This window comes from Nocardia violaceofusca NBRC 14427 (assembly GCF_963869435.1).
Lineage (GTDB): Bacteria > Actinomycetota > Actinomycetes > Mycobacteriales > Mycobacteriaceae > Nocardia > Nocardia aobensis.
Map to the genome: position 1 here is coordinate 114,349 of NZ_CAWMPM010000016.1, position 54,504 is coordinate 168,852.

Genomic DNA, 54,504 nt, shown 5'->3' on the forward strand with positions numbered 1-54,504 from the left:
GCGGCAGCGTGCCGAGCGAACATCGTGAAGATATCGAGGTCGGGGTAATAGCGCTGCTCCGACCAGGATCGGCGTAACTCGATCGGGACGAGATCGGTGTACCAGTGGGTTTCGTAGGTTCGGTTCACGACAGTCTCCAGGGGGGACACAGGGCGGGGCAGCCGAATTCGTCTCGCACCACCACGTCGGCGAATCGGGGATCGGTCAGCAGCTCGGCAAGGTCGGTGACGACCGGTGTGTGCGTACCCGGTCCCGTGGCCGTCAGCCATCGCCCGTCTAATCGAAATGGTTGGCGCAGTGCGGCTTCCGCAGTGCGGCCGAAACGTCGCAACGTCCGCGCGGCACCGAGCAGGCTGCTCTCCACCGCCACTCCCGTACCGGCGCGCCGGCGCCCTAGCAATCCGAGGACCGTCGCTTCGGCGCCCAGCATGCCGCCGAGCACGTCCAGCAGGGTCATCAGCGACGGCGCGGCCGGTGTCTCCGGTGCGCCGACCAGCTCGGCCAGGCCGGTGCGCGCCTGCACCATGAAGTCGGTGCCCGGCGGCAGATCCGGTAGATCCACCCCCGACCAGCCCGAGGTGTAGGTGTAGACCGTTCCCGCCGGCAGATGTGGCGCCGACAACTCCAACTCCTCGGCCTTGCCAGGAGCCCAGTTGTGCAGGAAAACATCGGATTCGGCGACCAGCCGTCGCAATTCGGCGCGGTCGGCGGCAGACTTGATATCGATCTGCACCGCATCCTTGTGCCGGTTGAGCGCCAGCCACCGGCTCGACACCTCTCCGCTGCATGGCGGCATATCCCGCAACGGATCGCCGCCCGGCGGTTCGATCCTCGTCACCGACGCTCCCAGCAGGCGCAGCAGGTGAGCTGCCAGCGGAGCTTGAACGCGGCGCCCAGCTTCCAATATGACTGTGCCGCTGAGCGGTTCGGCAGCGGTGCCCACATGCTCGTCGCGCGTGACAGCTCCGGCTACCGTATCGACATCCCACGGCGCCCACCTCGGTCCGGCGGACAATGCGGATTCATCGGCGCTGTAGAGCCGGCACACCGCCACACCGGTTGCCGCCCCGCGGGCGGCGATCTCGGCGAAGGTGTGCGTTCGAGTGCACCGATGCAGTTCGACCGGCAACGGCGCGGTCGCGGTGGCATAGCGGAACTGGAAGGGACGCCAGCCTTTCCGCCACGCCGACGGATCGGCCTGCAAGGCCGTCCAGAACGCCGCCCATGGTTCCGGTTGCAGCGCTTCGATTTCGAAGCGTACCCCGTCGGCGCTCGTGAACGGTGGGCCACCGGGTGCGAGGTCGACCGCCTCGGGATCGTCGGCGCCCGCCGCGGCCAGATACTGCGAGACCGACAGCAACGCGGCCTCCGCGACACTGGTCCGCACCGTCAATTCGGGCTCCGGCGAGAGCAGGCTGGCCAGCAGTCCCGTCGTCGCGAGCACACCTGCGGCGGTGGAGCAGTAATCCAGCCCGATTCCCTGCGGACTTCCGTACCGCCGGCCGTTGACGTGCATGACACCACAGACAGCCTGCACCGCAGTCTCGTTCACGCATCCGGGCACGCGCACCGGTCCCGCCCATTCGACCACCAGCTCACGCCGCACGCCCTCGGCCGACTCCACCGTGACCGCCGCCGCGATGTCGGGGGAACCGGGCGGCCCGCCCTCGGCCAGGGTCGCACCCAAGGCGCCGAGATGATCGCGGACAACCGCGGCGGTCGGTCCGCTCCCGGTCACGGTGGCGACCGTGCCGGCCGGTAACAGCTCGGCCGCGAGTGTGGATGCGGATGTGTTCGTCATGGGTTGCCTTCCACCGAGAAACATGCCGATGTCCGATAAGGTCGGTCTCGATGGCGGGTGAGTTCCCGGCAATGGTGTGATGCGGTCATGCCCGACGAATCCTCGACACTCTCCCCACGATGCGAGCAACTGCGTACGCGGATCCGCGATTTCGTTGCCCACCAAGTGATTCCGGCAGAGGCAGCACTCGACGCGGGTGACCGCGCCATCCGCGCCCAACTACGCGAACACGCTGTCGAGGCCGGGCTGTGGGCTCTGCCACTGCCGTCCCGGTACGGCGGCGGAGGGCTGACGCCGGCCGACTACTTCACCGTCGCCGAGATCGAGGGACGCAGCGATCACGCACCCGAGGTGCTCGGCTCGGCCGCGCTGCTCAACGCCCGGATGATCGACAGCCACGCCGATCGCGAGCTGCGCGAAAAGCTGCTTCCCGCAATGGTTTCCGGACAGCTGACGATGAGCTACGCCATGACCGAACCCGGCGTAGCCGGATCGGATCCCGCCGCACTGCGAACCACGGCGACCCCCGACGGCACCGGCTGGCGGATCACCGGGCGCAAATGGTTCATCACCGGCGCGGGAACAGCCGACGAAGTACTCGTCGTCGCCCGCACCGCCCCGGGTGCGATGCGAGAGTCGTTGTCGATCTTCGCCGTTCCGGCCACCGCACCCGGATTCCGCGTCGTCCGGGAATTGGATGTACTCGGCACGGGAGGCCAATACGAGATCGAATTCGACGCCGTGACGGTGCCCGCATGCCGGCTGATCGGCGCAGTCGGCGCGGGCGCGACACTGGCCGGCGAGCGACTCGCGCTGGGCCGCACACTGCGCGCACTGCGCTGGGTCGGACAGGCACAGCGAGCTGTGGAACTGCTGGCCGAGCGGGCAGCCCAGCGCCGGGTGGACGATCAGCCACTGGCCGAGCGGCAACTGGTGCAGCAGATGGTGTTCGACGCCGAACTGGCTGTTCGCTCGGCCCGTGCGCTCACCGAACAAGCCGCCGCCGCAGTTGCCGCGGATAGGCGCGCGCACGTGGAGGTCGGCTTCGCGAAGGTGGCCGCCGCACGCGCTCTCGGCCTGGCCACCGACCACGCGATACAGATATTCGGCGCCGAGGGCCTCACCGCCGCAACGGGTCTGCCTCGACTGCTGCGCGTTGCTCGCGCGGCCCGCATTCTCGATGGTCCCGACGAATTCCACATCGAGGCCACCGCACGCCGCGTAATTCGCGAGTACACCCGACCGCCCACGGCATCCCCGAACCGGAACCCGCTCGCCGGGAACTAATTCCGTTCGCCGCCCGACCTGTTGGTGCGGAAGAAGGTGGAGTGAAGATTGTTCGAAGGCGCAACGATGGAACTGTCCGGGGTGGACTGCACGCACGGACGGCGTGCGGTGGTCCGCGGCGTCGATCTGCGAATACCCGGTGGGGAACGGGTGGCGCTGACCGGGACGAACGGTTCGGGCAAAACCACACTGTTGCGGGCCATCCTCGGCCTGCATCCGCTTGCCGGCGGGACGATCACCGTCGGCGGAGCCACCGCGCGTACGGCGCAGGACTGGGACCTGCGCCGCCGCGTGGTGGCGTGGATTCCGCAGCGCCAGGCAGCGGGGCGCTTTCCGCTCCCGGCGCGCGAATTGCTGTACAGCAGCGGCGCATTCGACGACGCCATGACCGCCGCCCACGATCTGGGCGTGAGCAGCTTGGCCGACCGCCCGTTGCACACCTTGTCCGGTGGACAACTTCAGCGGATGTATCTGGCCCGCGCACTGGGCTGCGTGGCCGCGGGCGCGGGTGTGCTGCTGGCCGATGAGCCGACCGCCGCACTGGATTTCGCCGGACAGGAAGATGCCGCACAGCTACTGACCGACATACCGGTGACACTGCTGGTGGTGACACACGACCGCGCGCTGGCCGCGCGCTGCGACCGGGTACTCGAGATGGCGGGCGGAAATCTGCGCGAGATCACGCCCCGGGAAGAGGATGCGGTGTGAACCACGCGAACGAGTTCTGGCAGCTGTGGCACCTGGTTCCGGTGCAGCGCGCGTTGGTCGCGCTGATCCTCGGCGCCATCGGATTGCCCATTGTGGGCGTGGTGATCATCGGACTCGACATCATGCCGGTGCGGTTCGCCATGATGCACGTGGCACTGTTCGGAATCGCGATCGGGATCCTGACCGGCTTGGACCCGCTACTGTGCGGACTGGTGGCGTGCGCGATATCAGGCGCCTCGCTGACGCCGCTGGCCCGCAGCCCAGCCGGACTCTCGGGTGCGATGGGCCTGCTGATGAGCCTGGCGATCGCGGGAGCTCTACTCACACTGTCGATTTCGGGCGTCAACGCCAACGGCGCCTTCGAACTGCTGTGGGGATCGATTCTCGCCACCCGAACCAGTGACGTCGTCCTGCTCGGTGTGCTGGCGGTGCTGATCCCGGCACTGTTCGTACTGCGCCGCCGCCAACTGGGGCTGCTGCTGTTCGATCGTGAACTCGCCACCTGTTCCGGAGTCCGGGTCAATCAACTGACCCTCGTACTGCTGGTTCTGGTCGCGGTCGCGGTGGCAGCCGGAATCCGGCTCACCGGCGCACTGCTCGTGGACGCACTCACGCTACTGCCCGCGCTGGCGGCGCGACGGCTGGCCAATTCGCTGCCCGGCATGGTGATCGCGGCGGTCGTCGTCGGTCTGCTGGTGAACGTCACCGGCTTCGTCCTCGCGGTGTGGTTCGACCTGCCGCCGGGTCCGGTGCTGGTGCTCGCGGCCGGGGCGGTCGCCCTCGCCGTTCATGTGTTACCCGATGGGAGAAGACGAGGATGGCCCTCCGCAGAGGAAAACGGTTCGCACGCTTCGGGATCGGTCTCGCTGCATTGATCGCCGGCGTAGCCGCATTGACCGGCTGTGGGTCCAGTGACCAGCAGCACCACGACGGCCCGAACGTAGTGGCGACCAGTACCTGGGAAGCGGCCTTCGCCGAGGCCGCCGGCGCGACCGATGTGACCGTCATCGTGCCGCCGGCGATCAAGCACGCGCCCGACTACGACCCTAAACCGTCGGATCTGGCCGCGGTGTCGCACGCCGATTACGTCCTCTACGCACCCTTCGAGGGCTTCGCGACCAAGATCAAGGACGCCGCCGGGTCTTCGGCGAAGGTGGTCGCGGTCGATCTCGACAACAGCCGCGACAACGTCGTCAAGGAGGTGCAGCGGCTGGGAGACATGTTCGGAACCCGCACCGCGGCCGACAAGTGGCTCCAGACATTCGGGGCCCGATACGACCAACTCGCCACGCAAATCAAGTCCGCATGGCGAAACGGCCGGCCTCCCACTGTTGTTGCGCAGACGTTCATGGGTTTCGCCGCGCAGTTATCCGGAGCCCAGGTGCTGGGAACCTACGGACCCGATCAGGTGACCGCCAAGCAGGTGGCGGATCTGTCGGCGGCCGAGCCGGAGCTGGTATTCGCCAACGAACAAATGGATACCGGAACCGTCCTGCCGGGCACAACCGCCCGGCAGCTCGATCTGAGCAACTATCCGACCAACGGCAACGATCTGCTCACGGTCTACGACGACACGGCATCGAAGATCAGCGCCGCACTGAAGGGCTGAACCAGCGGCCGGGCCACCACCGGGGGCCCGGCCGGTACTGCTCACAACGCCGTGGCCGAAACCTCGCCTTCGAGTATCGTCAGGGCGAGCATGAGAAAGAAGTCGCCCCAGATCAATTCGTGGCTGGGCGCGAGATTCCGGGGACCGTCATAGCATCCATCGAGCAGCCGCCCAGGGCGATCGCCGCCGGACAGATGATCGCGGATCAATGTCTCGACCAGGTCGGCCGCGGCAGCCGGGCGGCCGAGTTTGCACAATGCGACGGCCGTGATGGCGGCCGCAGACGTGTCGGGTACCGGTCCGCTCGCAGTGGAGGCGGTAGGTACGCCGTTGGAATACGAAGTACGCGAGAGTATTTCGCCCGCGATATCCGCGAACCGGGGTTCGATCCAATAGCCGGCGTCGGCGGCCGCCAGCGCGGTCCACGCCGCCCCTCGAGACCAGTCGGGCGGGGGCTCCGAACGCGGATACCACTGTCCCGCAGAGAATTCCCACGCCGGAATCACCCTCGGCGACGATCGCAGACGCAGCAGCAGAGAACACAGGAATCGCTCGGCAATCACCGACTCGCCCGCCCACGCCAGCAGTGGCACCGCACCGGCCAGACCATCCACGCGGCCCACCGACGGACGAGCCGGATCACCGAAACCCGTACCCCAGGGAAGAATCTCCGCCTCGGTGTCGAACGTCGCGGCCAACTGCCTCGCGACCTCTCGAGCATGGGCCGCACCAGTTTCCGAGATTCCCAGACGGGTCCCAGCGGCCGAGCCGTACCAGAAGATCAGGCCCCGAGTGACCGTGTCCAGTTCGGCGGCAGGCTGTAAACGGGTCACCGCCGCTTCGGCCGCCGCACGGTCGGCACCCGAACCCGACAGCCGCGCACGCAGCCACAGCTGCCCCACCCAGAAGCCGGCCGCCCAGGATCCGCGCCGCGTCGACACCCATGCCCCGGTCTCCGGATCGGCGTAGAGCGGAAAGCGCTCTCCCACCGACTCTTCGGTCTCGGACATGCGGTCCGTCATGTGCCGAAGCGCTCGCCGGAACGTCCGCCCTCGTGACCATGCCGCAGTCGCGCCGCGGGTCATCGCGACGACACCCGTCGCTGCCACCCCCACGACACCGCCCCGGCGGCGAGGAACTCCGCCGCCACGACTACCCAAGCCACGGTGAAATGCGGCGATCCGACACCGATCAGCGCACCGAAGATCGTCGGCCCCACCACGAATCCGGCGAAGAAACCTGCCGACACCACAGCCGAGTCGCGACCGACGGATTCCGGTGCCGCAGTGGCGATCACCGTCATCATCGACACCGCGTTGGCCGCAACCGCACAGCCGCCGATCCCCAGCACGCCCAACCAGACCAGCCACGACAGCGTGGCACCGGCGAGCAGCAGCACCAGACACGCACCGACCGCGCCGAAGGCCAACGGCGCCAGCAACATCGCGGGACTGCGCAACGATGCCGAACGCCGAGTCCAGCCCACCCGCCCGAGAATTCCCGCTACGCCCAGCACCGCCACCAGGCCACTCGAGGCCGCCGCCGACATCCCCAGCCGATGCGCGGCATACACGGCGATATAGGTGTTGATCGCAGAGATTCCGGCGCCGAGCAGCACCGAATATCCACACATCCACCCGGCGTCACCCCGCGGCACCGCAGCCTTCCACACCGGTCGGCGCGGCGGCTCGGAATCACCGGCGACCATCGCCGCGGCCCCCGCGGCGAGCAGAGCCGCCAGTGCCGGTATCGCCACGGCGACCCGCCAATTCAGCGAACCGGCCACCGCGGCGAGCGGCAACCCGGCCGAGAAGGCACCGAACTGCACACCCGACTGCTTCCACCCGGCAACACCACCGCGCCGCGCCCGCTCGACCCGCGATTGGATGAGCTGATTGGTGACCGGATTCGCCAGCGCCTGCGACAGACCGGACAACGCGACCGCGACGACCAGAACCGGGAACGCCGGCGCTGCGGCGAACAAGCCCAGCGCGATCGCCGACACCACGAACATGCCGATCAGGCATCGGCGCGCTCCCCACGCCACCACGACCGGCCCCGCAACCAGCGACAGCGCCGCCGCGACAGCGAACCCGACAGCGACCAGCACCCCCAAAGCCGAAGTGGCGACACGGAATTCGACGATCAAGCGCAGACCCAGCGCACCGAGCAGAAACAGCGGCAGCATCGACATCGTCATCGCGGTGACCATCAGCCACGTCAGCAGCGTCCGCTGCGAACTCACCGAGTCGGTTCGCGTATCCACATACAGAAAGTCGAACGCGATGGCGCTGAAGTTCCTGGCGCAGTGAAATTCTCAGCCGACGCCGTCGGTGGTCTCCGACGCGGCCGCCAACAAGTCCTCACGCGCCCGCGCCACCCGGGACCGGATCGTGCCCACCGGCACCTCGCAGGCATCGGCCGCATCCTGATAGGACAGGCCGAGAATCTGCGTCAGCACCAACGCCTCTCGCCGTTCGGGCTCGAGCTGGTCGAGCAGCATCCGCGCCTCGACCAGATCCTCGAAACCACGCCCACGACTGCGCGGTGTGCCCTGCTGCTCGGCCACCGCTTCCCAATCGTCGGTGTCACGCACCCGAGGACGCGCCTGAGCAGCGCGAATCGAGTCGACCACCACCCGGCGCGCGATCGACAACAGCCACGCGCGCGAGGTCGATCTCCCCGCAAAACGAGGCAAGCTCCGATAAGCCCGCACGAAGGTTTCCTGAGTCAGATCATCAGCCGCCGATGCGCCCGCGCGATAGGCATGAAACCGCCAGACATCGGCCTGCAAAGCGCGAACCCAGATCTCGAAGGCCCGTCGGTCACCACGCCCCGCGGCCATTGCGAGTGCGGTGAGGTCATCTCCATCGTCGACGCCACGCACATCGAGCACAGTACTACAGACGGTCGTGGGAACTCCGGCTGTTCGATGTACGACTATGGAGACATGAATTGCGATACGGCTCGCGAAGCGCTGTCCGCGCGTATCGACGGCGAACAGGAACCGGTCCCTGCCGCCGCGGTCGACCAGCACCTGGCGACCTGTTCATCCTGTCGGGCCTGGCATGCGCGCGCGGAAGGGCTGCGGCGCACCATGCTGCTCGCTCCCGCGCCCGCGATCCCCGACCTCACCGACGCGATTCTCGCCGAACTGCCGGCTCCGCGCACCGTGTACTCGCTGCTCCGAGTCGCTCTGGGCGTGGTCGCCGTCGTCCAGACCGCTCTCGCCCTGACCCAACTGTTCGGCGTGGACACCGGGATGGGCCACGAGGCAATGCCTTTCATGATGGGCCACATGAGCCACGAGAGCGCCGCGTGGAATCTCGCCGTCGGCATCGGCCTGCTGTGGGCAACACTGCACACGCGAACGGCCGCCGCGCAGCTGCCGATGCTCACGGTGTTCGTCGGCGCGCTGGCCGCGGCGTCGGTCTTCGACGTCGTCCGAGGCGATGTCGACGCCACCCGGTTGCTGACCCACGTCCCGGTCGTTGTCGGCGTCGCACTGCTGTATCTGGTGCGGCGCACCGACGACGGCAACGACGAACCGAAACGACGCGCGACCGATCCGGGCCGACACGACACGCATGCCGACTTCGAAGCCGAGGCAGCCGGGACACTCCTGCGGCGCGAGTTCGGACAACAGCGCCCCACCGGGCGCCACAATGTGGCCTGACTCCGCTCGGCCCGCCTACGCCCAGGCAATGGGGCGGGCGATGGACGAGGCAGGCTGGGACAACGCACCCAACGGGCCCGGCCGAGGTGGTCAGGAGGAGACGAGGGCGTCGGACAGAATCCGCACCTGCCGGGCATGTGGACCCTTGATATCGACGATTACTTCGAACTCCACGCGATCCCCTTCGACGAGCACACTGTCGTGTGCGGCGACATCGTCGGATCCGATATAGAGATCGATACTCCCCGTTTCAGGCGTAGCTCCGATGGTGGCCTATTCGGAGGCGGAGACGTGGTGTTCGAGACCGACGGCGGCGGTGAGCTCGGCGCGGTGGCGGCACAGACGCGGATGCTCGTCGCCGAGCTCGCCCATCAGATCCGCCAGCGCGTCGGCGACCGCGTTGAGCTTGTGCTGCACCGCGGCGTTCGCGCGGGCCTGGGTATTCTGCAGCAGCGCGACCAAGATGAACGTGATGATCGTGGTCACCGTGTTGATCAGCAACTGCCAGCTGTCCAGACTGGGCAGCACCACGAAACTGGGCAACCACACCGCCACCAGCAGCACGCAGAACGCGAAAAACGTTGCCCGCGAGGCGACCCCGCACGCCGCGGTGGCGAACCGGTCGAACGCCGACAGGCCCCCTTTCAGCTGCGAGGGCCTCTTCGCTGTCGGCGCCTGCACCCGCAGTGCGCGCCCGTCGTCGATTGTCACCGTCGATCTCCTTCATCAGCGCGAGATGCACCATCGATGAGCCACGGAGCATCACACCGAAGGCTCACCGACACGACCTCTTCACTGCCGCGCCCAGACGTCGCCGCGTCGGTAGAAGTGGGCCCCGCCGGCACCCCGCGCCGCCCCGCATTCCAAAACATCAATGACGCCGACGTTCCACAAGATCGGAAACCGAAATGGATCGGACAATCAGGCGAGTTATTCCGGAGTAATCACTTCCAACTGTCTCGATATTGCCGCAGACAACGGCCGCCAAGGGCATCTCGCGACGTTCGAATCACATTCCGACGCATACCCGTGATCGAAAACGGCAAACAACCTTCCCTAGCAGACGGCCGGTGCAAGCATCCCAGCGAGCCGCCCGGAAACCGCCTCACCACCGTGTTCGCGGCCGAATCAGTCCCGCGGGCCCGCACCGCGCGGTGACGTACGCCGTCGACCGAGGGACGCCTTCGGCCGCGACCGACAAATCACGTTTCGATTGCCATAGCGTTGGCGGCGACCTTCAAAATCCTGCCCCCACCGGATCGCCTCGCTGAATTCCGCCCGCTACCCACCACCGATGCGGCGACTTCGAAGTCGCGCGAGCCTTGAACGCAGAGCCGTTCCCGCAGTCGACGACGAATCGGCGGCACGCTTCTTCGCCTACGACACAGGCTTGGAGTACGAATACTCCGGCCCACTAGGCTATTTCGCGCCGATGCCGGGTGAATAATGCACTGACACTGGGCTTCTCGTCTACCGACAACCGCCCCGGACATCACCTGGCCTTCGACGTCGCCCCGGCGACCTTCGGCCAGTCCGTTTCCGCCTCCGAGCCGCCGGCGTCTCGTGCGGGAACGACCCCGTCCAACGACTGCCATTCCGACCTTGTCGACGCAGCACAGGAGAGGCAGGCCAGGCAGGTCAGCTTCACTCCAGCGAACCAGCCCACCAGGTATCATCCGCTCACTGCGATGTCCCTTTTATCCCATTTCGCCGAGCGCTCGGAATTGCGTGGATTGACCGCGGCATTCGACTTTTCGTATGGTTGTCGACGCGACGATTCGAGGAACCTGGTGAAAACCCAGGACGGTCGCGCCACTGTGAGCATCTCCGGGTTCGGGAAGATGACGAGTCAGACCCTCGAATCGGCGGTTGTACCAGTGTTCGGGGACGCGAAAATCCCCGTTAGGTGAGGAGTTCGCATGGCCACGTCGTATGCGCCGAGGTCCGGTTTGCACACCGATTCCTTGTCCATTCTCACGACGGCGTCGTGGCTGCGCCACCGGCGTACTCCCTCGTGAGTGTGGATCGAGCCGCTGCGTCGTTCTTCGGCACCGATATGCCCGTGCACGAATCCGTCCACGCCGCACGCCATTTCCTGGGCTTCGCCTGCCACTGAGCACGAAGAACTCTCGTGTCTGCCGTAGGCGGGTCGCCGGCGTTCGCCTTCGCCCGGATCGCGTCCGAACCATGACCGGTCGCCTCATTCATGACGTGAGCGGCCGCGACGACGTGTAGAGGTAACTTCCGAGGCACAGAATTCGTGCCGCCCTCGTCGGCACGAGTGGCCGCATCCGCATGACCTCGCGCGGATCGGTCGATAACGAAAGTAATTGCACTGCGGTAGTTTCCGCAGTCTCATCGCGCGAGCACGTCACTCGCGAAGAAGGACGATCGATGAAAACCAGGACCACACTCGCGTTCGGAGCAGCGGTCACGATCACCACGCTGACCATTGCCGGCGGCGTTGCGCACGCCGATGTTCCGGCCGGAACACCGCAACCGAGTACGACGGTCGCCACCGACGTCGGCCCCGGGATCCACTACACCGCCGACGTGGTCGACCACTCGGTCGTCTTGCGCACCGACGCCGGGCGGCTCAACGTGCGCGGCAACCAGTTCGAAATCCTCGACGACAACGGCAATCTCGTCGCCGGCCTGCCGCTCACCTACAAACTCGACCAGAAGGACTGGCCCATCGCCGCCCAGGTCGACGGTCGCACCGCAGTGCTGACTCCCAGCCGCAACCCCGCCGACGCCGTCGCGTCGACGACCCCCGACCTCACCCCGGTGGACGCGCAGAGCGACTTCAACGACGCGATCGGCGTCGCCGCCAACCAGATCGGCCTCGCGACCGGCGTCGGAGTCCTGGTCGGCACCGCCGCGGGACTGGGCATCGGATGTGTCGCAGGCGCCCTGGTCGGCGCCGCGTTGATGCCGCCCATCTTCTTCGCCGGAGCACCCGGCGGATGCCTGGCCGGCGCTGCGGCAGGCGCCGCCTTGGGTGCTGCGGCCGGAACCGTCATCCTGGGTGGGCCGGTCGCGATCGCCAGCGCGATCCAGTTCTTCAACACCATCAACAAGCCCCAGAACTGAGGCCGTCGACGCTCGCAGGCCATCGGCACCCAGCCTGCGAGCGTTCAGGCCGCCATGAGCAGCCCTCTCGAACGCGCCGCGAAGGACGGGTCGCAGTCCCCGCCACAGACGGGAGGTCAGAGGTTGGGGCGGCGGCCGGCCCAGGGCTGGGCCTGCTCGAGCTGCGCGGCCAGCCGGATGAGCTGCCCCTCCGCCCCGAGGCGGCCGACGAATTGGACGCCGATCGGCAGCCCGTCGGGAGTCCAGTGCAGTGGCACACTCATGGCGGGACGGCCGGTGATGTTCGCCAATTGGGTGTAGGGAACCCAGCTCAGGTTGTCGTTGATGAACTGGTCGACGATCGGTGTCCAGCGCAGCAGCCCGGCGACGCGGGCGGTCAGCAGCAATCGCTGTGCCGTGCGCAGCGTCGGCGCGAGGTCGAATGCCCCGATCCGAGGCGGCGGGGTGGCTGTGGTCGGGGTGAGCAGCAGGTCGTAGGACTCGTGAAATTCCGCCAGCCGTCGCACGTACTGGTGTCGCCGCGCGACGGCGCGAGTCAACTCGACAGGCTTGGTCGCGCGTCCCAGCGCGGCCATCAGCCGGGTATCGAGTTCGAATCCCGAATCCCCCACGCCCCCAGCGGCTTTGGCCTCATCCACCGAGAAGGCACACTCGACGAACCAGGTAGTGAGAAAATCCTTGGCCAACGCCGCGTCATCGAAGGGAGCGCGGGGCAGCTCCACCACGTCGTGGCCGAGGCTCACCAGTAGTTCGGCCGCTCCGGTCGCCGCCGCCACAGCCTCCGGATGGGGCGCCGGATTGACCGAACTGGCTGTGCAGAAGCCGATCCGAAGACGCCCCGGGGCGCGTTCCACCTCCGCGAGATAGCTCCCTTGCCCCCGTGCCGCCAGGTACGGCGAAACCGGAGTCGGGCCCGCCAGCACATCGAGCATGGCGGCGGTGTCTCGCACCGAACGAGAGATGACACCATCGGCGGCGGTTCCGCCCAGATACTCACCGTGCACGGGACCGGCCGGGATCAGACCGCGAGAAGTCTTGAGCCCGAACAGCCCACACGCCGAGGCCGGAATTCGGATCGAACCACCCCCGTCGCTCGCACCCGCGCACGGCACGATACCCGCGGCCACCGCCGCCGCGGCGCCACCGGAGGACCCGCCGGGCGTGTGCTCGATGTTCCACGGATTGCGCGCCGCACCGAACAACTCGGGTTCGGTGATTCCCTTGGCGCCGAATTCGGGAGTATTGGTCTTACCGAAGATGACCAGCCCGGCATCGAGCCACCGCTGCACCACCGTGGCATTCTCGGTCGCCAGGACCGACGCGAGCGACCGCGATCCGCCGCTGGTGGGATAGCCGGCGAGATGTTGATGAAGATCCTTGATGAGGAACGGCACCCCAGCGAACGGCGCGTCGTCCACCTCGACAGCACGGGCCGGATCGACATCGGCCACGATCGCGTTGATCCGCGGATTGACTTCGGCCGCGCGCGCCCGCGCCGCCTCCAGCAATTCCGCCGGCTCGGCCTCACCCGACCGCACCAGAGCAGCCAGCGCCATCGCGTCCGCACTCGAGTAGGCATCCACACCGGCACCCTATCGGGAAGCGACTCGGCGCAGTGGCCACCACCCCATCAGCGAACAGGGATACATTCGCACTCGTGACCGAACTCCGCGCATTCCGCCGGGCCTGCTACGACGCCGCCCGCCGCACAGGCGGCACCGTGGTCGAGTTTCGTGTGGCAGACGGCGTGACGCCGAACTTCCATCAAGGGATCATCGCCTACGTTGATCAGCAGGTCGCGGTGGTCGCGGTCCGCCACTCGACGATGCTTGCGGTAGCCGAACCGCGGACGATCGATTGCGCCGACGGTGTAACCGAGTCGGGCCCGATGGTTTTCGTCGACGCACCGGAGCTGGTGGGCGCCCTCGCCACGTCGCCGGGATTCACAGTACTCACCGCAGCCGACCTCAACGGTCCGTTCGTCGCGACCGCCTGGCCCGACATCGAACGATCCGACATCGAGTACTGGAAGCCACACACCCTCGGCGAGGCGCTGTTCAACTACTGGGACTGAAGCGACCGCCCGCTCGGATCGAGGCCACAGCCCCTGATCCTGTCCTGAGCAGACAGCACAATTGCCGGCGACCGGTGACCACGGGCTCACCGTGTTCGACGATGTAGACGACGAGGGGCGATCGGTCGGCCTCGCCGACCACAGCCGTCGGCGGCTGAACGACGCGCGTCACCCCATCGCCCTTTCCGCGGTGCCGGTTCAAGGTGTGGCTTGTACCCGGATCGGCTCACCGCCCGCGAGATCGCCTGCGGGATTGTCGATCTCGTAGTAGGGCGGCTCACCGTCGAGGTAGTGGGCGACGTCGAAGTAGTCGTTGCCGCCCAGGTCGAGGGTCCCGGTGGTCCAGGCCAGCAGGAAGTCGGTGACCGGCATGGCGGTGAACAACCACGCGGATTGGTGGACGTTGGTGAGGATGATCGTCCACACCGCCGGATCCGGTCCGGGGTACCACAGCAGGTAGTCCCCGCTCTCGTGAGCGCCCCACTGGATCAGCTGTGCCGGTTCGATCGACACCCCGGCCGGCACCGGAGGCTGCCATTGCGGCAATAATTGTTCCGGTGGCAGCAGGTCGCCGCGGGCCCGGTGGGTGCGGGCGGCGAGATCGTCCCATTCGTCGGACGCGGGGCCCAGCAACCGGAATGCGTTGCACCACAGGACATCACCGTAGGCGTGGTAGAGCCGCTTGTATTCGGCCGGCAGCTCGACACCGAGCTCGGCCTCGGTCACCTCCCAGGTCACCGGCGGCCGTGCCGGTGGCGGCGGGAGGAGGGTGGTGAGCTCGTCGAAGGCGGTCATCGTCTCGATCCTGTCAGAAATTCTGGATCAGCACAGGACCGGGATTCCATCCCTTGTCGCCGATCGCCCACATCAGGATGTAGTCGGGGATGGCGTTGTCGCCGACGTAGAGCGGGATCTTGCCCAGCGATACGTTCTGCTGCGGGATCCCGTCGGCGACTCTGGCGCCGCTGACGACCTTGCTGATCTCGACGTCCCAGTCGCGAATGATGCCGGTGTTGATCGCGCCGAGTTCCGGAGTGAGGAACTGAGGCAGATCCCCCGGGCAGCCGTTGACGTTGGCGCACAGATGTCCACGCTGATACGGCCTGCTCGCGCCGGGGATCTTGATCGAGGGAGAACCGCCCGTGCCGACCATGGCGGGGGTGACGTAGCCGACGAGGCCGCCGGAGCGGTTGTAGTCGTCCAGCGGCGAGGCCAGCACATTGCCGCCATCGCCGGCGATGAGGATGACCGGGGTCTGATCGGCGACCGGATTGGTGCCGTCCGGGTTCGGCAACGCGAACACCTGCGGCGTGGCGTTGCTCGGGCGCAGCACCCCCTGCGCGGCCCGCTGGATCTGGAAGGCGTTGGCGAAGAATTCCTGCTGCATGGCCGTCATATCCGGCGCCGGCCCGATTCCACCGGTAGCGCCGGGCGCCTGCAACGGATTCGCGGGTGCGGGCAGGACACGGAAGGCGTTGGGGCCGTTCACCATGCTGTTGGGCAGGAGGGCCGGCTGTGCCGGAGCGGGGTTCCCGATCAACGTCGACGGATTGTAGGTGCCACCTTGCGGGATCGCGGGATTGCGGATGATCCGCGACAACGGCGGCAACGCCATCGCGGGATTCGGTAGCGCCGGACCGGTCGACGAGCGCGGCGGCAACGGTACCGACGGCGTGCGCGGCTTCGCCGGCGCCGGACTCGGCGAAGGCGTGGGCGCGGGCCCTGGTGCAGGGCTCGGTGGGCAGCTCGGGTTGGGCGCGGCCGCGGCGATGATCAGCGCGGCCGGGCACGGTTGCGGCGCATCGGGTTTCGGCAGCGCACCGACCTGCGGAACGTCGTGCCCCTCGGCCCGGCACTGCTCGGCCAGGCTCTGCAATTCCGGGATCTCGGCATTGCCGCGCTCGGCCTCCGCGTTGTAGGCCGCCACCGCCGCCTCGTCCGACGGATTCGGCGGACTCGCGTTGTGGACCGCGGCAGCCTGATTGTGCGCCTCGATCCGCGCGGCGACCGCCCCGCAGTCCAATGGATCGGCAGACCCCACCGGCGCCGCGACCAGCAACATCCCGAAGATGCCGAGGACGACAGTGAGAACAGCTACTGTTTTGCTAACGAAACGTCCTGTCGAAGAAGACATTTCACCCCCCAAGTTCATGTCGGTTCGAAACTAACGCCACCGACTGGCAACGGTCAAGAGTGACCGCCGCCACTGGCGACCGCCGACGCGCTCGGGGACGACATGGCTTTCAGGGTGGGAGACGCGGCCGCGAAATCAAGCCGGTATCGTCCGCCGTGGCCGCAGCGGGATGTGGTCACGAAACGCTTCGATGGCGGCGGCGACTTCGAATGGCGTTGTCGCGTGGGCGATGTCGTGACGGTAGAGCACGCGGTTCGCGACCGCGTCGAGATCGAATCCCCAGACCATCGACATCAGCGGGTTGATGAACAGCTCGGCACCTTTCGCGCGGGTGCGTGTCAGTGAGTGGTGGTCCCCGTATTCGCCGAGGCTGGTGACGTCTTCGACCGGCGTTCCGAGTCCGGCTTCGTCACCGGTCATGAGTAGATCGGTCCCGCCGTCAGTAGGAAATCGGACAGTCGGTGTCGGCGTCGACTTCGAACACTCCAGCCGCTACGGGTCGTGCATCGGTGCGTGTGATAGGTGTGAAGGTGAGGTTGGACAGGAAGATCGTCTCGAGGTGCTCGTGCAGCGCGAAGGCTATCGGCAAACCGCTGAGCAGGTCGAACCCGCCACCGGCACCGGCGATCAGAATCCGCTCGCAGTGCCGAAGGCGATGGAACAACGGTGTGTCGAACAGGGTGGGAGCAACCATTCGTCGAAGTATTCAGCACATCCCCCGATGGGGAGCCGGGGTCGACCTCCCTCTCCGACGGCCTCGGCTCGCCGACGGACTCTTTGCGCCGGGCGCGAGAGCTTCTCCTCCGACGGGTTCGGCAGATTCATGGCGTGGCGGTTCGGGCGAATCCGCTGCAACCCCGTTTCCGGCGAAACACCACCACCGCGCGCAGTCCCGGTTCCGCGTCGGCGACGGTAGGAATCGCTCGAATAAGTTCACCCCCCATAGATTCCGTCGACAAGCACGGGTGCGGTCGTACTGGCGTTCCACTGTGCCGCGAGGTGTACGTCGTGAGCCAGCCCCTTGTCCGTCAGTTCCCGGCCGGAGATCGCCTCGGCCAGCAGTGTGGGCAATTCGATTGTGGCGGAGCGGAATCCGATGGCGGCGAGTCGGGCCTCCGGTGAGCCATCGCCATCGTGTGCCAGTAGGGCGGCGGAGATCGCGCCCGCGCCCAGCTGATCTTCGAGACTCGGACGCAGCGGCCCGTCGACGATCCCCCACCGCTCGCCCGCCGCGATGATGCCGACGGGCCGATCACCGGCGGCGGCGATCGCGGCCTTCGCGACCGCATCGGCGTTGCGGAGCGAGCCGGCGAACACAGTCGAATCGTATTGGGCGGCAATGCCCGACAGCGTCGCGCCATTCGGGGAAGGCAACGCCAGCAACGTGCCCGCCGGAAGTTCGAGCAGGGACGATGGACTCAGCGACCACCCGCTGTCATGTTTCGCAGCGGCCAGCACCGCACCGGCCCGCTCGGCCTCGACGGCGGCTCGGGGATCGGCGCGGCGCAGCGGTAGCGGCAGTACCCGCCCGCCCCGGGATACCGCGATATCCACCGACGTCGAGAAGGAGAGGACATCGACGATGATCAACGCCCCGCACTCCGGGCCGAGTTGCTCGACACCTTCGCGCCCCCACTCGAGTCGAATGCGATAGTCCTGCTGCCGGAAGATTCCTGCGTTCACTCCCGTGACCTTTCGGTGGATCGACGCGGTGCGACAGCGACGTCGGGTGGGACGCGCTGTCAGGCTTGTGGCCGGAAGTCGTGGAGCACCCACAGGGTCGGCCGGGCGGCGGAGTCCACGGCCGGGATCGGGCCGCTCCCGAAAGCGATGCGGCCCTGTGGAACTGCGCAAACACACCCGGACCGGCACTTCGGATCACGATGGTTCGAGTGTCACGAACCGCCACACTGTGCGACTGTGGCCCGCATCGACCTCTCGATTCGCCGAACAGGGCACAGCGAGGGCGGTCCGTTCGGCTTGCGGTGAGCGCAAACGGTGTGGGTGGGCGGTCGGACGGTTAGCGTGCTGCCTCGGAGCCCCGGCGGAGGAGGATCACGTGACCGTGCAGCAGGGCAGATCCGAGCAGGGCGTCGAGTATGGCGGCGGTGCACCGTGTCTCGACGCCCACCATCCACTCGATGATCCGGTGCGGACCTCGTTGCGCGGGGCACACAGCCGGTTCGCCACCTGGGTGGGGCGGATCGGGCGCTACGACCCGGAGGTCTCGGCATTCATCGGTCACCCGCCGAGCCTCGACCCGCGGGACTGGGCCGATCTGGCCACCGTATTGGGCCCCGGCGGCGGTACCGCGCTGCGCGGCTACGGGCATCGGCCACCGCCGGATTGGCGGGTGCTGCGGACGCTGGAGACGGTCCAGATGGACGGTTCCGCACTGCGTGTCGCACACGATCCGGACGCGGTGCGGCTCACCGCCGCCGACGTGCCGGAGATACTGGAACTGATCACCCGTACCGAGCCCGGGCCCTACCTCGCGCGGACCATCGAGATGGGCGCCTATCTGGGGCTGCGGGTGGACGGGCAGCTGGTGGCGTTGGCGGGTGAGCGGATGCACCCGCCCGGGTGGACCGAGATCAGCGCGGTCTGTACCGATCCGGAATTCCGCGGCCGCGGCTACGCCTCTCGGCTGGTGCGTGCGGTGGGCGCGGGAATCCGTGCGCGCGGCGAGATCCCGTTCCTGCACGCGGTAGCCGGCAACATCACGGCCATCGAGCTGTATCGAACCCTCGGCTTCACCGTGCGTAAGCGATCTCTGCTGACTTTCGTGCAGGCGCCGGCGTCCTGACATCGAATCCGATCGCGATCACCCCCTCGGCGAACCGGGCCGGGCGGTCGCAGGAGAAGGGGAAACTATGACCGTCGCCGACCGGCAGCTCGGTGTATTCGACTCGGTCGCCGACGCGATCGGGAATACACCGCTGATCCGCCTGAACCGGGTGACCGAGGGCATCGCCGCCACCGTCTACCTGAAGCTGGAATATCTGAATCCGCTGGGCAGCGTGAAGGATCGGGCCGCGCGCGCGATGATCGACGCCGCCGAGGCGGCCGGTGAGCTGCGCCCGGGCGGCACCGTCGTCGAATCGACGTCGGGCAATACCGGCATAGCGCTGGCCGCGATCGCCGCATCGCGTGGCTACCGCACGATCGTCGTGGTACCGGACAAATCCAGTGCCGAGAAACTGGCGCTGCTGCGCGCCTATGGCGTCGAGGTCCATGTGACGGCCGGCGGACTGCCGCGTCAGCATCCGGACTTCCTGAAGAATGTGGCGCTACGACTGGCCGCGGACATTCCGGGCGCCTGGTACTCCGGTCAGTATGACAATCCCGCCAATCCGGCCGCCCACCGGGAGACCACCGGACCCGAGATCTGGTCCCAAACTGGTGGTCGGGTAACGCATTTCGTCGCCGGAATCGGCACCGGCGGTACGATCACCGGCACGGGTGAATACCTCAAGTCCGTCTCCGGCGGGCAGGTGCGGGTGATCGGCGCAGACCCCGAGTCGTCGATCTACAGCGGCGGTGACGGTCACGCCTGGTACGTGGAATCGATCGGGCACTATCTGCATCCACGCACCGATACCGACGAGTGGCCGCAGTCCTATCACCCCGAGGTGGTCGACCGGATCGAGCAGGTTCCCGATGCCGAGGCGTTCGAGGTGTTGCGGCGGCTCGCCAGTGAGGAGGGGCTGCTGGTCGGCGGTTCCACCGGCACGGCCGTCGCCGCAGCCCTGCGAGTCGCGCGCACACTGGGTCCCGGCGATGTGGTGGTGGCCATCGCACCGGACTCGGGGCGCAACTACCTGTCCAAATATTTCGACCCACAGTGGCTGGGACGCTTGGGTTTCGATGCCGCGCCCACCGCACCGGGCCCTCGTGTCGGCGACCGGATTGCGGTCGCGGCGGACGCGGACGCTCCGGCGGTCGTACCATCGGATGTGACCGTGGCGCGGGCCCGCGATCTGCTCGGCGCGTACGCCGCGCTGCCGGTGCGGTTGGCACGTCCAGGCGCCGGATATGTCGTGGTCGCGGAAATCCTGGGTGCGGTGTCGGCATCGCGGCTGGCCGGTGCGCCGGACGCCGATCCGGTGACCGACCATCTGGATCCACCCCTGCCCGTGATCGGGGTGCACGAACCGTTCGCCGTTGCCGCACAGCGTCTTTCCGATGCCACGGGCCCGGTGGTGCTGGCGCGGGACGGATATGCGATTGCGCTGGTGGATGCCGCGGACCTCGACGATGCCCCCGGTTAGCGGGGACGTGGTGAAATCGGCGCGCTGAACTGCGAGCCGATCGGTCCTACGGCGGCGCCGAGCATGCACGACCCCAAAAACCGAACCCCGAGGGGCCGCGGGCGCGAAGATGCGGCGTCAGAGAGTCTCGAAGGCCTTCGCCAACCGCTGCACCGCCCCGCGATGCAAATGGGCGGACGAAGGTGGCATCCGGCATTCCGCAATTCACAGAACCCGGTAATGGAACGAGGCGAGTTTCGGACCGGTGCCACCGTCGAATCGGACCGTGACTTTCCACTTTCCCGCTGCCGGAACGATGAGCTGCTCGCTGCGCCACACCAGCGATTCGCGCTCGACCACGGGGCGGCCCAACGTCACCGGCAACCGGGCCACATTCGCCGATTCCGACGAAAGATCGACACTCACGGTCGCGGAATCATGCTGCGCCGCAGACGTATTCGCCGGTGCGTAGTCGACCGTGAGCCGCTGCGGGCCGTGCCGGATCGAGTCGATGCCTACATGCAGCACCTGCGCCGCCCCGAAGTCGAGCGTGGTCGCGAGATCGGTGGTGTAGGTGTCCTTCGCCGGAGCCAGCGTCGTCAGCACCGAGGTCACCGCCAGCACCACCACCGCCAGCGCCGTCTCCAGCACGACGGTCCGGGGCCGGCCGACGATCGCATCGGTGCGGCGGAACCACCGCAGGCTCAGATAGCCGAGCGACACGACGCTCAGTGCCCCAACGACTTTGGCGACCAGGACCAGACCGTAGGTGGTGTGCACGAGAGCGGCCGGCGGGTGCACCTGCAGGACCGCCAGCACGATCCCACCGGCCACGGCCGCCACCACGTGCCCGACCGCGACCGCATGCCATCGACCCCGATTCCGGACCCCACGCAGGACGAAGGCGACCACGACGACACCACCCAGCCACACGGTGATGCCGTACACGTGCAGCAGTGTGCCGGCGAACGACCACGGCCACCCCTGTACCGAGCCGCCGTGACCGTCCAGCGTCACCGCGACAACCGCGGCAGCGGCCTGCACCGCACCCGCCCCCACGACCGCGCGGGCGGCACGGGTGACGAGAGCGAAGGCGATGATCGAGGCCGCCGCCGCGATCACCGTCACCACTCCGAGCGGGGTCTCGAGAACGGTGCGTACACCCGTTGCCGACATCGCGGACAGACCGCCGTCCTGCTGGGCGACCAGAACGAGAAATCGGCAGACGAATCCGGCGACGAAAATCCCGATTCCCACCCGATAGAGCATCCGAAAACGTCGCCTGCGAACCACCGTCGGCCACACCCAGAGCGCCGCGGCGTACAACCCGGCCGACAATATCAATCCCAGATAGGTGATACCCCGCGTCGGAGAGTTCAGATATTGCTCGATACCGGTCGAAGAATGCTGGGCGAACCGGCCCTGGGCGGTCACCGCACCCACGGTGAACTGAATCGATAACGACACCACGTGGGTATCGGCGGACACGACGCGCGCGGTGGCCAGATAGGCCCCGTCGGGAACCGCCTCGGCCGGCACCAGCACAACCCGGCGCTGACCGTCGTCGAGCCGGGCGGCGGACAGCGCGAATCGTTGTCCGCCGCTGTCGATCAGCTGGGCCGAGCCCGCGACCAGGGTGACCGGCTCGTCGAGTTGCAGCCGCAGCTCAGCCGGCGCGGTGTCGACATGGGTTCCCGATTCCGGTGTCGTCGACACCAGCACGGCGTGCGCGGACGCGGCGCCGGCCGCCCACACCGGCGCCAGGATCGCGACGAGCAGGACGAACCAGCACCGCAGTGCACCCCTAGGACCGAGGCTCACGATCGCGCCGCAATGCCAGTGTCGCCGCCGCACCCGCCGCGACCGCGAGCAACAGCGCCACCACCGACAGCACCTGCCACCATTCGCTCGGCGATGATTCGCCTCCGTCGTGCAACGCGGCGTCGTCGTGCCGATCCGGCGAGGTGTTCGCCGCCGATACGGCATGGCCGCCGTCGTCGGAATGTCCGGCGGCGATCGCGGTCACCGGCACGACGGGCGCCGGATGTTCGGGCTCGCTGGCCTTGTCGACCGCTATTTCGTTCCACGACACCACCGAACCGTCGGAATACCGCTGATCGGACGGCAGCGCGACCGAATCCCCAGTCTTCGGCCACGGGCCCGCCGAGAACGAGAATTCGCGATACTGCGTATTGCCGAAACCGTCGGCCGGTGTATTCGCGTTCCACACGATCTTGGTCACCCGACCGGCGGCCTGATCCCGTTCGACCGACGCCGTCCAGCCCGGAATAGGCTGTGTCCGTGCCGATTTCAGGTCCACGCCGGTAGGGATGGTGACGGTGAGCCCGACCGTATTCGCCGTGGCGGATTCACCGGGCACGATCAGGTGCACGACTCCGTAGCCGCCCTTGGTCACCGGTGTGCCGTCGGATTGCACGTGCGCCGCGGCCGGAGCCGCGTATGCCACCAGCGGCACCGCGGCCGCGATGGCCGCCGCGCTGCAACGCCGGACGAGGTGCCTCCGCACGGGTGCACGCCGCTCGCGAATGTCGCTGTCTGCCATCGTTTTCCTTGTATGTAGAGGTTTCGGCGGATGGATTTCGGCCCGGCATGTCGAACGACGTCACTTGGCGCCCGCGGCGGCCACGGCGATATCCGCGCCCTGGTATTTCGTTGCCAGGAACTGAGCCAGCCGGGGGCTCTCCAGTGCGTGGGTCAATTCCAGCACCCGCTGGTCGCCCGCCAGCCGCGACGGCGCGACAAGCACGTGCGCATAAGGATTTCCGGGCCCCGGCTCGATCGCGAGGGCGTCCTTCGCCGGTTGCAGCCCCAATGATGCGGCCTGCTCGGGACTGAGGGCCACCGCGTCGTAGCTCTGATAGATGGATCTCAGATCCTGGTCGAAACTCAACGGCAGCAACGACAGATGCCGCGGCGAGTCGCGCACGTTCGCCTGACCGATCGTCAGATCCGCCGCCGAGGTGCCGCCGAACGGACGATCCAGCGTCACCAGGCCCGCACTCTGCAGCAGGTAGAGCCCGCGCGCGAAACCGGTAGGCGTCGCCGGCAGCGCCACCTGCGCGCCGTGCGGCAGACTCACCCCGGTGACCTGGTCCCGCACCAATCCCACATGTACCCAGTCGGCGGTGTCCTTCAGATCGCGCCACTTCGACGAATACACCGCGTAGGGCACCACGTTCACCTTCGACACGATGCTCAGATTCGTATAGGAATTCTTCTGGCTGTCGGCCTCGAACGCCGGAATGTGCTGGAAGTAGGAAAGATCGCCCTTCCCGGCGGCGATACGGGCATTGGCGTCGCCGGCCGCGTCGACCGGTTTCACCTTCACCGAATCCGGCAGCAGGTTGTGGATCGCGTAATCGAGGATTTCCCGATCGTCGCCGCGGTCGACGTACACGACCAGCGCATTCTCGTCGTCAGCGGCAGGTTCGTAGCTGACCTTCGTCGCCGCTCCGCATCCGGCCGCCGCGGTGGGCACGAGAAGAAGCGAGGCGACGATCGTCGCGATTCTGCGCCGAACCGGAACCCGCATCGCTGCGGGCAGCCGGCGCCGATCTTTCCTGTGCATTCGACTACTTTCCGCGCTATTTGCTCGTCAGTCCCCGCTGCCAGGAGGTAACTCGCCATTCGACGACGGTCAGAATCGAGTTGACGATGATTCCGACCAGACCGAGGGCGAATATTCCGGCATACATCTGCGGGGTCTGATACCGCAGCGAGGCGGTGTTGATGTAGATGCCGATCCCCTGCGCGCCGCCGACGAGTTCGGCCGCGACGAGGGCGGTGAATGCGTTGGCGGCGGCCAGCCGGATCCCGGGGAAGATCGCCGGGAAGGCGGCCGGCAGCACGACCTGGGTGAAGATGTAGAAGCGTCCGGCGCCGAGTGTCCGTGCCGCGTTCAGCAGCAGGCGCTCGACCCCGCTCACCGCACTCACCGCATTGACGAAGATCGGCCAGAAGCAGGCCCACACCACGATCGCGATCTTCGACTCCTCGCCGATGCCGAAGAACAGCACGAAGACCGGCAGTAGCGCCAGCAGCGACAGGTTGCGGAAGAACAGCAGGACCGGCTCGGCGAGTTTCTGGAAGATCCGGAACGATCCGACCAGGATGCCCAGAGCGACGCCCAGTACCAGCGCGATCACGAATCCGATCACCGCGCGCTGCACACTGGGCCAGATCTGGCTGCCCAGGGTGCCGTCGCTCAGTCCGTCGACGAACGCCCCGAAAGTGTCCTGCGGTGTCGATAGGTACTGATCGCTGACCTGGCCGCTGGCGACCACCCACCACCACAACAGCAGGAACAGCCCGAGACCGATGACACCGTAGAGAAGCCGGTCGAATTTCGCGAGCCACGGATTGGGGGCCTTGGGCGGGATGAGATCCCGATCGGCCGGCGCCGCCGAATCACGCAGCGGCTCAGTGATCGTCGTTGCCAATGCGCACCTCCTCCTCGAGGATCCGCGCGACGCGCGAACGAATGTGCACGAAATCTTCGGAACTGCGCACCGCGGCATCGCGCGGACGCGGCAGCTCGACATCCAGCACCGCCTTCACGCGGCCCGGTGCCCGCGTCATGACCGCGATCCGGTCGGAGAGGAAGATCGCCTCGTCGATCGAGTGGGTGACGAACAGGACCGTCTTCTTCGTGGCACCCGACTCCCAGATGCGCAGCAGTTCGCTCTGCAGGAATTCGCGGGTCTGGGCATCCAGGGCCGCGAACGGCTCATCGAAGACCAAGACCTCCGGTTCGTAGGCGAGCACGCGCGCGATCGCGACGCGCTGGCGCATACCACCGGACAGCTGATGCGGCAGCCGGTGTGCGGCAGATTCCAAGCCCACCGTCCGCAGCACCTGCGCGGCCCGCTCCCGCCGTTCGGCCTTCGCCACGCCGCGGACCTTGAGACCGACCTCGACGTTCTTCTGCGCCGACAGCCACGGGAACAACGCATACCCCTGGAATACGACGCCGACGTTCTTGTTGACGCCCTCGACTCGCTTACCGTCGACGAAAACCGCTCCCCCGTTGTAGGTTTCGAGGCCGGCCAGGATGTTCAGGAAGGTCGACTTCCCGCATCCACTCGGGCCCAGCAGCGAGACGAACTCACCGCTGCCGATCCGCAGATCGAATCCGTCCAGGACGGTGGTCGGCTCTTTCGCGCGCCGATCGGTGCGCGGGTAGAGCTTGCCGACACTCCTCGCCTCGATCTTCCACTCGGTGGGCGCGGGCCGCGGTGGATCCTTTTCCACTTGCTCGACGAGCACTTGCTGACTCATGACATTCGACTTCTCTGTGGGACGAATAATGGACTGGTCAACGCCCGATCACTTCTCGGCGCCGGCGATTTCCACGAGATCGGTTTTCAGCACCTTGCTGTTCTGCTCGGTGTCGAGAATCGTGGTGTTCTGCTCCTGGGATTCGAGCAGATCAGCCGATTTCGCATACGGGTTGAAGGCGTTGGTCGCGATGTCCTCGGGCTTCAGCTTCTCCGAGCCGGGCAGCGGTTTGCCCACATCCCGGACGAGGTCCCACCACAACTGCAGGCTCGCCTTGTCGAGCAGGGCGTTGGGTGCGTAATGCCAGTTGGTGGTCTGCTCCACCGGATAGCCGGTGGTCTTACCGGCGATCTCCGCGGATTCCTTGGGGTGAGCGTTGGCCCAGTTCGCGGTCTTGGCAATGATGCCGACGAATTCCCGCGCCGCGGCCGGATTCTTCTGCAGCCACGCGTTGCTCGCGACATACGGCGCCTGGCCGCCCTGCGGACCCCAGTCGTCGAAGGAAGTGAACGCCTCGGCGAACTTGTCCGGCTTGCTCAGCAGCACCCCGACCAGCGGCGGATGGAACACGCCGAGATCGACCTCACCCTTTTCGATGGCCGGCGGTATCAGTTCCTCCTTGAGCTGGAGGAATTTCACCTTGCTCAGGTCGACGCCGTTGTTCTTCAGATACTGCTTGATCACCAGATCGACACAGCTGTTGGTCGCCGAGATGCCGACCGTCCTGCCCTCGATGGCCTTCAGGTTGTTCTTGGTGATATCCGAACCGGCCTTGGTGAAATAGGCCATATGCGGTTCGTTCGGCAGGTCGAGCATGCTGGACGCGATGGCGGTGAACTTGAAGTCCTTCACCTTCCCGTCGATGTCGCCGTTGAACATGCCGGTCGCTATATCGATCTTGTTCTGATCGAGTAGCTGCACCGCGGGCACGGCGGTGGCCGGTCCCACGTATTTCGGCTTCACCCCGGCGTGGTCCCAGTACCCCAGTTCGTCGGCGATCCGGACCAGCGACAGGGCGGTGGGCGAGTTGGCGAAGCGGAAATACACCACGCCGTTGTCTTTTCCGAGACCACATCCGGCCAGTAGCGCCGGGACGGCGAGGAACGCCACCGACAACGCCGTCAATTTTCCGAGCAGGCGTCTGCCGCCGATTCTGCTCACGGTCGCACCTCACGATGCGTTGTTGTGCCGCTCACGATATTTCCCTCTCCAGCGCCGGCCCCGGCCACCGTCCTCATCCGGATTTCCACTCCGGGGAATTGATATGGTTCAGAACGTAAGCCCCCCAACGGTTTCTACCTACGAAAAAATTCAGCCTGAGCCCAGCTGCGGCGAACGAGAAATATGAAGTATTTCTTGACGGAAACGCCGCGAACCTCGTAGTAGAAATTGGCGATTCCGTGAATCCGGCGGACGCGCGAACCTCGAATCTGCGGGAATTTTTATCCGGCAGTATCGATTCGTACCAGGTCGGACGGCGGCCAGGGCCGCGGATCCGCTCGCAGGAACGATCCGCTCCCACGGGCCGGGCCGATAATTTCGCTCGAAGGATGCCGGTCGCCGCCTGCCCGGCGGCTGCGTCCTCGGTAGAGACAGGAAGGGACGCAGTGACATTCGCGAAGACAGGCTCCGACCATCCGCTCGTCGCGAAGGTGCGCGACTACGCCGACACCGTGCTGCGACCGCGGGCCCTCGCGACCGATCGCGACGGCGTCGACACCGGGCACATCGAGGAACTCGCGGCGCTCGGGCTGCTCAACCACACCGCCCCGCCGCGCTACGGCGGCGCCGGCGTCGACCGTGAGACCGATCGTCAGGTGCACGAAATCATCGCCGGCGCATGCTTCAACACCTGGCTGGTCTGGGCCCAGCACGCCTCGCTGTCGGAACGGATCGGCACCCTGGAAGCCACCGGCGCGCCGATTCCCCCACTCGCACAGCGCATTCTGCGCGGGGAGTTGCTGCTGGGCGCCGGGGTCAGCGATGTGCGGCGATATCCCGACCACTACATCGCGGCGCGAAAGGCCGAGGGCGGCTGGATATTCGACGGTACCGTGTCGTGGGTCAGCGGCTGGGGCCTCAACTCGGCGCTGACCGTCGCCGCGGTGGAGAAGGACACCGAAACCGTCGTCACCGCCCTCGTCCCCGTGGACGATCACCTGCACAGTGCCGGCCCGCTGGCGCTCGGCGCGGTCGCCGGCAGCCGCACAGCCCGGGTGGCGCTCGGCGACGTCTTCGTGCCAGAGGAGAATGTGCTCACCACCGAATCCATCGAACGAGCGCGCTTCCTCGACCAGGGTGTCTCCAACGACGCGCGCGCCCAGCATTTCGGTCTGGCCGACACCGTGTTGCGCGAATTGGAACTGACGTCGGAGCAACCGGCGCAGCGGGTGGCGGCGGTGTGGCGACCGCGGTTCGAGCAGCTGCGAGCCACCGCCTACGACTTGTCCGACGAGGCGCGTGCTCACGGCGGTGGGGCCTACCGGGCCGAGGATCGTCTCGCCGTGAAAGTCGCTGTCGGCGAGGCATTGTCGGCGATCACCCGCGCCCTGCTCATCGCCCGCTCCGGCCGCGGGCTGGCCGCCGACGACACCGCGCAGCTCTACGCGCGCACCGCCCTGTTCCTCCTCGTACAAGGCCAGTCCGCCGATGTGCGGCGAGCTCAGCTCGCCGAACTCACCGCATAGGTGCCGTAGATCCACCCTCCGGAAAGGACTCGCCATGTCCACACTGACCGATGTCGTCATCAGCGCCACCCAATTGCTCGAGCATCATCCGACCTCTGGGCGGCCTGTGACGCTGCTGGAAGTGCATCGCGAACCGCCCGTCGCCGCGGCGCCTCGTCTGCCGGGTGCGCACGTGGTGTCGCTGACCGCCGATCTGGTGGGGCCGACATCGCCCGGGTCCGGGGCGTATCCGCTGCCCACCGAGGAACAGATCCAGAATGCCGTGTGGCGCTGGGGAATCGACGCCGACACCCTCGTCGTGGTGTACAGCCGCGAGGTCCCCGCACTCGCCGCGCGGGCATGGTGGACCCTGCGCTGGGCGGGGGTGCCGGATGTGCGGTACCTCGACGGCGGTCTGGCCGCCTGGGTCGCGGCCGGTGGGGACGTCGGGGATCAGGCGCCGCCGGCACGCACGGGTTCGTTCGTCGTCACCCTCGGCTCGCTGCCGGTGCTCGACACCGACGCGGCGGGTGCGCTGGCCCGCTCGGGTGTACTCCTCGACGCTCGCGACAGCGCGGGCTATTCCGGCGCCTCCGGCGGCGGGCACATCCCGGGCGCGGTGCATCTTCCCGCGGCACGCAATATCGCGCCGGACGGGTTGTTGCGCGCCCCCGACGCACTGCGCGCCGAATACCGGGGCGCGGGCGAATCCGGCGACCGGACGCAGTGGGGCGCCTACTGCGGCGGCGGCACCGCGGCCACCCTGGACGTGCTGGCGCTGGCGACACTCGGCGTCGAGGCCGCTCTCTATCCCGGCTCGTTCTCGGCGTGGAGTTCCGATTCCACCCGCCCGGTGGCCAGCGGGGACGAGCCGGGCTGACGGGCGCTCGACGCACCGCCACCCAGCTCCCCCGCACCACACTGCCGGAAAGCGCTCGGACTCAGAAGAATCCGACGCTCGGCAGCTCGGCGTCGTTGACGACGACATCTCCCACGACCCGCGCCTTGTACACGGTCGGGTTGTGGGAGAACAGCGTCCGCAGATTGCGCCAGTGCCGGTCGAGCCCGGCCGATGCGCGCGTCCACGACGCGCCACCGGCGTCGAAGGCCTCGGCCGCGGCGCTCAGCGCGATCTTTTCCACGGCCACCTTGACCTGCGCGGTCTGGAGTGAGGCCGCGAGTTCCAGGCGATCGTCGGGGACGCCGTGCTGCCAGATGTGCCGGGTCGCCGCGTCGAGCGCGTCGGCGGCCGCCAGCACCGCGGCTTCCACCACGAATGCGGTACTCGACAGCGATCCGACGACAGCCAGCAGCTGCGGATCGTTGCGGGCCAGTTCGGCGTTGCCCCACGAATAGGATCGGGTCCGCTCGCGCAGCAGCGTCGCGGTGTCCTCGGTCAGTGCCCGCAGAATGCCCGCGGCGATCGCGTGCAGCAGCAGATGCACCAGCGGGCTGCGGGGTCGTCCCGGGCCTGGGAGCAGCCGGAATTCGCCGATCTCGTCCGGGTGCACGAGCACGTCGTCCAAGACGGTGGTGCCGCTGCCGGTCTCACGCTGTCCGATGCCGTCCCAGTCGTCGACGTGCACCACGCCCTCGCGGTCGCCCGGAACGACCACGCTGACCTGTTGTCCCGCTTCGTCGTTCGCGCCGATGCGCAGATAGTCGGCGTAGATGCTGCCCGTGCTGTAGAACTTGCGGCCGTTGAGCCGGAATCGATCCCCCTCGGCGGTGAGCAGCGTGTCGTAGCTGTACACACCGGGCTGCCCGGACAGCTCCGACTGCGCACCGGCGAAGATCTTGCCCTCGCGGATCCACCGCAGCCATTGCTTGCTTCGCTGCGTCTCGCGCGTGCGCAGCGCTTCCTCGGCGGTGCCCCAGTGGATGCGCAGGATGTGCGGGACGTCGGGATCGGCCTGTGCGAGCCGCACCGCGAGAGCGAAGAATTCGCGCAGGCTGTAGCCGGCGCCGCCGAGGTCGCGCGGCAGCCGCACCGCGCCCAGGCGATGCTCGCGAGCCAGCGCCAGCGCGCGATCCGGTCGGCCCCCGCCGGCCTCGCGGCGGCGCCGGGCATCCGCGGCGATCTCGTCGATCACCGCCTGCAATTCGATGGAGTCGAGTGCCGGTGGCACGGGCTCGGTATGTGTCGACGTCATAAGTGCTCTCCCGGGACCGTCGGTGTGCTGAATGGATCGCGCGATCAGCCCGCACGAGGGGCGCATCCCGCTCCTGCGGCGGATACGACGCCGATGTCCTCGCAGGCCCGGCGCGGTCCATATCCGCGATAACCCAACGACATTCGCACGTTCCGGCGGCCGACCGGAGGCTTTGGTTCAGGCCAATTCTTACCGCGATCGCCCGCGGACGTCAGAAGAGTCCACCGCCGGCGCGCACGGACTGGCCGGTGATCCATCGCGCGTTGTCGGAGACCAGAAACGCGACGATGTCGGCGATATCTCCCGGCTCACCGATGCGGCCGAGAGGCGTCGCCGCAGCGACCTCTTCGAGCGCCGCGGTATTTCGTGCACCGGCGAGGGCTTCCGTGCGGGTCGCACCCGGCAGCACACTGTTCACGGTGATGCCACGCGAACCCAGCTCTCGGGCCAGAACACGCACCAATTCCTCGGCGGCGGCCTTGCTCGCGGCATAGACCGCCGAGCCGGGACGGTGGGTGACCGTCACGCCGGAGGAGATCACCACGATCCGTCCGTGATCGCGCAGGCGATTCGCCGCCTCGCGCAGTGCGACGAACGTGGCTTTCACGTTGAGTGAGAAGGTGCGGTCGAAATCCTCGTCGGTGGCTTGCGCGAGAGACGCGAACCGAGCGGTGCCCGCATTGTTCACGAGAATGTCGACTCCGCCGAACTCGTCCTCGGCCAGATCGAACAGCCCGCGCAGCTGCGCGGGGTCGGAGACGTCGGCCCGGGCGGCCACCGCGCGTCCGCCACACGCCTCGACGGTGGTCACCAGTTCCTCGGCCGCAATGCGGTTGCCGAGATAGTTGACGACGACAGCCGTTCCTTCGGATCCGAGGCGGCCCGCGATCGCCCGCCCGATCCCCGCCGACGCCCCGGTCACTATCGCTACCGGCATGAGTCCTCCATATAGATGAGCATGTATATAGTCCACACCATCGACTAATTGGTAGAGCATGTCAACAGTCGGGCAGCTAAACTTTGGCGATGGCCATCGGTGACCCGGATTCAGTGACCGCCTTCGGCGCATTGCACCGGGAGCTGAGCGTGCTCTACGGAAAGGTCGCGCGGAGTTACGGTTTGACCCCGCAGCAAGTGGAGTTGCTGTGCCTGGTGCACAAGTCGCGGCCCACCTTCGGCGAGCTCGCCGCGGCGCTCGGATGCGACAAGACCAACGTCACCGGAATGGTGGACCGATTGGAGCGCCGGGAACTGCTGGCGCGTGAACCCGATCCGGCGGACCGGCGAGTCACCCGAGCGGTCCTGACCGGCCCCGGGCTCGCGCTGCGCGACGATGTTCGCGCCACACTGGAGCGGCAGTTGGCCGAGCGGCTCCCCGGCACCCAGCGAGACCGGATGATCGACGCGGTGGCGACGGCAGCGGCGGCGCTCGCGGAGAGTCGTCTCCGTCCGGAAACGCTGTGAACTTTCGCGATCGGAGCGTCCTGCGCAACCGGGCGTGAGGAACTCGACACCCTCCGACGAACCGGCGCCCTCGGCGGCGCTCTCGAATCCCCCGGAATTTATTTCGGCCGGGGCCGACTTATCGCAGTACACAGCGCTTTTCACACATCGCGGCGCGCTGCCGGACAGGCGATCGGACGATCCGGCGGGGCCATACTCTCGGTGTTCGCCTCGCCGAACATTCTTCCTCCGGCGGTAGCCAGCAGCGCCCGCCGCGGATCGCGACCACCGAACAGGACGACCCCGATGAGCGCCGAATTCCTCTGGTACATCCCCAATCAAGTGACACCGGGCCACCGGGGCGACACCGTCACCACCGATCACAACAGCCTCGACACCCTCACCGCGCAGGCGCGAGCGCTCGAGGAGTACGGCTGGAAGGGCGCATTGCTCGGCACCGGATGGGGACGTCCGGACACGCTCACCGTGGCGGCGGCGCTCGCCGCGCGCACCCGGTCGTTCGAGCCGCTGATCGCCATCCGGCCCGGATACTGGCGTCCCGCCCATTTCGCCTCGGCGGTCGCCACACTCGATCATCTGTCCGGCGGCCGGGTCCGGATCAACATCGTCTCCGGGAAGGACAATCTCGCCGCCTACGGCGAATCCGAGGAGGACCAGGCCGCCCGCTACGGGCGGACCGAGGAGTTCATCCGCCTCGTTCGCCGGCTCTGGACCGAGGAGAACGTCACCCACGACGGAACGCACTACCGGGTGACCGATTCCACGGTGCTGCCACGCATTCCGGCCCGGGAGGGCAGGCCGCATCCCACCCTCTACTTCGGCGGGGCGTCGGCGGCCGCCGAGCGGGTCGCGGCGACCGTGGCCGATGTCCAGCTGTTCTGGGGTGAGCCGCTCGCCGACGTGCGCGAGCGGATCGAACGCCTGCGGACGCTCAGCGAGCAGCACGGACGCGAACTCCCGCCGCTGGAATTCGGTCTGCGAGTCACCACCGTCGTGCGCGACACCACCGAACAGGCGTGGGCCGATGCCCAGGCCCGGGTCGCGGAAATGGCGAAAAGCCATGAGGCGGGCCCGGAACCGCAGCGGCGGGCCGCGGTCGGCCAGCAGCGCCTCTACGACCTCGCGGCCCGCGGCGACGTGCTCGACGACAACCTCTACACCGCGCCGGGCCGGGTCGGCGGGGGCGGTGCGGGCAGCACCTGGCTGGTCGGTTCGGCCGAGGACGTCGCCAAATCGCTGCGGAAGTATCAGGACCTCGGGATCACCCATTTCGTCCTGTCCGACACTCCCTACCTGCAGGAGATCCACCGCCAGGGCGAGCACCTGCTGCCGCTGCTGCGCTGAGCGAAAGCGCCGAGGCGGGGCTCGACGTCCCCGCCTCGGTGCTACCGCTGCAGCACAACCGTTTTCAGGCCGATTCGGCGATTTCGCCCAGCTGACGGTGCGTCACCGGCAGCCCCAAGCGCGCACGCAGTGTCCGGTCCCGATATTCTCGCTGGAACAGCCCGCGCCGCTGCAGGATCGGCACCACGCCGGTGGCGAAGTTCTCCAGATCCACGGCGGTTTCGGCCGGCATGATCGTGAACCCGTCCGCGGCTCCGGCTTCGAACCACTGCTGCAGATCGTCGGCGACCTGTTCGGGGGTTCCCACCAGCAGGCGATGCCCCGATCCACCGGCGCCGCGTTCGATCAACTCGCGCGGCGTACGCGGCCCGGCGGCGATCAGCGCTCGGGTGGATTCGCTGAATCCGGTCGAAAATGTCTCGGCCGGAATGTTTTCCGGGAGATCTCCGGCGGCGATCGGATCGTCGGGTCCGAACGACCCTGTCGGCAGGCCGAGGTTGGCGAGAAGGTTGGCGGTGAGCCGCTCGATCGGCAGCAGGTCGTACAGTTCGCGTTCGCGGCGACGTGCCTGCTCCTCGGTCGCCGCGACCAGCACCACCACGCCGAGTGACACCTTCACCGCGTCCGGCCCGCGACCGGCGGCCACGGCCCGGCGGCGGATCTCCTCCCGGAACGCGACGGCCCGCTCTCGGGTCTGAGCCACCGTGAACACCACGTCGGCGAACCCCCCGGCCAACCTCAGGCCGCCCTCCGACCCGCCCGCCTGCACCACGACCGGCCGTCCCTGCGGACCCGGCGGCACCGGCAGTGGGCCCGCGACGGAGAAGAACTCTCCTTCGTGGTCGATGCGGTGGATCCGGTCCGGATCGGCGTAGCGGCCCGACGCCTTGTCCGCGATCAGCCAGCCGGCGTCCCAGCTGTCCCAGAGTTTGGTGACCACATCCAGGAATTCCCAGGCCCGCCGATAGCGGGTCTCGCGATCGGGATGGGCGTCGAGGCCGAAATTGGCTGCGGCGGCGGGTGTTCCGGTGGTGACGATATTGACCGCCGCCCGGCCCTTGGTCACATGGTCGAGCGCCTGGAATCGCCGCGCCAGGTTGTACGGCGAGTTGTAGGTGGTCGAGGAGGTGATCACCACGCCGAGGTGCTCGGTCACCGCCGCGACGGAGCCCAGCAGCACCAGCGGATCGATACCGGTGCCCGGCGCCTCCTCGATCTCCCCGCGCAGCGCCGGCCCGTCGCCGAGGAAGACCGCGTCGATTTTCGCCGCCTCCGCGATGCGCGCGAGCCGCTGGAAGTACTCGATATCCAGATAGGCGAGCGGATCGGCGTGCGGCAACCGCCACGCCTGCCGGAAATGTCCCGGCGTCATCAGCGACAAGTTGAGATGGAAACCCGATGTCGGACCGGACATCTCAGCGCCGCGATCCGGTTCCGTGCACGCCGTGCTCGTCGATCAGCGCCAGTTCCTCCTCGGTCAGCGCCGGGAAGCTCAGCGCCGCCAGGTTGTGGTCGAGCTGTCGGGCGGAGCTGGCGCCGATCAGCGCGGAGGTGACCTCGGGACGCCGCAACACCCACTGCAGCGCCAGCTGTGCCAGCGACTGCCCCCGCGATTCGGCGATCTTGTTCAACGCGGCGGTGCGCTGCCGGTAGGTGTCGTCGATGACCTCGGGCGAGAGGAAGGCGCTGTTGCGTGCCCGCGCGCCCTCGGGAATCGTCTCGAGATACTTGTCGGTCAGAAGCCCTTGTGCCAGTGGTGAATACACGATCACACCGAATCCGTCGCCGCCGGCGGTGTCGAGCAGCCCGCTCTGTTCGGGGCCGCGATCATAGATCGAATACCGGGTCTGATGGATCAGCAACGGCACCCCCTCCCCGCGCAGCAACTCGGCGATCTCGTGCGCCCGGTCGGGCCGGTAGTTGGAGATGCCCACGTACAGAGCCTTGCCCTGGCGCACCACGTCGACCAGCGCGCCGACCGTCTCCTCCAGCGGAGTCTCGAGGTCGGGGCTGTGGTGGTAGAAGATGTCGACGTAGTCGGTGCCCAGGTCGCGCAGGCTGTGCTCCAGCGAGGCCACCAGCGATTTGCGCGAGCCGCCACGAAGATAGGGGCTGGCGCCGATCGGGTTGCCGGCCTTCGTCGACAGAATGAGCTCGTCGCGGTAGGGCGCCAGATCCTTCGACAGCACCGCGCCGAAGTTCAGCTGCGCGGCCCGGTGCGGCGGGCCGTAGCGGTCGGCATTGTCGAAGTGGGTGATGCCCAGATCGAAAGCATGGAGGATGATTTCGCGCTGGGTGGCGAAGGGGTAGTCGGTGCCGAACTTCTGCCACAGGCCGAACGAGATCGACGGCAGGTCCAGACCCGAACGCCCGCTGCGGCGATACGGAATCGTCTCGTAGCGATTGTCGACGGCGGCATAGGGCGAATCGGGGGTGTAGACGGTCACGGGGTCCTCTCGGTTGTCGTCGATGGTGACTTCGGGGTTGAAGGGCTCAGAACAGTCCGGTGGTCGGCGGTTCCGCGCCGGTCAGGTGGTAGGCGCCCGCGACCGCCTGTTTCCATTGGCGCGGATTGTGATTGGCGACGGTGCGGGCATTGCGCCAGTGCCGGTCGAAACCGAGGCCACGGTCGGTGATCGAGCCGCCGCCTACGTCGAAGAGCAATTCCGCTGCGGCCAAACCTGATTCGATGGCGATCACACCGGCCTGGGCGACCTCGACCGCGGCCTCGGCACCGGCGGCGCGGGCCTGGGCGCCGGTCAGGCCGTGCACTCCCGCGAGGGTTTCCGCGGCGAGCAGAACCACCGCGCGTGCGGCCTGGGCACGGGCCGCGATCCGGCCCACCGTCTGGCGGACGTAGGGATCGTCGACACTGGCGCTCGCGGAACTGTGTTTGATCGGGCGGGCCTTCTCCCGCACGAAGACGACGGCGTCGTCGAACGCGCGCGCTGCCACTCCGGCCTCGACCGCGGCGAGGTAGAGCTGCGCGAAGGACCCCTGCCACGGGTTGTCCGGCTCGTCGGTTTCGGTTTCGGTGACCTCGTGGCCGTATACCAGCGCGTTCGTGAAACGTGTTGTGCCACTCGCGGTCAGGCGCTGTCCGACGGCGTCGAAATCGTCGAGCCGCTCGACGCCCGCGCGATCGACGGGCACGGTGAAGCGCAGGACCGTACCGTCCTCGGTGCGCGCCTGTGTGGAGAACCAGGACGCGTACAGGCCGCCGGTCGAGTAGTACTTCTCGCCGTCGACGATCCAGTCGTCGCCCGAGCGGCGGGCGGTCGCGTTGGTCTGCCCGCTCGCCCCGCCGGTGCGCTCGTTGGCGGTGCCGGCGAACAGGTCGCCGGCCCGCAGCCGCTGCAGGGTGAGATCCCGTTGCGGGAGGTCCGGGCGACTCGCCACCCGGTACGCGGTCAGGAAGGTGCTGCGAAGCGCCTGTGCCACACTGGAATCGGCACGGGCTATCGCGATCACCAGATCGGTGACGGCGCGCAGCGAACCACCCGCACCGCCGTCCTCGCGGGCGATGCCGGTCAGCGCGATCCGGGTTTCGGCGAGTGCGCGCACCTCGGCGAAGGCGTAGTCGCGAGCGGATTCGCGGGCGGCGGCGGTCTCGCCGAGCCGGCGCAGAATCGGCTCGGCGGCGGCGCGGATACCGGCCACGGTCGGGCCGGTCGCCTCCGGGGTGCGATGCGGCTGAACAGCGGTCATCGCAGCACCGCCGCAACCGGTTGCAGTCCGAGCGCGGCCCGCAATGTGGGAGCGCGCCGCGCGGATCGCACCGTCGCCACCGCCTCGGCGGCGGCCAGTACACCGCGGGCGCCGCCGGTCGGCGCCAACTCCACGGCGTCGAGATCGTAGGCGTGTGCCCAGTCCGCCAACCGGGACAGTGCCGCACGCCCGTCGCGCGCGTCGCGCACCGTCACCGGCGCGCGGCCGATCAGCGCCACCTCGCCGCGTCGTCTGCCGACGCGCTCCAGGGCGGCGGTCAGGGCGCGTCCGGCGCCCGAGACGGCGGTGCCCGCGACGATCACCGCGTCCGCCGAGCGGGCCGCGATATCCCATCCGACCAGGTCGGTATCGGCGGCGACGACGAGCGGACGCCCCTGCACCGACGACGGACCGTCCAAGGGCCCGGCGACGTGATAGCCACGGCCCTCGTGATCGATTCCCGCGATCAGGGCCGGATCGACGACCCGCGCACGCTCCCGATCGCCGAGCAGCGCCGCGCGGGGAAACGATTCCCACAGGCGGGCAAGAACTTCCGTGTACTCCGCCCAGCGTCGTCCGGGAGGCAGCGGAGGCGAGGGCACGGTGACCGCATCGCTCACCTCGTCACCGTCACCGGGACGCAGCACCACTCCCGAGCGGCCGCCGGTGGCCCGGTCGAAGGACAGCACCCGGCGGGCGACGTTGTAGGGCGCGTTGTGCGTGGTCGCGATATCGACCAGATAGCCGATATCGCCGGCCTGCCCGGCCAGATAGGCGGCGGCGATACTGGGATCGAGGGCGCGCCGGCCCCCGGCCGAGTCGAGAATCCGCAGGGCGGCGACACCGGCCTGCTGCGCGGCAGCGGCGATACGCGCCGCCCACTCGATCGACATGAGCTCACCGGCATCGATTGCCGATGCGGCAGCGCCGGAAGCGGATCGGGCGCCGGACTCCGAGGCGGTCGCATCCGATGCCGCCGCCCCGACGGCGACATCGATCAGGATCGGAACGGTGCTCATCATGCTGTCCTCCGTTCGGGCTGCGGGTCCGGGGCGAGCGGAATGCTCATCGCGCCACCTCCAGTGGTCCGCGGTCCCACACCCCCACCGGGACATCGGGAATTCCCAGACCGAGGTGATCGCGCAGCGTCCTGCCGTCGTATTCGGTGCGGAACAACCCGCGCCGGCGCAGTTCCGGGATCACGTGGTCGGCGAAATCGTCGAATCCGGACGGCAATACGTCGGGCATCACGTTGAATCCGTCCGCCGCGCCGGCCCGGAACCACCGTTCGATGTCGTCGGCGATCCGTTCCGGGGTGCCGACCACGATGCGGTGCCCACCGCCACCGGACAGCTTCTTCAGCAGCTGCCGCAGTGTCGGGCGCTCCCGATCGATGATGTCCTTGACGACCCGGTAGAAGGTTTGCGAACCGCCGGCGTCGTCGGGTTCGGGCAGCAGGCCGGCGGGGATGCGCTCGTCGTCGGCGAGACCGTCCAGCGAGATGCCGAGTTGTCCGGCCAGCCGGGTCCGCGCATAGGCGTCGGGCAGGAGTTCGTCGAGCAACTCACGGCGCCGGGCCGCCTCCGCCTCGGTGCTGCCCACCACGGTGGACAGCCCGGGCAGAACCACGATCTCATCCGGATTCCGGCCGAACGCCCGTGCCCCGTCCCGCAATTCGGTGCGGAACGCCCGCGCGGTGTCGAGGTCCTGTTCGGCGGAGAAGATCACCTCCCCCACCCGCGCGGCCAGCCGCTTACCGTCACTGGAGCCACCGGCCTGCACGACCACGGGCCGGCCCTGCGGCGAACGAAATTCGGTGCGCTCGGCCCAGCTCGCGACGACCCGCTCGACGAATTCCGCGGCCCGGCGATACCGCAGCGCGTGGTCGGGTTCGGCATCGCGGCCGAAGTTGCGCGCCGCGACGGGCCCGGCGGTGGTGACCACGTTCCAGCCGAAGCGGCCACCACTGAGATGGTCGAGATCGCCGAGGCGGCGGGCCAGTTCGACGGGATCGTTGTACGACGACGAGAGCGTAGCGATCAACCCGATCCGCTCGGTGCGCGCCGCGATCCGGGCCAGCACCGTGGTCGGCTCCAGATTGTTGCCGGGGCGATGTTCGATGCTCGGATCCAGCGCCGGCCCGTCGGCGAGGAATACCGCGTCGAGGGTGGCTTCCTCGGCCTTCTTCGCGATCGAGGTGTAGTGGTCGATGCCGTAACTGGCCAGCGGGTCGGTCCCGGGGAAGCGCCACGACCCGCCGAACACTCCGGCGTTGAGGATGTTGACGTTGATGTGCAGACGGTCGGTCACCGGTCGTTCCCCACCTCGGCGGCCGCCTCGCCCGCATCGGCGACCGAGGGCCGGTCCCGGTAGTAGCCCGGCTGCGGCGTCACGCCGTTGACCAGATGATCGCCGATGAGCCGCGGTTTGTAGACGACGGGGTTGTGCGAGGCGAGCGTGCGCGCGTTGCGCCAATGGCGGTCCAGGTGCACGCTGTTGCGCACCGCCGAGGAGCCGAGTGCGTCGAAGGCGGTGGTCGCGGCGTCGAGCACCGCCTCGATGACAGCCACCTGGGCCGCGGACGTCTCGACGTACGCGTACCCGAAATCGGCCTCCGCCCCGCTGGTGTAGGCCGCCTCCAGGGTCACCGCGGCGTGGCGCAGCAGGGTTTCGGCGGTGCGGCGCCGGACCTCCAGCCGCCCGACGACACCGAGCACCTCGGGATCCTCGGCGGCGTTGCGGGTCAGCGCGTGCGGGCTGGTGCGCGTGCGCCCGCGCACCAGATCCACGGTTTCGGCGACGATACTGCGCGCGATACCGGTCAGATTCGCCAGATGCACGATCTGCACGAACGAGTCCAGACCGCGCAGCGACTCCCGGTAGCGGCCGATGTCACCGTGCTCCTCGACCGGAACATCGTGGAAAAGTGTAGTGCCACTACCGGTTTGGCGTTGCCCGATACCGTCCCAGTCGTCGGCGTGGGTGACCCCCGGATGGTGCGCGGGCACGACGACGAAACCGCGATTGCCGTCCTCGTCGGCCACCGCCGCGCGGATGAAGTCGGCGAAACGCGAGCCCGTGGAATAGAACTTCGTTCCCGAAACGAGCCGCCGGCCGTGTTCGTCGATACGCACCCGGGTGGTGGTCGAGCCCCATTCACCGGTCAGGGTGCCGGCGGCCTCCGCCGCGGCGATCACGGCCGACGGTTCCGATTGCGCATTGCCGAATACCGCGCCGGCGCCGATCCGGTGCAGCCAGTAGGCCCGCACCTCGGAGTCGGTTTCGGCGCGCAGGATTTCGGTGGTGGTGAAATGTCCACGCCAGATCTGCGGAATGTTGGAGTCGGCGCGGCCGGCTTCGGCGAGCAGATCGAACAGTGTCGGCAGGTCGACATCGAAGCCGCCGAATTCGACGGGCACCCGCAGGCGTCCGAATCCGGCGTCACCCAGTGCGCGGATCAGTTCGTCGGGGTGTTCGAAGGACAGGTCGCGTTCCCCGGCGCCCTTCGCGAATTCGGCCAGCACCTCGCGGATGCGTACCAGTGCTTCGGCCGGCGAATCCGGTCGTGATATCGGGGTCATGACAGTCCTCCTGGAGCCGGAATCGTCCGCGGCCTGAGTGGTCGCCACAGTGGAACACCCGAGCCGGGAGAAATCGACGGGTGCGCTCACGATGATTGAAATCCCTTGCCCTGCCTAATCATTGACGCCCGAAGCCTTCAGTTGAACTGAACGATTCGATAAGCGGAACTGTCTTGTTCTCCCCCGGCCGGGACACCGATGGTGGTTTTGGAATCACGCCGATCAAGTTCGTTGCCATAAACAACGAACTTCGCGACAGTGGACGAATCGACAGATGAGGAGGTGCCGGTGGCACGCGTGGCAGATTCGGTGCACCGGCAGTCGGCTTCATGAGCATGGGGGGCAATCCCGTCCTGGCCGCGGCGGGGATCGAGACCGAGCGGGGCGCGAACACGCTGCGCCGCGGGCTGGCGAGCCTGGCGCGCGGCTGCCGCCGGCATCCGCGGATGGCGGCGATCGCCTTCTTCTGCAGCATCGTCAACGGCGGCTGCATGGTGCTGGGCGCCAAGGCGGTGGGCTGGTGTACCGACCACATCGTGGTAGCCGGATTCGCCCACCACGGATTCGGGTGGGCCGCCGGGGCCGTCGGCGCCGTCTTCGTACTCGGGGTCTCGCTGCTGCGAGCGGTCACCATCATCGGGCGGACGGTCGCGACCGGGAACATCCAGTTCGGGTCCACCGCGGCGGCCCGCAAGGCCGTGGTCGCGCAGTATCTACGCCTGGGTGTGTCCTGGCATCGGCGTCACCAGGCCGGATATCTCGTCTCGCATGCGGTTTCCGACACCGAGATGGCCTGGGATCCCATGCAGCACTTCCCGTTCGCCGTCGGCATGACCGGGATGCTGACGCTGGTGATGGTCGATATCGCGCTCGCGGACGCCTGGCTCGCGGTGATCGCCGTGATCGTCATACCGCTGGTACTGGCCGCGAATCTCACCTATCAGCGCGTGCTGGCACCGCGAGCACAGCGGGCCCAGCAGCAGCGCGCCGTACTCAGCGCTCTGGCGCACGAGGCGATCGAGGGCCGTCAGGTCATCGCCACCCTGGGCATCACCGACCAGGAGATCGCGCGGTTCGAGGCATCGGCCGACCGGCTGCGGGTGGCGAATCTGCGGGTCGGCGGCGCCACCGCGATCTTCGAACCGGCGATCGAGCTGCTGCCGCCGCTGGCCGCGCTGGTGATCCTCGCGGTCGGGGTCGGCCGCATCGAAGCCGGGCAGCTCGGCGTCGGCACGCTCGTGGAGGTCGTCTATCTGCTGATCACCACCGCGATCCCGCTGAACGTCCTGGCGCGCTTTCTCGGGGTGCTCCCCCTGGGCGTCGCCGGACAGGACAAACTGGCGGCCACCGCGGCCGAAACCGAACGCCCCGCGCAGGGGCGATGTCGGCCCGGACTGCCTGTCTCCGGAAGCGCGGTCCATCTCACCGCGGCCGAATTCGGCTACACCGCGGCGCGGGTGGTGCACGACATCGCGCTGCGTATTCCGCCCGGCGGCCTGGTCGCCGTCGTCGGCCCGACCGGCTCCGGGAAGACTACCCTGCTGGCGCTCATCGCCCATCTGCTGGAAGCCGACCGGGGCACGGTAGCCGTCGACGGCGTCGACACCCGCGAGCTCAGCACCGCGGCATTGCGCGATCGCACCGCCCTGGTGACCCAGAACGCCTTTCTGTTCACCGACACCCTGCGGGCCAACATCACCCTCGGCGCGACCGGCGGCGACGACGCGGTCCGGCGCGCGCTGCGTGTGGCCGGCGCCGACGATTTCGTCGCGGCACTGCCCGGCGGGCTCGACACCGTGGTATCCGAATCCGCGCAGCTGTCGGGCGGGCAACGGCAACGAATCGCTCTGGCCCGCGCGGTGTTTCGCCGACCGCGCCTGCTGCTGCTGGACGACACCACCTCCGCGTTGGACCCCTTGGTCGAGCACACCGTGGTGGAGCGGCTACGCACGGAATACGCGGGAACCGACCGGCACACCACCGTCGTGCTGGTCGGCCATCGGGCGGCGACGATCTCCCTCGCGGACACCGTCGTCTACCTCGAGGCCGGTCGCATCGTCGCGCACGGCCCGCACGAGGAACTGGCAGCGACCGTACCCGGGTATCGACATCTGCTCGGCGCCTACGACACGGCGGAGACTCTGCGATGACATCTGCTGTAACGCACCGTGATTCGATTCCCGCACTGCTGCGCCGGCTCGACCGCCACGCGCCCTTGCCGCGCCCCGCACTGCTGGGTATCGCGCTGCTGGTCGTGGTCGCCGGCGGCGGTCGCATCGTCATCCCGGTCACCATTCAGTACGCACTCGATCACGCCCTGCTCGCCGACACCACGCCGACCGCGCGGTCCCATATCGTGTTCGCGGCGGTCGGTGTCGGCGTGGTGGCAGTCCTGGCCGCGATGCTGAGCTCTTCGCTGGTGAACCGCCGCCTGATCCGGATCGTGGAACGATTCCTGTTCGAATTGCGCACCGCGGCCTTCACCCGCGTCCTGCGTCGTGATCCCGCCGACCGCGGCACCGATTCCGGCGGCGACCTGGTCGCCCGCGTCACCAACGACCTGGACATGGTGACGGTCTACGCGCAGTCGGGCGGAGTCACCCTGGTGCAGAACATCTGCCAGATGGTGCTGGCTCTGGCCGTGATGGCGGTGTACTCGTGGCCGCTGGCGGTGCTGGTGCTGATCATCGGCACGCTCGTCCCGATCGCCGGTCGCCGGTTGCAGCGACTGGTATCGCAACGCTTCGACGCGGTGCGCGTGCGCATCGGCGAACTGTATGCCGGACTACTGGAACTGCTGCTCGGCATCGACACCATCCGGGGCTACGGCATCGAGGAGCGGATGCGCGCGGGTACCGAGCGGCGCATCGACGCCGTCCTCACCGCACAGCGGAAAACCCTGTGGCCGGTCGGATTCAACATGTCGGTCGGTGAGTGGGCCAGCGGACTGATCACCACCTCGGTGATCGTGGTCGGCACCGCCGCGGGCATCGGCCCGCTGCACGCGAGCGCCGGTGACATCGTGGCATTCCTGTTCCTGGCCACCTTCTTCGTGCGGCCCATGCAGTTCGCCGTCACCAGCCTCGCCGATGCCCGCAACGCCGAGGCCGGACTGCGCCGGGTGGCGGCCGTTCTGGACACTCCGACCAGCTCGCGGACGCCCCGGCACACCACCCTTCCGCCCGGCGCGGCGACCGTCGAGCTGGCCGGGGTGACGTTCGGCTACGTGCCGGGAAGGCTCGCGCTGGGTCCGGTGAATCTGCGGATCGGCGCGGGTGAGCACGTCGCGGTCGTCGGCGAAACCGGTTGCGGTAAGTCCACATTCGCGAAACTGATCACCCGGCAGCTACTGCCCTCGGGAGGGCGGGTCGCACTGTGGGATATCGATACCGGCGACATCGACGGCGGGGTGCTCGCGCGGCGGGTGGCGATCGTGCCGCAGGATCCGTTCCTGTTCGACCGGAGCATCGAGGACAACATAGCGCTCGGGCGCGACGGCGCCTCCCGGGAGGCGGTGCTCGACGTGCTGGACCGGCTCGGCCTGCGCGAATGGATCGACCACCTTCCCGACGGCCTGCAGACAGTGGTGGGCCGCCGCGGCGAAGCGCTGTCGGCGGGTGAACGGCAACTGGTCGCCCTGGCGCGCACCGCCCTGACCGATCCGGATCTGCTGGTGCTCGACGAGGCCACCAGCGGCGTCGACGCGGCCACCGATGTGCGATTGCAGCGCGCCTTGGTGCAGCTGACCTCCGGCCGCACCACCGTCACCATCGCCCACCGGCTGCACAGCGCGGAGATCGCCGATCGAATCCTCGTCTTCCACGCGGGCCGGATCGTGGAAGACAGCCCCCACGAGCAGCTTTCGACCGCCGGAGGCCGCTACGCCAGGCTGCACGCCGCCTGGGCGCCCGATGCCGCGAACCGTTCCCGCGGGGAGCTCATCGGCTGAGCGCCGACACCCTCACTCCGGCCCGCCGGCGACCCGCCGAATCGATGCCCCGGCGATCACCTCGATATCGGCGGGATCGCAGGCGGGCGTGTCGGCGGGTACCACCGCGGCGACGACCTCTTGCCCGGTGCGGCCGTCGACAAGGCGCACCGGCGGGCCTTCCGGATCCGCGAGATAGCGGTCGCCCCATTGCGTCAGGCCCACGACCACGGGATACAGATCCCATGCCTTTTCGGTGGGCAGATACTCGTACCGTTCGCGCCGTCCGTCGGCACGGTAGGGCCGCCGCTCGGCGAGCCCCTGGTCGACCATGTCCGCCAGCCGCTTGCTGAGCACCGAGGTCGACACCCCCAGATGCTGCTGGATGTCTTCGAAACGCCGGACACCGTTGAACAGTTCGCGCAGGACGATCAGCGTCCACCGGCTGCCGACCACCTCCAGTGCGCGGACCACCGGGCAGTTGTCCAATCCGACCGATGCCCATTCCATGGCGGCGATTCTACCGGTTGAGTTCTGAATGCGAAGTCAGCTAGGGTCTGAGTTCTACAAAAGAAGTCAGGAGTGTCATGTCCGCTCACTTCACCGCTCTGACCGTCGATTCCGACCGCGGCGTCACCACCGTGACCATCGACCATCCCCCGGTCAATCTGCTCGACGAAGCACTGGTAGCCGACCTCGACCGGCTGCACACCGAATTGCGCGACGATCCCGGCACCCGGGTCGTCGTCTTCGCCAGCGCGAATCCGGAATTCTTTCTCGCGCACGGCGATATGCGTCTGGTCACCGATCCGCAAGCGCTCGAAACCTATGCCACCGGTCCCGGGCCGACGCTGCTCGAACGCTACCGAGCTCTGCCGCAGCCGACGATCGCGAAAATCACCGGACGGGCCCGCGGCGGCGGTGCGGAATTCCTGCTCGCACTCGATTTGCGTTACGCCGCAATCGATCACGCGTGGTTCGGCCAGCCCGAGGTGGCGCTCGGCATTCTCCCCGGTGGTGGCGGCACACAGCTGCTGCCACGGCTCATCGGCCGCTCCCGGGCGCTGGAGGTCGTCCTCGGGGCGCAGCTCTACGACGCGCGCACCGCCGAACGCTACGGCTGGATCGACCGCGCCCTGCCCGCCGATGAACTCGACGCCTTCGTCGACGACCTCGCCCGCCGCATCGCCGGTCATCCCCCGGCCGCGGTCGCCGCCGCCAAACGCGCCGTGCGGGCCGCGGGCGAGCTGCCGTTGACCGAGGGCCTGGCCGCCGAGCTCGAGCTGCTCATGCCGCTGTTCACCGGAACCGATGCGGTACAACGGTTTTCCGCCGCACTCGAGGCGGGCGCGCAAACCCGGGCCGGGGAGCTCGAGTTGGAAGAGTTGATCGAGCGCACCGGCTCGGCCACGCCACAACCGTCGCGCGGTCGTCACACCGGCGCCTGAACTAATCGTGCAAGCCTCGACGAGATTGCGAGAAAACTGCGCAACAGGGCCAAGTTTGCACGATTAGTTCAGGCCTCCCGAGGCGGCGGACCGAACCGCGTCAGGCCGAGCGGCGCAACGCCGGATCGGCGAGGGCGTCGGGGATCTTGCCGGTGTCGCGTTCGTGGAAATACGTACCGGGCGGGACGATCTCGTCGATCCGGTCCAGCACCTCGGATTCCAGCACCACATCGGCGGCGCGCAGGTAGGTGTCCAGATGCTCGCCGGTGCGGGGGCCGATGATGATGCCCGAGACGTCCGGATGCGAACCCGCGAAACCGATCGCCAGCTCGATCAGGCTCAGGCCCGATTCCTCGGCCAACCGGGCCAGCGCGTCGGCGGCGGCCAGTTTCGCCGCGTTGGCCGGGGCGTCGATATCGAAGCGGCCCGGGATCAGGTCCGCCCGCTGCGATGCCGGCTGGTCGGCGCCGATCCGGTACTTACCGCTGAGCCAGCCGGCGGCCAGCGGACCGTAGGTGAGGACGCCGAGACCGTATTTCCTTGCGATCGGCAGGGTTTCGCGTTCGATGCCACGGACCAGCAGCGAGTAGGGCACTTGTTCGCTGACCGCGCGGTGCCACCGGCGCCGATCGGCCGACCACTGCACCTCGATCAATTCGGCGGGCGAGAACACCGAGGTGCCGTAGTAACGGATCTTGCCCGCGCGCACCAGATCGTCGAGCGCACCCACGGTCTCGTCGATCGCGGTGATCGATTCCGGCCGGTGCACCTGATACAGGTCCAGATGATCGGTGCCCAAGCGGCGCAGCGAATCCTCCACCGCGCGCACGATCCAGCGCCGGGAGTTACCCCGATGCGACGGATCGTCGTCGACCGAATTGTGAAATTTGCTGGCCAGGATCACCTGGTCACGGCGACCGGCCAGCGCTTTGCCGACGATGATCTCCGATTCACCCCGCGAGTAGGTGTCGGCGGTGTCGATGGTGTTGATCCCGGCATCGAGTGCGCGATGGATCAGGGCGACGGATTCCTCGTGGCTGGTGTTGCCGCGCGCCCCGAAGTTCATGGCGCCCAGGACGAACGGGCTGATCCGCACGCCGGTGCGGCCGAGGGTGCGCAGGTCGGACAGGCTCATCGGCGGGCTCCTGGCTGGCGGCGGCGAAGGGTGGATTCGGTCAGTGACGGCGGCAGGTAGCCCTCGTCGGCGGGGCTGATCGTGACGCCGGGCGCGACGATCTCGTCGATGCGGTCCAGCACATCGGTGCTCAGGCGCACGTCGACCGCGCCGAGCTGGCCTTCGAGCTGGTCGAGGGTGCGTGGTCCGATGATCACCGAGCTCACCGCCGGATGCTGCAGGACGAACGCCAGGGCCAGGTGGACGAGCGAGAGCCCCGCCTCGTCGGCCAGTTTCGCGAGCTCCTCGGCCACGGCGCGTTTGCGCTGATTCACCGTCAGTGCCGGATCGTGACGATGCGGCTGGCGTTGCAGCCGTGAGGATTCCGGCGCCTGCCCACCGTCGCGGTAGCGTCCCGACAGCCAGCCACCGGCCAGCGGACTCCAGGTCAGCACCCCGAGCCCGTAGCGCTGGGCCACCGGCAGCGTGGCCCGTTCGGCACCGCGCGCCAGGATCGAATACGGCGGCTGTTCACTGACCGGCCGGTGCAGCTGCCGATCCTCGGCCACCCATTGGGCCTCCACCAGCTGATGGGGTTCGAACGTGGTGGTGCCGTAGTAGCGGATCTTGCCGGCTCTGACGAGATCGTCGAGCGCGCCCAGCGTTTCCTCCAGCGGGACGTCCGGATCGGGCCGGTGGATCTGATAGAGATCGAGGTGATCGGTGCCGAGGCGGCGCAGGCTGTCCTCGGCCGCGCGCAGAATCCAGCGGCGCGAATTGCCGCGGCTGTTCGGATCGGTGCCGATCTGCCCGTGGAATTTCGTGGCCAGGAACACCTCGTCGCGCCGGCCCGCGAGTGCCTTTCCGACGATCTGCTCGTTCTCGCCCTGCGAGTACACGTCGGCGGTGTCGACCACCGTGATGCCGGCGTCCAGTGCGCGATGGATGATCCGGATCGCGTCGTCGTGATCGCGGTTGGCCCAGGCGCCGAAGTTCATGGCGCCCAGGGTGAGTGGGCTGACCAGTACACCGGTGCGGCCCAGATAGCGGGATGTCATGCGGTGGTTTGTCACTTTCTGTCGGCGGCCGCGAGGGCCGGTGCGAAGGAATTCGACGGCTCCGCCAGCCCGAGGTGGTGACGCAGGGTGGTGCCGGTGTATTCGCGCCGGAACAGTCCTCGGGTGCGCAGCAGCGGCACCACCTCGTCGACGAAATCGGCCAGCGACGCCGGCAATACCGCGGGAATGATGGTGAACCCGTCCACCGCGCCGGCGCGAAACCAGCGCTCGATGTGGTCGGCGACCGCGTCCGGCGTACCGGCGACGACACGATGACCGCCGAGGAATTCGGTCAGCAACCGCCGCACGGTATATCCGGTTTCGGCGGCGTACCGGGTCAGCGAATAGAAGAAGCCCTGCGGGCCGATCCGCCCCTCGGGCAGTGTGAGCAACCGTGGCGGCAGCGGTGCGTCGAGATCGAGCACCTCGTCGGGATGTCCGAGCCAGGCGGCCAGCGATCGCACCGGATCGCTGTCGGGGTGCAACCGCTGCTGCAGCCGATCGAACGCCACCTGCGCCTCCCGCTCGGTCGAGCCCAGCACCGGGATCAGGCCGGGAAGAATCCGGACGGCATCCGGATCGCGGCCGGAAGCCGTTGCGGCGCTGCGGATCTCGGCGGCGAACTCCTGCGCCCCGGTCAGGCTCAGATGGGTGGTGTAGATCGCCTCGGCCCACGCCGCGGCGAAGGACCGGCCGGGCCCCGACGCACCCGCCTGCACGAGCACCGGCCGCCCCTGCGGCGAGCGCGGCACGTTCAGCGGCCCGGCGACCCGGTAGAACTCACCGTCGTGGTCGACCGCGTGCACCCGGGCCGGATCGGCGAACCGACCGGCGGCCTGGTCCCCGATGACGGCGTCGTCCTCCCAGCTGTCCCAGAGCCGGAGGGTGAGGTCGACATATTCGGCGGCACGCCGGTAACGCTCCTCCCGCTCGGGCAGGTCGTGGAGACCGAAGTTGCGGGCGGCATCCGGGGCGAAGGTGGTGACCACGTTCCATCCCGCCCGGCCGCCGGAGATCCGGTCCAGCGACAGGATCCGCCGCGCCAGGTTGTAGGGCCGGTTCAACGTCGTCGTGGCGGTGGGGATCAAGCCGATCCGCTCGGTACTCACCGCCAGAGCGGAGGTGAGCAGGATGGGATCGAGGGTGGCCGCCGGCGCGCGGGCGATCGACGGTTGCTGCACGGGGATGTCCGGGAACAGCAGCCCGTCCAGCGCACCTCGTTCCGCGATCTCGGCCGTCCGGCGATAGTGCGACAAACGGATGAAGGCGTCGGCGGGCAGATCGTCTTCGCGCCAGGCCGCGGGGTGGTAGCCGGAGCTGCCGACATTGACGAAGAAATGCAGTTCGCGCGTCATCGCGCCACCTCCGGGGTGCGGATCGGTTCCGGTATCGGCAAGCCGAGATGCGATCGCAGTGTGCTGCCGCGGTATTCGGCGCGAAAGACGCCGCGCCGCTGCAGAATCGGCACCACACCCGTCACGAAGTCGTCCAGGCCGCCGGGGAGCACATCGGGCATCAGGTTGAATCCGTCGGCCACCCCGGCCTCCACCCACTCGACGATGGTGTCGGCGACCTGCTCCGGTGTGCCGGTCACGATGCGGTGCCCGAGCCCGCCGCCGAGGCGCCGCAGCAGCTGCCGCACGGTCAGGTTCTCGCGACGGGCCAGGTCGACGGCCACCCGGCGGAAGGTGTGCGAACCACCCGCCGCCCGCGGATCGGGGAGGCTGTCGAACGGCAGCGGCGAATCCGGTTGCAGCACTTCCGGATCCACACCGAGTTGGTCGGCCAGACGATTGAGCGCGTATTCGGTGGGCACCAGTTCGTCCAGCAGGGCTCGGCGCTCGGCCGCCTCACGCTCGGTGGCGCCGATCACCGTGGACAACCCCGGCAGCACCAGGAAACTGCCGGGCGGACGGCCCGCCGCTGCCGCGCGCGCGGACACATCGCGTCGGTACTCGGACGCTTCGGCGACGGTCTGCGCGGCGGTGAAGATCACCTCGCCGACCGTCGCGGCGAGCGCCCGCCCCGCGTCCGAGGCGCCGGCCTGGACGATCACCGGCTCACCCTGCGGTGAGCGCGGGACGTTCAACGGCCCTGCCACATCGAAGAATTCACCGCGATGGTCGATCCGGTGGATGCGATCCACGTCGGCGAACCGGTGGGCCGCTTTGTCCCCGACGAGGGCGCCGGGTTCCCAGCTGTTCCACAGTTTGCGCACCACATCGACGAATTCGGCCGCGCGGCGATACCGCGTGGTGTGGTCGAATTCGTCGTCGTAGCCGAAATTGCGGGCCGATTCGGCGCCGGCCGTGGTGACCACGTTCCATCCGGCCCGCCCGCCGCTGAGCAGGTCCAGCGTGGCGAAGCGGCGCGCGACGTCGTAGGGATCGTTGTAGCTCGACGACAGGGTCGCGATCAATCCGATCCGTTCGGTCGCCGCCGCCACGGCGGCCAGGATCACCGACGGTTCCAGGCTGTTGAACGGCCGGAAACGGATATCGTCGCGGAGGGCGGGCCCGTCGGCGAGGAAGATCGCGTCGAACTTCCCGGCCTCGGCCGTCCGCGCGATCCGCACATAGTGGTCCAGGCCGAAACTCGCCTCCGGATCGGCCCCCGGGAAACGCCACGCCCCGCCGAAGACGCCCGCATTGAGAATATTGACATTGAGATGGACCTGGCGACGCGCCACGGTCACTCCTTTCCGGATCGCCGGCCCAGCAGCCGCGCGACCGTATCGGGATGAACGATTCCCTTCGACCTGCGACAGCTTCGCGGCGAGGCAGGCCGCGATGTCACGACGCCAGGCGCAGCGGCTGGGCGACCGAGCGCAGCGCGCGGATCGCCGCCGCCACGGCCGGTCGTTCCAGCGAGGCTTGCCGATATGTCACACCGACGTGCCGGACGCCGTTGTCGATCGAGCACGCGACCAGTCCGGTATGCCGGTCGGCGACCGAGATCTCCGGCACGATCGTCACTCCCAGCCCGTGCTCGACCATCTCGGCCATACCTTCGAAGCTTCCGCTGCGATGTTCGATCCGCGGCGCGAATCCCGCTTCCCGGCAGGCGAAATGCACCGACGCCACCGACGGCTCCCCGTCCAGGGCGGTGATCCAGTCGGCATCGCGAAGAGTGCTCAATCCGTGCTCCCGGACCCGCTCCCGCCACTGCGGCGGGGCGAGCAGGACCAGCGGGTCGCTGAACAGGTATTCCGAGGCCAGCCCCAGGGGCAGATCGCGGGACCGGAACGAATACGAATAGGTGATCGCCAGGTCCACGTCCTGCTGACGCACCGCCGGAACGGAATCCACCGGCCGCAGATCCACCAGCCGCACCCGCAGCCCGGGATGGTCGGCGCGCAGCCGCACGGTGACCGGCAGCGCCAAACGCATCTGAGCGGTGCGGAAGGTGGCGACGGTCAATACCCCGGTCACCGCCTCCGAGGTGGCGCTGACCGCGGATTCCGCCTCCTCCAGCGCTGCCACGATCCGCGACGTGTGATCCACCAGGACACGCCCGGCGTTGGTCAGCCGCAGTACGCGGCCCTCGCGGCGGGTCAGCACGACGCCGACCTCGTCCTCGAGGATGCGCAGTTGCTGCGATACCGCCGAGGTGGTGATGCCGTGCAGTTCGGACACCGCGGTCATCGTCGTATGTTCGGCCAGATCCCGCAGGAGGATCAGCCGTCGAATGTCGTACATGGTCCCTCGCTTCGACTGCGGGACATCCGGTGTTCATCATTGCCAGCGGGTGATCGTGGAGGAAATCCTTACGATCAGAACGATTCTGTGTAGCTGCCGGCCTCACGCCGGCACCGGCAGCCGTACCCGCGCCCCCGGCACCGCGGCCAGCAGCGTGCGGGTGTACTCCTCCTCCGGCGACTCGAAAACCGAAGTCACCGAACCTGTTTCGACCACCCGGCCGTTGCGCATCACGGTCACGTCGTCGGCGATCAGCCGCACCACACCCAGATCGTGCGTGATGAACAGATAGGTGAGGCCGTGTTCGGCCTGCAGATCGGTCAGCAGCTGCAGAATCTGCGCCTGTACCGACACATCGAGTGCGGAGACGGCCTCGTCGAGCACCAGGACGCGGGGTTCGGCGGCCAGCGCCCGCGCGATCGCGACACGCTGGCGCTGGCCTCCCGACAATTCGGCCGGACGCCTGCTCAGGTGTGCGCGGTCCAGCGCCACCGCGTACAACAGCTCGGCCACCCGCCGGCGCCTCGCCGCGCGGTCCCGGATCAGGCCGAACGCCTGCAGCGGCTCGCCGATGATCGAAGCGATGTCGAAGCGGGGGTCCAGGGAGGTGTACGGATTCTGATACACCAACTGGATCTGCCGGCGCAGCGGGCGCGGGCGGCGGCCCTGGCCGTCGACGCGGACGTCGTCCAGCCACACCGCGCCCGCCTCCGGGCGTTCGAGGCCCACCACGAGCCGGGCCAGGGTGGATTTCCCCGCACCCGACTCTCCGACGATCGCATGTGTGGTCCCCGCCCGCACCGCGAGCGATACCTCGTCCACGGCCCGCACTCCCCCGCCGAACCCCTTCGTCACCTCCGACAGCCGCAGAACCGGTGGCGCGGAGGCCACCTCGGCTCGGACGGGCGCCCCCGAGGAGGGCACGAGCCGCCCGGAATGCGCGGCGGGCGCCGCGGCGAGCAGCCGGCGGGTGTACTCGTGGCGCGGCGCGGACAGCACCGCGGCCGCCGCCCCCTGCTCCACGATGCGGCCGCGCTGCATGACCAGCAACCGGTCCGACCGCTCCGCCGCGACCCCCAGATCGTGGGTGACCAGCAGCACGCCCAAACCCAACTCTTCGCGTAATACCGTGAGCCGGTCCAGAATTCGCTTCTGCACGGTGACATCCAAGGCGGAGGTGGGCTCGTCGGCGACCAGCAGCACCGGATCGTTGGCCAGCGCGATCGCGATCAGCACGCGCTGTTTCATACCGCCGGACAATTCGTGCGGATACTGCCGGTACACCCGCTCCGGGGCGGCCAATCCCGCCGCCGCCAGCTTCTCGACGACCAGCTCACGTCCAGCGTCGGCGCGCCGATGCAGTCGCAGCGCCTCGAGCACCTGCCGGCCCACCGGTTTCACCGGATTCAGCGACGTTCCCGGGTCCTGCGGCACGAAGCCGACCACCGGGCCGCGCACCCGCGCCAGTCGCCGGTCACTCCACCGCGACACATCCTGTCCGCCGATCTCGAGTGCCCGGGCGCGCACCTGCGCGGCCGGCGGCAGGAGCCGGAGTGCGGCGTGGATGGTGGTGCTCTTGCCGGAGCCGGATTCGCCGACGATCGAGACGAATTCGCCGGCGGCGACCTCGAGCGACACCCCCGACACCGCGGGCGCGGCGGCATCGCGATACCGGACGGTGAGATCGTCGATCCGCAGCAGGGGTCCGGTAGTGCTCATCGTTGTTCTCCCAACGCGCGTCCGATTCGATTCACCGACAGCACGACCACGGCGATCAGTACGCCGGGGCACAGTGCGATCCACGGATAGGTGGCCAGGAAGTCGCGGCCTTCGGAGACCGCCAGACCCCATTCCGGCTGCGGCGGCGGTGCCCCGTAACCCAGGAAGCCCAGCGCGGCGACCGCCAGCACCGCGGTACCGCATTCGAGTGCCGCCAGCGAGAGCACCGCCCGGATCGAATTGGGCAGCACGTGCCGCACCACCACGCGGACGAATCCGGCTCCGGAGCCGTAGGCGGCGGCCACGAAATCACTGCCCGCCACGGTCAGGACCTGCGAGCGCATCACCCGGGCGAACGAGGCGACCGCCGAAACGCCCACCGCCAGCGCGATATTCACCGTGCCGAAGCCGAGCGCGGTGACCATTGTCATCGCCAGCAGCAAGGCCGGGATCGACAGCAGCACATCGACACAGCGCATGACCGCGGCGTCGGGCCGGCCGCCGACGATCCCGCTGAGCAATCCGATCAGGGTTCCGACCAGAAATCCGAGGGCGACCGCGAGCAGGGTCGCGGTCAGGGTGGTCGAGGTGCCGTAGATGGCGCGGGCCAGCAGATCCCGACCGAGCCGGTCGGTGCCGAACGGATGGGCGAACGACGGCGGCAGGAACCCTGAATCCGGGTCGCCCTCGACC

51 protein-coding genes and 1 riboswitch (1 of these 52 only partly in view) are annotated in these 54,504 nt (G+C 68.2%); of the genes, 17 read left to right on the plus strand and 34 right to left on the minus strand.

What is annotated here, in order from left to right:
- Window positions 1-128: the 5' end (the start) of a class I adenylate-forming enzyme family protein gene (locus AC5592_RS15565; RefSeq protein ID WP_063064616.1), read on the minus strand. Its footprint begins 1,504 nt before the window's first position; only the first 128 of its 1,632 coding nucleotides appear in the window; its start codon is at window positions 126-128; its stop codon lies beyond the left edge, outside the window.
- Window positions 125-1,801 carry a CoA transferase gene (locus AC5592_RS15570; RefSeq protein ID WP_063064617.1) on the minus strand — a complete coding sequence of 559 codons (1,677 nt, stop codon included), beginning with the start codon at window positions 1,799-1,801 and terminating at the stop codon, window positions 125-127. The genes AC5592_RS15565 and AC5592_RS15570 overlap by 4 nt, the downstream gene beginning before the upstream one ends.
- 87 nt (window positions 1,802-1,888) lie before the next feature.
- Here AC5592_RS15570 and AC5592_RS15575 point away from each other — a divergent pair, with 87 nt between their 5' ends.
- From AC5592_RS15575 to AC5592_RS15590, 4 genes are all read left to right on the plus strand, one after another.
- The gene (locus tag AC5592_RS15575) at window positions 1,889-3,088 is read left to right on the plus strand and encodes an acyl-CoA dehydrogenase family protein (RefSeq protein ID WP_063064660.1); all 1,200 of its coding nucleotides are present in this window, start codon (window positions 1,889-1,891) and stop codon (window positions 3,086-3,088) included.
- A gap of 66 nt (window positions 3,089-3,154) precedes the next feature.
- Window positions 3,155-3,796, plus strand: coding sequence for a metal ABC transporter ATP-binding protein (locus AC5592_RS15580; protein ID WP_063064618.1), 642 nt, complete (start codon window positions 3,155-3,157; stop codon window positions 3,794-3,796).
- Window positions 3,793-4,671 (plus strand): metal ABC transporter permease, encoded by an 879-nt coding sequence (locus AC5592_RS15585; protein ID WP_051025481.1) that lies wholly within the window; start codon window positions 3,793-3,795, stop codon window positions 4,669-4,671. The genes AC5592_RS15580 and AC5592_RS15585 overlap by 4 nt, the downstream gene beginning before the upstream one ends.
- A gap of 68 nt (window positions 4,672-4,739) precedes the next feature.
- The gene (locus tag AC5592_RS15590) at window positions 4,740-5,405 is read left to right on the plus strand and encodes a metal ABC transporter solute-binding protein, Zn/Mn family (RefSeq protein ID WP_232329365.1); all 666 of its coding nucleotides are present in this window, start codon (window positions 4,740-4,742) and stop codon (window positions 5,403-5,405) included.
- Between the two features lie 41 nt (window positions 5,406-5,446).
- Here AC5592_RS15590 and AC5592_RS15595 read toward each other — a convergent pair whose 3' ends face one another.
- The 3 genes from AC5592_RS15595 to AC5592_RS15605 form a co-directional block, all read right to left on the minus strand.
- Window positions 5,447-6,415, minus strand: a complete 969-nt coding sequence (locus AC5592_RS15595; protein WP_198163846.1) for a hypothetical protein — start codon at window positions 6,413-6,415, stop codon at window positions 5,447-5,449.
- Between the two features lie 71 nt (window positions 6,416-6,486).
- A complete protein-coding gene (locus AC5592_RS15600; protein ID WP_198163847.1) occupies window positions 6,487-7,671 on the minus strand; it encodes an MFS transporter in 1,185 nt (394 codons plus the stop codon).
- A gap of 51 nt (window positions 7,672-7,722) precedes the next feature.
- Window positions 7,723-8,250, minus strand: coding sequence for a sigma-70 family RNA polymerase sigma factor (locus AC5592_RS15605; RefSeq protein WP_051025490.1), 528 nt, complete (start codon window positions 8,248-8,250; stop codon window positions 7,723-7,725).
- A 105-nt stretch (window positions 8,251-8,355) separates the two neighbouring features.
- On the opposite strand from AC5592_RS15605, the gene AC5592_RS15610 reads away from it, so the two are divergent.
- Window positions 8,356-9,081 carry a zf-HC2 domain-containing protein gene (locus AC5592_RS15610; protein ID WP_051025482.1) on the plus strand — a complete coding sequence of 242 codons (726 nt, stop codon included), beginning with the start codon at window positions 8,356-8,358 and terminating at the stop codon, window positions 9,079-9,081.
- 273 nt (window positions 9,082-9,354) lie between these two features.
- Here the strand turns inward: AC5592_RS15610 and AC5592_RS15615 are convergent, their stop codons facing one another.
- Window positions 9,355-9,786: a low affinity iron permease family protein gene (locus AC5592_RS15615; protein WP_232329376.1), complete on the minus strand. Its 432-nt coding sequence runs from the start codon at window positions 9,784-9,786 to the stop codon at window positions 9,355-9,357.
- Between the two features lie 1,027 nt (window positions 9,787-10,813).
- Window positions 10,814-10,960, plus strand: a riboswitch (cobalamin riboswitch).
- Between the two features lie 141 nt (window positions 10,961-11,101).
- On the opposite strand from AC5592_RS15615, the gene AC5592_RS15620 reads away from it, so the two are divergent.
- Entirely contained in the window at window positions 11,102-11,197 is a 96-nt protein-coding gene (locus AC5592_RS15620) for a CbtB-domain containing protein (protein WP_232329366.1), read from the plus strand.
- Window positions 11,198-11,475: 278 nt separating this feature from the next.
- On the plus strand, window positions 11,476-12,174 hold the full coding sequence (locus AC5592_RS15625) for a DUF8020 domain-containing protein (protein WP_063064621.1): 699 nt from the start codon (window positions 11,476-11,478) through the stop codon (window positions 12,172-12,174).
- Window positions 12,175-12,290: 116 nt separating this feature from the next.
- On the opposite strand, the gene AC5592_RS15630 is transcribed toward AC5592_RS15625, so the two are convergent.
- Window positions 12,291-13,730, minus strand: a complete 1,440-nt coding sequence (locus AC5592_RS15630; protein ID WP_036509579.1) for an amidase — start codon at window positions 13,728-13,730, stop codon at window positions 12,291-12,293.
- A gap of 101 nt (window positions 13,731-13,831) precedes the next feature.
- Between AC5592_RS15630 and AC5592_RS15635 the strand changes: the two genes are divergently transcribed.
- A complete protein-coding gene (locus AC5592_RS15635; protein WP_063064622.1) occupies window positions 13,832-14,248 on the plus strand; it encodes a hypothetical protein in 417 nt (138 codons plus the stop codon).
- A 198-nt stretch (window positions 14,249-14,446) separates the two neighbouring features.
- Here the strand turns inward: AC5592_RS15635 and AC5592_RS15640 are convergent, their stop codons facing one another.
- The 5 genes from AC5592_RS15640 to AC5592_RS15660 form a co-directional block, all read right to left on the minus strand.
- Window positions 14,447-15,043 (minus strand): SMI1/KNR4 family protein, encoded by a 597-nt coding sequence (locus AC5592_RS15640; protein ID WP_063064623.1) that lies wholly within the window; start codon window positions 15,041-15,043, stop codon window positions 14,447-14,449.
- A 13-nt stretch (window positions 15,044-15,056) separates the two neighbouring features.
- Window positions 15,057-16,382: a hypothetical protein gene (locus AC5592_RS15645; protein ID WP_157121898.1), complete on the minus strand. Its 1,326-nt coding sequence runs from the start codon at window positions 16,380-16,382 to the stop codon at window positions 15,057-15,059.
- A gap of 135 nt (window positions 16,383-16,517) precedes the next feature.
- Window positions 16,518-16,802 carry a hypothetical protein gene (locus AC5592_RS15650; RefSeq protein ID WP_036509513.1) on the minus strand — a complete coding sequence of 95 codons (285 nt, stop codon included), beginning with the start codon at window positions 16,800-16,802 and terminating at the stop codon, window positions 16,518-16,520.
- A gap of 19 nt (window positions 16,803-16,821) precedes the next feature.
- On the minus strand, window positions 16,822-17,076 hold the full coding sequence (locus AC5592_RS15655) for a hypothetical protein (RefSeq protein ID WP_063064625.1): 255 nt from the start codon (window positions 17,074-17,076) through the stop codon (window positions 16,822-16,824).
- Window positions 17,077-17,315: 239 nt separating this feature from the next.
- Window positions 17,316-18,065: a 2-phosphosulfolactate phosphatase gene (locus AC5592_RS15660; RefSeq protein ID WP_232329367.1), complete on the minus strand. Its 750-nt coding sequence runs from the start codon at window positions 18,063-18,065 to the stop codon at window positions 17,316-17,318.
- A 466-nt stretch (window positions 18,066-18,531) separates the two neighbouring features.
- Here AC5592_RS15660 and AC5592_RS15665 point away from each other — a divergent pair, with 466 nt between their 5' ends.
- Together AC5592_RS15665 and AC5592_RS15670 are read left to right on the plus strand one after the other, a co-directional pair.
- Window positions 18,532-19,188, plus strand: a complete 657-nt coding sequence (locus tag AC5592_RS15665) for a GNAT family N-acetyltransferase (protein ID WP_232329377.1) — start codon at window positions 18,532-18,534, stop codon at window positions 19,186-19,188.
- A gap of 67 nt (window positions 19,189-19,255) precedes the next feature.
- A complete protein-coding gene (locus tag AC5592_RS15670) occupies window positions 19,256-20,653 on the plus strand; it encodes a PLP-dependent cysteine synthase family protein (protein WP_063064626.1) in 1,398 nt (465 codons plus the stop codon).
- Between the two features lie 204 nt (window positions 20,654-20,857).
- On the opposite strand, the gene AC5592_RS15675 is transcribed toward AC5592_RS15670, so the two are convergent.
- Genes AC5592_RS15675 through AC5592_RS15700 form a run of 6 tightly spaced genes read right to left on the minus strand, consistent with a single transcriptional unit; the run spans window position 20,858 to window position 27,091 of the window.
- Complete coding sequence (locus AC5592_RS15675; RefSeq protein ID WP_232329368.1) at window positions 20,858-22,453, minus strand: copper resistance CopC/CopD family protein; 1,596 nt, start codon at window positions 22,451-22,453, stop codon at window positions 20,858-20,860.
- Window positions 22,437-23,195 carry a YcnI family copper-binding membrane protein gene (locus AC5592_RS15680; protein WP_063064627.1) on the minus strand — a complete coding sequence of 253 codons (759 nt, stop codon included), beginning with the start codon at window positions 23,193-23,195 and terminating at the stop codon, window positions 22,437-22,439. The genes AC5592_RS15675 and AC5592_RS15680 overlap by 17 nt, the downstream gene beginning before the upstream one ends.
- Window positions 23,196-23,255: 60 nt before the next feature.
- The gene (locus AC5592_RS15685) at window positions 23,256-24,221 is read right to left on the minus strand and encodes a MetQ/NlpA family ABC transporter substrate-binding protein (RefSeq protein ID WP_232329369.1); all 966 of its coding nucleotides are present in this window, start codon (window positions 24,219-24,221) and stop codon (window positions 23,256-23,258) included.
- A gap of 16 nt (window positions 24,222-24,237) precedes the next feature.
- Entirely contained in the window at window positions 24,238-25,092 is an 855-nt protein-coding gene (locus AC5592_RS15690) for an ABC transporter permease (RefSeq protein ID WP_232329370.1), read from the minus strand.
- A complete protein-coding gene (locus tag AC5592_RS15695) occupies window positions 25,073-25,930 on the minus strand; it encodes an ABC transporter ATP-binding protein (protein WP_063064629.1) in 858 nt (285 codons plus the stop codon). The genes AC5592_RS15690 and AC5592_RS15695 overlap by 20 nt, the downstream gene beginning before the upstream one ends.
- A gap of 48 nt (window positions 25,931-25,978) precedes the next feature.
- Window positions 25,979-27,091, minus strand: a complete 1,113-nt coding sequence (locus AC5592_RS15700; protein WP_232329371.1) for an ABC transporter substrate-binding protein — start codon at window positions 27,089-27,091, stop codon at window positions 25,979-25,981.
- A 446-nt stretch (window positions 27,092-27,537) separates the two neighbouring features.
- On the opposite strand from AC5592_RS15700, the gene AC5592_RS15705 reads away from it, so the two are divergent.
- Both AC5592_RS15705 and AC5592_RS15710 read left to right on the plus strand, forming a co-directional pair.
- Entirely contained in the window at window positions 27,538-28,617 is a 1,080-nt protein-coding gene (locus AC5592_RS15705; protein WP_232329372.1) for an acyl-CoA dehydrogenase family protein, read from the plus strand.
- 34 nt (window positions 28,618-28,651) lie between these two features.
- Window positions 28,652-29,476, plus strand: coding sequence for a sulfurtransferase (locus tag AC5592_RS15710; RefSeq protein WP_036508038.1), 825 nt, complete (start codon window positions 28,652-28,654; stop codon window positions 29,474-29,476).
- Window positions 29,477-29,537: 61 nt separating this feature from the next.
- On the opposite strand, the gene AC5592_RS15715 is transcribed toward AC5592_RS15710, so the two are convergent.
- Together AC5592_RS15715 and AC5592_RS15720 are read right to left on the minus strand one after the other, a co-directional pair.
- Window positions 29,538-30,749, minus strand: coding sequence for an acyl-CoA dehydrogenase family protein (locus AC5592_RS15715; protein WP_063064630.1), 1,212 nt, complete (start codon window positions 30,747-30,749; stop codon window positions 29,538-29,540).
- A gap of 211 nt (window positions 30,750-30,960) precedes the next feature.
- Window positions 30,961-31,686: an SDR family oxidoreductase gene (locus AC5592_RS15720; RefSeq protein WP_063064631.1), complete on the minus strand. Its 726-nt coding sequence runs from the start codon at window positions 31,684-31,686 to the stop codon at window positions 30,961-30,963.
- 89 nt (window positions 31,687-31,775) lie between these two features.
- Between AC5592_RS15720 and AC5592_RS15725 the strand changes: the two genes are divergently transcribed.
- Window positions 31,776-32,213 carry a MarR family winged helix-turn-helix transcriptional regulator gene (locus AC5592_RS15725; RefSeq protein WP_063064632.1) on the plus strand — a complete coding sequence of 146 codons (438 nt, stop codon included), beginning with the start codon at window positions 31,776-31,778 and terminating at the stop codon, window positions 32,211-32,213.
- A 285-nt stretch (window positions 32,214-32,498) separates the two neighbouring features.
- The gene (locus AC5592_RS15730) at window positions 32,499-33,557 is read left to right on the plus strand and encodes an LLM class flavin-dependent oxidoreductase (RefSeq protein WP_063064633.1); all 1,059 of its coding nucleotides are present in this window, start codon (window positions 32,499-32,501) and stop codon (window positions 33,555-33,557) included.
- Between the two features lie 64 nt (window positions 33,558-33,621).
- Here AC5592_RS15730 and AC5592_RS15735 read toward each other — a convergent pair whose 3' ends face one another.
- The 6 genes from AC5592_RS15735 to AC5592_RS15760 are packed head-to-tail and all read right to left on the minus strand — an operon-like array spanning window position 33,622 to window position 40,846.
- Window positions 33,622-34,971, minus strand: a complete 1,350-nt coding sequence (locus AC5592_RS15735) for an NtaA/DmoA family FMN-dependent monooxygenase (protein ID WP_063064634.1) — start codon at window positions 34,969-34,971, stop codon at window positions 33,622-33,624.
- A gap of 1 nt (window position 34,972) precedes the next feature.
- Window positions 34,973-36,004, minus strand: coding sequence for an aldo/keto reductase (locus tag AC5592_RS15740; RefSeq protein ID WP_063064635.1), 1,032 nt, complete (start codon window positions 36,002-36,004; stop codon window positions 34,973-34,975).
- 46 nt (window positions 36,005-36,050) lie between these two features.
- The gene (locus AC5592_RS15745; RefSeq protein ID WP_063064636.1) at window positions 36,051-37,265 is read right to left on the minus strand and encodes an acyl-CoA dehydrogenase family protein; all 1,215 of its coding nucleotides are present in this window, start codon (window positions 37,263-37,265) and stop codon (window positions 36,051-36,053) included.
- Entirely contained in the window at window positions 37,262-38,287 is a 1,026-nt protein-coding gene (locus AC5592_RS15750; RefSeq protein WP_232329373.1) for an LLM class flavin-dependent oxidoreductase, read from the minus strand. Before AC5592_RS15750 ends, AC5592_RS15745 begins: the two co-directional genes overlap by 4 nt.
- 43 nt (window positions 38,288-38,330) lie before the next feature.
- Window positions 38,331-39,575, minus strand: a complete 1,245-nt coding sequence (locus tag AC5592_RS15755) for an LLM class flavin-dependent oxidoreductase (RefSeq protein ID WP_063064637.1) — start codon at window positions 39,573-39,575, stop codon at window positions 38,331-38,333.
- The gene (locus AC5592_RS15760; RefSeq protein WP_063064638.1) at window positions 39,572-40,846 is read right to left on the minus strand and encodes an acyl-CoA dehydrogenase family protein; all 1,275 of its coding nucleotides are present in this window, start codon (window positions 40,844-40,846) and stop codon (window positions 39,572-39,574) included. The genes AC5592_RS15755 and AC5592_RS15760 overlap by 4 nt, the downstream gene beginning before the upstream one ends.
- A gap of 329 nt (window positions 40,847-41,175) precedes the next feature.
- On the opposite strand from AC5592_RS15760, the gene AC5592_RS15765 reads away from it, so the two are divergent.
- Window positions 41,176-42,996, plus strand: a complete 1,821-nt coding sequence (locus AC5592_RS15765) for an ABC transporter ATP-binding protein (RefSeq protein WP_157121901.1) — start codon at window positions 41,176-41,178, stop codon at window positions 42,994-42,996.
- Complete coding sequence (locus AC5592_RS15770; RefSeq protein WP_063064640.1) at window positions 42,993-44,795, plus strand: ABC transporter ATP-binding protein; 1,803 nt, start codon at window positions 42,993-42,995, stop codon at window positions 44,793-44,795. The genes AC5592_RS15765 and AC5592_RS15770 overlap by 4 nt, the downstream gene beginning before the upstream one ends.
- Window positions 44,796-44,807: 12 nt before the next feature.
- Here AC5592_RS15770 and AC5592_RS15775 read toward each other — a convergent pair whose 3' ends face one another.
- On the minus strand, window positions 44,808-45,284 hold the full coding sequence (locus AC5592_RS15775; RefSeq protein ID WP_051024768.1) for a winged helix-turn-helix transcriptional regulator: 477 nt from the start codon (window positions 45,282-45,284) through the stop codon (window positions 44,808-44,810).
- A gap of 77 nt (window positions 45,285-45,361) precedes the next feature.
- Between AC5592_RS15775 and AC5592_RS15780 the strand changes: the two genes are divergently transcribed.
- Window positions 45,362-46,222 (plus strand): enoyl-CoA hydratase/isomerase family protein, encoded by an 861-nt coding sequence (locus AC5592_RS15780; protein ID WP_063064641.1) that lies wholly within the window; start codon window positions 45,362-45,364, stop codon window positions 46,220-46,222.
- Between the two features lie 100 nt (window positions 46,223-46,322).
- Here AC5592_RS15780 and AC5592_RS15785 read toward each other — a convergent pair whose 3' ends face one another.
- The 7 genes from AC5592_RS15785 to AC5592_RS15815 form a co-directional block, all read right to left on the minus strand.
- Complete coding sequence (locus tag AC5592_RS15785; RefSeq protein ID WP_063064642.1) at window positions 46,323-47,357, minus strand: aldo/keto reductase; 1,035 nt, start codon at window positions 47,355-47,357, stop codon at window positions 46,323-46,325.
- The gene (locus AC5592_RS15790; protein WP_063064643.1) at window positions 47,354-48,394 is read right to left on the minus strand and encodes an aldo/keto reductase; all 1,041 of its coding nucleotides are present in this window, start codon (window positions 48,392-48,394) and stop codon (window positions 47,354-47,356) included. The genes AC5592_RS15785 and AC5592_RS15790 overlap by 4 nt, the downstream gene beginning before the upstream one ends.
- Before the next feature lie 11 nt (window positions 48,395-48,405).
- On the minus strand, window positions 48,406-49,749 hold the full coding sequence (locus tag AC5592_RS15795; RefSeq protein WP_063064644.1) for an NtaA/DmoA family FMN-dependent monooxygenase: 1,344 nt from the start codon (window positions 49,747-49,749) through the stop codon (window positions 48,406-48,408).
- Window positions 49,746-51,083, minus strand: coding sequence for an LLM class flavin-dependent oxidoreductase (locus AC5592_RS15800; protein ID WP_063064667.1), 1,338 nt, complete (start codon window positions 51,081-51,083; stop codon window positions 49,746-49,748). Before AC5592_RS15800 ends, AC5592_RS15795 begins: the two co-directional genes overlap by 4 nt.
- A 103-nt stretch (window positions 51,084-51,186) precedes the next feature.
- Window positions 51,187-52,092 carry a LysR substrate-binding domain-containing protein gene (locus tag AC5592_RS15805; protein WP_063064645.1) on the minus strand — a complete coding sequence of 302 codons (906 nt, stop codon included), beginning with the start codon at window positions 52,090-52,092 and terminating at the stop codon, window positions 51,187-51,189.
- A 102-nt stretch (window positions 52,093-52,194) separates the two neighbouring features.
- Window positions 52,195-53,811, minus strand: coding sequence for a dipeptide ABC transporter ATP-binding protein (locus AC5592_RS15810; RefSeq protein WP_063064646.1), 1,617 nt, complete (start codon window positions 53,809-53,811; stop codon window positions 52,195-52,197).
- A partial coding sequence (locus AC5592_RS15815) for an ABC transporter permease (protein ID WP_157121904.1) occupies window positions 53,808-54,504 on the minus strand: 697 nt, incomplete at its 5' end. The genes AC5592_RS15815 and AC5592_RS15810, both read right to left, overlap by 4 nt.

Coding starts and splice junctions, on each gene's coding strand:
- AC5592_RS15735 (WP_063064634.1), bottom strand. CDS start 34,971: ATGTCCGGTCCGACATCGGGTTTCCATCTCAACTTGTCGCTGATGACG.
- AC5592_RS15625 (WP_063064621.1), top strand. CDS start 11,476: ATGAAAACCAGGACCACACTCGCGTTCGGAGCAGCGGTCACGATCACC.
- AC5592_RS15745 (WP_063064636.1), bottom strand. CDS start 37,265: ATGACCGCTGTTCAGCCGCATCGCACCCCGGAGGCGACCGGCCCGACC.
- AC5592_RS15605 (WP_051025490.1), bottom strand. CDS start 8,250: ATGGCCGCGGGGCGTGGTGACCGACGGGCCTTCGAGATCTGGGTTCGC.
- AC5592_RS15750 (WP_232329373.1), bottom strand. CDS start 38,287: ATGATGAGCACCGTTCCGATCCTGATCGATGTCGCCGTCGGGGCGGCG.
- AC5592_RS15695 (WP_063064629.1), bottom strand. CDS start 25,930: ATGAGTCAGCAAGTGCTCGTCGAGCAAGTGGAAAAGGATCCACCGCGG.
- AC5592_RS15645 (WP_157121898.1), bottom strand. CDS start 16,382: ATGTCTTCTTCGACAGGACGTTTCGTTAGCAAAACAGTAGCTGTTCTC.
- AC5592_RS15715 (WP_063064630.1), bottom strand. CDS start 30,749: ATGACGTCGACACATACCGAGCCCGTGCCACCGGCACTCGACTCCATC.
- AC5592_RS15575 (WP_063064660.1), top strand. CDS start 1,889: ATGCCCGACGAATCCTCGACACTCTCCCCACGATGCGAGCAACTGCGT.
- AC5592_RS15810 (WP_063064646.1), bottom strand. CDS start 53,811: ATGAGCACTACCGGACCCCTGCTGCGGATCGACGATCTCACCGTCCGG.
- AC5592_RS15570 (WP_063064617.1), bottom strand. CDS start 1,801: ATGACGAACACATCCGCATCCACACTCGCGGCCGAGCTGTTACCGGCC.
- AC5592_RS15650 (WP_036509513.1), bottom strand. CDS start 16,802: ATGACCGGTGACGAAGCCGGACTCGGAACGCCGGTCGAAGACGTCACC.
- AC5592_RS15720 (WP_063064631.1), bottom strand. CDS start 31,686: ATGCCGGTAGCGATAGTGACCGGGGCGTCGGCGGGGATCGGGCGGGCG.
- AC5592_RS15680 (WP_063064627.1), bottom strand. CDS start 23,195: ATGGCAGACAGCGACATTCGCGAGCGGCGTGCACCCGTGCGGAGGCAC.
- AC5592_RS15640 (WP_063064623.1), bottom strand. CDS start 15,043: ATGACCGCCTTCGACGAGCTCACCACCCTCCTCCCGCCGCCACCGGCA.
- AC5592_RS15685 (WP_232329369.1), bottom strand. CDS start 24,221: ATGCACAGGAAAGATCGGCGCCGGCTGCCCGCAGCGATGCGGGTTCCG.
- AC5592_RS15725 (WP_063064632.1), top strand. CDS start 31,776: ATGGCCATCGGTGACCCGGATTCAGTGACCGCCTTCGGCGCATTGCAC.
- AC5592_RS15760 (WP_063064638.1), bottom strand. CDS start 40,846: ATGACCCCGATATCACGACCGGATTCGCCGGCCGAAGCACTGGTACGC.
- AC5592_RS15785 (WP_063064642.1), bottom strand. CDS start 47,357: ATGAGCCTGTCCGACCTGCGCACCCTCGGCCGCACCGGCGTGCGGATC.
- AC5592_RS15805 (WP_063064645.1), bottom strand. CDS start 52,092: ATGTACGACATTCGACGGCTGATCCTCCTGCGGGATCTGGCCGAACAT.
- AC5592_RS15595 (WP_198163846.1), bottom strand. CDS start 6,415: ATGTCCGAGACCGAAGAGTCGGTGGGAGAGCGCTTTCCGCTCTACGCC.
- AC5592_RS15770 (WP_063064640.1), top strand. CDS start 42,993: ATGACATCTGCTGTAACGCACCGTGATTCGATTCCCGCACTGCTGCGC.
- AC5592_RS15630 (WP_036509579.1), bottom strand. CDS start 13,730: ATGGCGCTGGCTGCTCTGGTGCGGTCGGGTGAGGCCGAGCCGGCGGAA.
- AC5592_RS15710 (WP_036508038.1), top strand. CDS start 28,652: ATGTCCACACTGACCGATGTCGTCATCAGCGCCACCCAATTGCTCGAG.
- AC5592_RS15775 (WP_051024768.1), bottom strand. CDS start 45,284: ATGGAATGGGCATCGGTCGGATTGGACAACTGCCCGGTGGTCCGCGCA.
- AC5592_RS15655 (WP_063064625.1), bottom strand. CDS start 17,076: ATGGTTGCTCCCACCCTGTTCGACACACCGTTGTTCCATCGCCTTCGG.
- AC5592_RS15795 (WP_063064644.1), bottom strand. CDS start 49,749: ATGACGCGCGAACTGCATTTCTTCGTCAATGTCGGCAGCTCCGGCTAC.
- AC5592_RS15670 (WP_063064626.1), top strand. CDS start 19,256: ATGACCGTCGCCGACCGGCAGCTCGGTGTATTCGACTCGGTCGCCGAC.
- AC5592_RS15580 (WP_063064618.1), top strand. CDS start 3,155: ATGGAACTGTCCGGGGTGGACTGCACGCACGGACGGCGTGCGGTGGTC.
- AC5592_RS15790 (WP_063064643.1), bottom strand. CDS start 48,394: ATGACATCCCGCTATCTGGGCCGCACCGGTGTACTGGTCAGCCCACTC.
- AC5592_RS15730 (WP_063064633.1), top strand. CDS start 32,499: ATGAGCGCCGAATTCCTCTGGTACATCCCCAATCAAGTGACACCGGGC.
- AC5592_RS15765 (WP_157121901.1), top strand. CDS start 41,176: ATGAGCATGGGGGGCAATCCCGTCCTGGCCGCGGCGGGGATCGAGACC.
- AC5592_RS15780 (WP_063064641.1), top strand. CDS start 45,362: ATGTCCGCTCACTTCACCGCTCTGACCGTCGATTCCGACCGCGGCGTC.
- AC5592_RS15610 (WP_051025482.1), top strand. CDS start 8,356: ATGAATTGCGATACGGCTCGCGAAGCGCTGTCCGCGCGTATCGACGGC.